The organism is Pseudomonas sp. 31 R 17, from assembly GCF_900004915.1.
Taxonomy (GTDB): Bacteria; Pseudomonadota; Gammaproteobacteria; order Pseudomonadales; family Pseudomonadaceae; genus Aquipseudomonas; species Aquipseudomonas orientalis_A.
In genome coordinates, this window is sequence record NZ_CVTN01000056.1 from 278,547 (window position 1) to 326,736 (window position 48,190).

Below are 48,190 nucleotides of genomic sequence, written 5' to 3' on the forward strand. Positions count from 1 at the left end.
CGGCAGTTACGGCGGTGCAGCGCGGTGACCGCGTGGTGATCCCCTTCGTGATCGCCTGTGGCGACTGTTTTTTCTGTCAGTTGCAGCAGTACGCCGCCTGCGAAACCACCAACGACGGGCGCGGCGCAATCCTGAATAAAAAGGCGATTCCCCCGGGTGCCGCGTTGTTCGGCTACAGCCGCCTGTACGGCGGCATCCCCGGTGGCCAGGCCGAGCTGGTGCGGGTGCCCAAGGCCAATGCCGGGCCGTTCAAGGTGCCAGGGTTGCTGGCGGATGAAAAGGTGTTGTTCCTCTCCGACATTCTGCCCACGGCCTGGCAGGCGGTGACCAATGCCGGTATCGGCAAAGGCTCCAGCGTGGCGATCTATGGCGCCGGCCCGGTGGGTTTACTTAGCGCGGCGTGTGCGCAGATGCTCGGTGCCGAGCAGATTTTCATGGTCGATGATCATCCCTATCGGCTGGCCTACGCGCAAAAGATGTATGGCGTGATCCCGATCAACTTTGAAGAGGACGACGACCCGGCCGACACCATCATCCGCCAGACCGCCGGTATGCGAGGCGTCGACGGCGTGGTGGATGCAGTGGGTTTTGAAGCCAAGGGCAGCACCACGGAAACCATTCTCACCACCCTGAAGATCGAAGGCAGCAGCGGCAAGGCCCTGCGCCAGTGCATCGCGGCCGTGCGCCGTGGCGGGGTGGTCAGTGTGGCCGGGGTGTATGCCGGCTTTATCCATGGCTTCATGTTTGGCGACGCGTTCGACAAGGGCCTGACTTTCAAGATGGGCCAGACCCACGTGCAGCGCTACTTGCCGGAATTACTTGAGCACATTGAACTCGGGCATTTGAATCCCGAGGCAATCGTTACCCATCGACTGTCTCTGGAACAGGCCGCGCGAGGCTATGAACTGTTTGATAAAGCCGAGGAGGAATGCCGCAAGGTGATTCTGCTGCCGGGGATGAGCGAACGGCCGCTGACCGAGCCGCTGGAAGAACTGTCTCCCGAGCTCCGCATGCAAGGCGTTCCCGGTTTTTAATCGGCAAATACAAAACCAATGTGGGAGGGGGCTTGCCCCCTCCCACATTTGAAGTGTGTTCAAGCCAATGCTTGTGGCTGAATGTGCAACTGGCTATCGACATCCTTGACCAACCCACTGGCCAACAGCAGTGGCGCCACGCGCTTGTGCAACTGCGGCTCGACAAATTCCTTCACCGTCTCCAGCGCCAACACACCGCTGAGCGGCAGCTCGGCCTTGGTGTATGACAACCAGGCCTTCTTCAATACCATCAACACATCACTGCCCGCTGTCGAAGCAAAGCGACGGTGCATCGGTTTGCCGTCGAAATTGAACGTGTGCTGGAAGCCGTAGCCGGTTTCATCGCCACCGCTGGCGGTGCAGCGTATGCAGGTGCATGGGCCGTCGCCAAACGCGTCGCGCAGGTAGGCGTTGAAGTCCACCACGGGTTTGAGTGACAGGCGCTTATCGACCTCGAACAGGTCCCCGGTCATTTTTTCGTCAGTGTTCAACGTCCATTCCTCGCAAGTCGGTAGCGGTGTTCCAAAGCGCGGCACAATACCAGCCGAGCGCGCGTTTGGGGATTTTTTGCACTGAGCGGGCCAATCCTCAACGGAAAAATTCCCCCGGCGTGGCGTTGAATTGCTGGCGAAACGCGTTGATGAACGCCGACGTCGATTCATAACCACAGCCCAGCGCCACGTCCGTCACCCGCTCGCCTTGCTCCAGGGCGGGCAGGGCGCTCAGCAGGCGCAGGCGCTGGCGCCACGCGCGGAAGGTCAGCCCGGTGTCACTCAGAAACAAGCGGCTGAGGGTTTTTTCGCTGATCCCCAGCTTGCGGCTCCAATCCCCCAGGGTGGTCTGCTGCTCCGGATGCAGGTGCAGGCTGCGGTAGATCTGCCGCAAGCGGGCGTCATGGGGCAGGGGCAGCATCAAGTCCACCTGGGGCGCGGCGGCGAGTTGGTCGAGTATCACCTGGGCCAGGCGGCCATCGGGGCCATCTTCGGCATAGTCCGCCGGCCGTTCGCTGAAGCTGCGGATCAGCTCGCGCAACAGGCTGCTCACCTCCAGCACGTGACAGTGCCCGGCCGCCCACGCCGTGACGCTGCAATCCAGGTACAGGCTGCGCATCTCGGTGTGGGGCGCGCTGTAGACGCGGTGCGGCATGCCCGCCGGAATCCACACCGCGCGCTGGGGCGGTGCGACGAAGCGGCCGGCACTGGTCTGGATCTCCAGCACCCCGGAAATGGCGTAGGACAACTGCACCCACGGGTGGCTGTGCCGCCGCGTCAGCGCACGATCAGGCAACGATTCGGTGCGCCCATACACCGCTCGCGGCAGGCTGGACAGCCCGGGAATCGTGCGTCGGACGGTTTTGTTCTGTCCTTTAGGCGGCATTTACTGGCTCATTGGCGTTAGTCGGTAATAGATCGTTACGTTAGAGTCGCCCCATGCGCTTGGCAACCCCTGGAAGATTTGCTTATGACCCGTCCGCGTTTCCTGCCCGATAACTTCACCCTGGCCCTGATCGCCACGGTGATCCTCGCCTCCCTGCTGCCGGCCAGCGGCCAGACCGCCGTGGCGTTCGGCTGGGTCACCAACCTTGCCATCGCGCTGCTGTTTTTCCTGCACGGCGCCAAGCTGTCGCGCCAGGCCATCGTCGCCGGGGCGGGGCACTGGCGTTTGCATCTGTTGGTGTTCAGCCTGACCTTCGTGCTGTTCCCGCTGCTGGGACTGGCGCTCAAGCCGCTGCTGTCGCCGCTGATCGGCAACGACCTGTACATGGGCATGCTCTACCTCTGCGCGCTGCCGGCCACCGTGCAATCGGCGATTGCCTTCACCTCACTGGCGCGTGGCAATATCCCGGCGGCTATCTGCAGCGCAGCGGCCTCGAGCCTGTTCGGCATCTTCCTCACGCCGTTGCTGGTGACCTTGCTTCTCAATGTGCACGGCGATGGCGGCTCCACCGTCGACGCGATCCTGAAAATCAGCGTGCAGTTGCTGCTGCCGTTCGTCGCCGGCCAGATCGCCCGACGCTGGATCGGTGACTGGGTTGGCCGCAACAAGTCCTGGCTCAAGTTCGTCGACCAGGGCTCGATCCTGCTGGTGGTCTACGGCGCGTTCAGTGAGGCGGTCAACGAAGGCATCTGGCACCAGATTCCGTTGTGGGAACTGGGCGGCCTGGTGCTGGCGTGTTGCGTGTTGCTGGCGCTGGTGCTGGTGGCCTCCGCGCTGCTGGGCAAGGCGTTCGGCTTCAGCCAGGAAGACCGCATCACTATCCTGTTCTGCGGCTCGAAGAAAAGCCTGGCCACCGGTGTGCCAATGGCCCAGGTGTTGTTCGCCGGGGCGAGTATGGGTGTGCTGATCCTGCCGCTGATGCTGTTTCATCAGATCCAGTTGATGGTGTGTGCGGCCTTGGCCCAGCGCTATGCCAGGCGCCCGGAAAGCATTCCCGAGTTGATGACGCAGGTGGATCCGTGAGTCGGGGCTGATCAGACCGATTCAACCCGGCGTTCAGGCAGCCGCGCTGACACGTCATGCGATAACCGGGTAGGATCAGGGCCAACAGCGCCGCGAGAAACCTATAGAATGCTCAACGGCCCCGCGTGTCCTGCGCGGCCGTTTGATCACTGTCAGAGTACCTCGCCCCGCAATGAGCCTTTCAGCCGCAACCCCCCAAGCCAATTGGCAACCGGTCATCGCCCTGGCGTTGGCCGCCTTTGTATTCAATACCACCGAATTCGTGCCGGTCGGCCTGCTCAGTGCCATCGGCGCCAGCTTTGACATGCCCGTGGCCAGCGTCGGCCTGATGCTCACTATCTATGCGTGGATCGTGTCGCTGACGTCGCTGCCGGTGATGCTGCTCACGCGTAACGTCGAACGACGCAAATTGCTTATCGTGCTGTTCGGCCTGTTTATCGTCAGTCATATCCTGTCCAGCGTGGCCACCAGTTTCGGCCTGTTGATGGTCAGCCGGATCGGCATCGCCCTGGCCCATGCGTTGTTCTGGTCGATCACCGCCTCCCTGGCGGTGCGCCTGGCACCCCAGGGCAAGCAAGTGCAGGCCCTGGGCCTGCTCGCCACCGGTACGTCCCTGGCGATGGTGCTCGGTATTCCCCTGGGCCGCCTGCTGGGCGAGGCCATGGGCTGGCGCACCACCTTCCTGGTGATTGCCGCGTTCGCCGCCGCGCTGGTGTTCTGGCTGTGGCGCACCTTGCCGCCGTTGCCGAGCCAGAACTCCGGCTCCCTGCGCAGCCTGCCGCTGCTGTTCAAGCGCCCGGCACTGGTGGCGCTCTACGTGCTCACCGCGATGACCGTCACCGCCCAGTTCACCGCCTACAGCTACATCGAACCCTTCGTCGAAGGCGTTGCCGGTTTGGGCGGCAGTGCGGTCACCCTGATCCTGCTGGTGTTCGGCGGCGCCGGCATCATCGGCTCGCTGCTGTTCAGCCTGGTGCATCGTTTCAACCCGCACGTCTTCGTGGTCAGCAGCGTGTTCCTGCTTGCGGCCTGCCTGGCGCTGATGTTGCCGTTGAGCGGCGCCGAGTCTTACCTTGTGGGCCTGAGTGTGTTCTGGGGCATGGCGATCATGGGCTTCGGCCTGGCGATGCAGTCCAAAGTGCTGGTGCTGGCACCCGACGCCACCGACGTGGCCATGGCGATGTTCTCCGGCATCTACAACATCGGCATCGGCGGCGGTGCATTGATGGGCAGTTGGGTCGGCAGCCACTTCGGCTTCGCCTGGATCGGCGCGGCGGGCGGGTTGCTGGCGGGGCTGGCACTGGTGGGGTATTGCCTGGCGATTCGCAGGTTTGGGCAGGGTGTGGCGGGAACCTGATCCAAGCTCCCGCGCCCGCCAACGTCGGGTTAAGGCGCCAACGCATTCAACACATGTACAGGGTCGTTGTGAATGGCCCTCAACAGCGCCTTTGCTGGGCCCGTCGGTTCGCGTCGCCCCTGTTCCCAATTGCGCAGTGTGCCAATCTGAACGTCGATCATTGCGGCGAATTTGGCTTGAGTCAGGCCTGTTGTCTTACGAATTTTTTTGACTTGAAGCGCGTCAACAATAAATTGGCGAGAGGGCTGGCGCTCGCCTCGGACGATTTCGTCCATCTGTTGCACGCTTTCCATCAGCTCATCGAAGAATTTGCTCATGGTTATCTCCAGTGTTCGATGACGGCTTTCAGTGTTTTGCGTTCATCGTTTGTCAGGTCTTGCTGTTCGTTTTTTTGATAGATCATCAATAACGCGATTTTTGAAGCCGTTACAAAGTGATAGTAAATCACCCTGGCACCGCCTCGTTTGCCGTGACCTTTTGAGGCGATGCGCAGCTTTCGGATGCCGCCGGTTCCTTCGATCACATCTCCAGCGCGGGGATTCAACATCAACGCTACCTGCAAACCCAGATAGGCATCGTGATTCATCAACTCCGTTACGCGCCGGGTGAAAACTGCGGTTTCAATAAAAATCATAGCAAATGTACGCCATTGACTTAGTGGTCGGCAATGCTAATGCAGTCGCAGGCGCGTCTCATCTGATTAGTTGTAAGCGGATCTTGTGCAAATAAACCAGGCGCGCCTGAGGCGCAACGTGTCCAGCGGTGGAACTCCAGACAAGTCTTACACAGCATTTTGATACCTATTGCTACCGTCGCCGGCGACCGCCCACCTCCTGTGGTGACGGCACTTGAGCAGCAATGGAGTCGATTGTGCAAAAGCGTTTGATCGCCGAGTTTATCGGTACTTTCTGGCTGACGTTCGGCGGCTGTGGCAGCGCCATTCTGGCGGCGGCCTTTCCTGGTTTGGGCATTGGTTTCGTGGGTGTTGCGCTGGCGTTTGGTCTCACTGTACTGACCATGGCCTACGCGGTCGGGGGTATCTCCGGCGGGCACTTCAACCCGGCGGTGACCATTGGCCTATGGGCAGTGCGGCGGATCGCTGCCGGTGATCTGCTGCCGTACATCGCGGCGCAGGTTGCTGGGGCGATTGCTGCCGCGGCGGCGCTGTACCTGATTGCCAACGGGCAGCCTGGTTTCACTGTGGGTGGTTTTGCCGCCAACGGTTACGGCCCCCTGAGCCCAGGCCTCTTTGACCTGAAGGCCGCACTGTTGGCTGAACTGATCGCCACGTTCTTCTTCGTATTCATCATTATGCGTGTGACTGCACCGGGGGCTGCTCCGGGCTTTGCGCCAATTGCCGTTGGCCTGGCGCTGACCTTGATTCACTTGGTGCTGATCCCGGTGACCAATACGTCGGTCAACCCGGCACGCAGCACCGGGCCAGCATTATTTGCCGCAGGTGAGTACCTTTCGCAGCTCTGGGTGTTCTGGCTGGCGCCGATTGTTGGCGGGGTTTTGGGGGCGTTGGCAGCTCGCACATTTGGCGAGCAAAAGCCGGCTTGATGCCTTATACGGTGGCGAGTGGGTTGCTCTCCACTGTAGGAGCGAGCTTGCTCGCGAAGAACTCACAGACACCGCGTTCATCCAGGATGCACGTATTATCGTTGACGTTTTTCGCGAGCAAGCTCGCTCCTACAGTGCAAGGCAAGCTCCCTCGCCACAGGCCCGTGCAACGCCGAAGTTGTATCGGTAACGGTGGCGATAGGGGGCATCACAGCGCAGCCAGTACCTTTTCGAGTTTTTCCTGGTCACGCGCAAACTGGCGGATGCCTTCGGCGAGTTTTTCGGTGGCCATCGCATCTTCGTTGGAGGCCCAGCGAAACTGCGCCTCGTTGATGGACTGGCGCGCTTCGCCGGCGGCACCGGGCACCAGTTTACGATCGAGGGTGCCCTGGTCTTCATCGAGTTTTTGCAGCAACTCGGGGCTGATGGTCAAGCGATCACAGCCCGCCAGCTGTTCGATCTGGCTGAGGGTGCGGAAGCTGGCGCCCATGACCACCGTCTTAATGCCGTTGGCCTTGTAGTAGTTGTAGATCCGTGTCACCGACTGCACGCCCGGGTCGTCCGCGCTGGTGTAGTCCAGGCCGGTGTGCTTGCGATACCAGTCGTAGATGCGGCCCACGAACGGTGAAATCAGAAACACACCGGCATCGGCGCAGGCCTGGGCCTGGGCGAACGAGAACAGCAGGGTCAGGTTGGTCTGGATGCCGGCTTTTTCCAGGCGTTCGGCGGTGCGGATCCCTTCCCAGGTGGATGCCAGCTTGATCAGCACGCGGTCGCGACCGACGCCGGCCTGGTCATAGAGGGCGATCAGCTGATTGGCTTTGGCCCACAGCGCGTCTTCATCGAAGGACAGTCGTGCATCGACCTCAGTGGAGATGCGTCCCGGAATCACCTTGAGAATGCCGCAGCCCACCGCCACGGAAAACTGATCGCAGGCCAGGCCCAGGTCGCCTTTGGACAGGTCAAGGGCGTTGCGCAGGATGTCGCCGTAATGCTCGATGGCCGAGGCCTTGAGCAGCAGAGAAGGGTTGGTGGTGGCGTCCACCGGGCGCAGGCGGCTGATGGCTTCCAGGTCGCCGGTGTCGCAGACCACGGTGGTGAATTGCTTGAGTTGTTCGAGTTTGGACGTCATGCGTGAAGGCCTCCGATAAGGATTGGCGCAAACCCCTGTTGTACCACTTTCCGAGCAGTCATCGATGTATTCAGACAGGCGACACAGGCCAAATGTGGGAGGGGGCTTGCCCCCGATGACGATGGGTCAGATACGGATTGATTGGCTGACCCACCGCATCGGGGGCAAGCCCCCTCCCACATGGGTTGTGGGATGCTGGCAGTTCCGGGTTGCAGGCAATCCAGCGCGCGGTCGGCGAGGGTGCTGGCCATGTCGCTCAGGATCAGGCGACACAGGCCAAATGTGGGAGGGGGCTTGCTCCCGATGACGGTGAGTCAGATACGGATTAATCGACTGACCCACCGCATCGGGGGCAAGCCCCCTCCCACATGGGTTATGGGTTGCTGGCAGTTCCGGGTTGCAGGCAATCCAGCGCGCGGTCGGCGAGGATGCGGGCCATGTCGCTCAGGATCAGGCGACACAGGCCAAATGTGGGAGGGGGCTTGCCCCCGATGACGGTGGGTCAGATACGGATTGATTGGCTGACCCACCGTATCGGGGGCAAGCCCCCTCCCACATGGGTTGTGGGATGCTGGCAGTTCCGGGTTGCAGGCAATCCAGCGCGCGGTCGGCGAGGATGCGGGCCATGTCGCTCAGGATCAGGCGACACAGGCCAAATGTGGGAGGGGGCTTGCCCCCGATGACGGTGGGTCAGATACAGATTAATTGGCTGACCCACCGCATCGGGGGCAAGCCCCCTCCCACATGGGTTGTGGGGTGCTGGCGGGGCCGGGTTGCAGGCAATCCAGCGCGCGGTCGGCGAGGGTGCGGGCCATGTCGCTCAGGATCAGGCGACACAGGCCAAATGTGGGAGGGGGCTTGCTCCCGATGACGGTGGGTCAGATACAGATTAATTGGCTGACCCACCGCATCGGGGGCAAGCCCCCTCCCACATGGGTTATGGGGTGTTGGCGGGGCCGGGTTGCAGGCAATCCAGGGCGCGGTCGGCGAGGGTGCGGGCCATGTCGCTCAAGATCAGGCGACACAGGCCAAATGTGGGAGGGGGGGTGCTGGCGGGGCCGGGTTGCAGGCAATCCAGCGCGCGGTCGGCGAGGGTGCGGGCCATGTCGCTCAGGATCAGGCGGCACAGGCCAAATGTGGGAGGGGTGCCCCCTCCCACATGGGTTATGGGTTGCTGGCGGGTCCGGGTTGCAGGCAATCCAGTGCGCGGTCGGCGAGGGTGCGAGCCATGTCGATCAAGTGGGCAGTGGAACAGGCCATGTCGCGTCGGGTGCCTTTGAGGCCTTCGGCGGTTTCGGTGGCCGTGGTGGCGGCGCAGCGTAGCAGCGAGGAAATGTTGGCGATGGCGTCTTCGAAGCTCAGGTCTTCGTGGGCAACAAAAACAGGATAGGGTGGATCGGGGACGATTTTGCTCATGGATATAGCTCCTACTCGGTTGGGGCGCCATCCGGTGCCGTTTCCACACGGCAGATTGGGTGGCAGCCATACGCGGGGTGGAAACCGGGGAGTAGGACCCAGTCAGACCGAAGTCTGCCCGCGTACAGCCGCCATTGAGCGTTTGCATACGATCATGACGCCTACTCATTCCCGGGTTTCCACACCCGATCGCTGATATGCAGCGACGAAGCGAAGGCTAGCCAGTGGATTGAGCAGGCGCAAGGCCGAAGGATTGTCTAGGAAACGTCCTGCAAATTAAAGGGATATGGCTTGCTGGCCTTTAACAATGCATGTCGAGCAGGCGGTGCAGGTATGGGAAACGACTCTCAACATGACTATCACACCACGGGAGCAGTATTTGCCCTGAGCCAACCCCCCCGCCCCGCAAATCCCTTTTTGATCGTTCACTCCGCATGGGAACGATCAATCAAGATCAGGCGACACAGGCCAACTGTGGGAGGGGGCTTGCCCCCGATGACGGTGGGTCAGATACAGATTAATTGACTGACCCACCGCATCGGGAGCAAGCCCCCTCCCACCGGGGTTATGGGGTGCTGGCAGGTCCGGGTTGCAGGCAATCCAGTGCGCGGTCGGCGAGGGTGCGGGCCATGTCGATCAAGTGGGCGGTGGAACAGGCCATATCGCGTCGGGTGCCTTTGAGGCCTTCAGCGGTTTCGGTGGCCGTGGTGGCGGCGCAGCGTAGCAGCGAGGAAATGTTGGCGATGGCGTCTTCGAAGCTCAGGTCCTCGTGGGCAACGAACACCGGATAGGTTGGATCGGGAACAATTTTGCTCATGCGTGAAGCTCCTGCTTGGATTGGGAGCCATTCTTTTGCCGATCTCACACGTCAAAAGGTGGCAGCTACGTGCGGGGTGAGATACCGGAAAACAGGACCCGGCCAGACCGAAGTCTGCCCGCACATAGCCGCCATAGACGGTTGTAGCGCATGGCGCCTGCTCATACACGGGATCTCACACCCGATCGCTGATATGCAGCGACGAAGCGAAGGCTAGCCAGTGGATTGAGCAGGCGCAAGGCCGAAGGATTGTCTAGGAAACGTCCTGCAAATTAAAGGGATATGGCTTGCTGGCCTTTAACAATGCATGTCGAGCAGGCGATGCAGGTGGGGGAAACGACGCTCAAAAATGGCGCTCACACCACCGGATCAGTATTGGCCCTCAACCAACCCGGAACCATTCCCCATTTCCCTTGTCCCCGCTTCCCATGTCACCCCCCGCCCCGCAAATCCCTTAATTTTCCAAGCCTGCCGGAAGCCTCTCCAGGCCCCCGGCTGCGCCCGTTGTTTTTTCAGGGCGCAAGGCAGCCGATTCAAGCGGCACAACGGAATACGGACATTCTTTTCAACCGTGACTTATCAGGCGGGTTTCCCCATGCAGTTCAGCGAATTACTGGCAGCGATTTCCACCCATGCGATCCGTCTGCAGACGGAAGAGGGCGACCTGATCGTCCTGGGCGATGACGACGCGCTGGATGACGCGCTGTGGGACCAACTGATCGCGCACAAACCCCAACTGCTTGAGTGGGTCGCGGCGCATGGCGGCGACTGGTCGAGCCCGGCTTATGGCATCACCCCGGACATGCTGCCCCTGGTCACGCTCGACCAGCCGGCCATCGACCGCATCGTCGCGGCGATCCCCGGCGGGGCGGCGAATGTGCAGGATATCTACCCCCTGGCGCCGCTTCAGGAAGGCATGCTCTACCACCATCTTCGCGCACAGCAGGGCGACCCCTACGTGCTGCACGCGCAGTTCGTGTTCGACAGCCGCGCGCGTCTGCACAGCTTCGCCCAGGCGTTGCAATGGGTGATTGATCGCCACGATATCCTGCGCACGTCGATGGCCTGGGAGCGCCTCGACGAGCCGTTGCAGGTGGTGTGGCGCAAGGCAACCCTGGCCTGTGAAGAGGCGCATCTGGACGGCGCCGACCGCCTGGCCCAACTGCTCGCACGCTACGATGCGCGCACCTATCGCATGGACCTGGGCCAGGCGCCGTTGCTGCGCCTGGTGTTTGCCGACGACCCGGCCAACGAACGCGTGGTGGCGATGCTGCTGTTTCATCACACCATCCTCGATCACACCGCCCTCGATGGGGTGCGCGAGGAAATCCAGTTGTACCTCGCCGGCAAGCAGGCGCAGGCCGCGCCGCCGGTAGCGTTTCGCAGCTATATCGCCCAGGTGCGCCAGGGTGTGAGCGAGCAGGCCCACGAAGCGTTCTTCCGCGACATGCTCGCCGACATCGACGAGCCGACGTTGCCCTTCGGCCTGCAGGACGTGCAGGGCGATGGCCTGGGCATCGACGAAGCGCGCCTGCCGGTTGAGCATGCGCTCAGCCTGCGCTTGCGCAGCCTGGCGCGTCCATTGGGTGTCGGTGTGGCAAGCCTGATGCACCTGGCGTTGGCCCGGGTGCTGGGGGTGGTGTCGGGCCGGGAGTTGGTGGTGTTCGGCACCGTGATGCTCGGCCGCATGGGCGCGGGCGAGGGCGGTGAACGCGCGTTGGGCATGTTCATCAATACCTTGCCGCTGCGCGTGGATGTCGGCGAGCAAGGCGTGCGCGCCGCAATCAAGGCTACCCACGAACGCCTCACCACCTTGCTTGAGCACGAGCACGCCTCCCTGGCGCTGGCCCAGCGTTGCAGCGGGGTGGCGGCGCCGGCGCCGCTGTTCAGTGCGATGCTCAATTACCGTCACAGCGCCGCCAGCGACATGCACGCGGTGATCGACGTAGCCGAAGGCATCCAGGTGCTCGGCGCCGAAGAGCGCACCAACTACCCGCTGACGGTCAACGTCGATGACCTGGGTGAAGACTTTGTGCTGACGGTGATGGTCGATGCGTCCATCAGCGCGCAACGCGTCGCCGGCTACCTGCACACAGCCCTGGAAAGCCTGGCCGATGCCCTTGAACAGCGACCGGATATGCCGCTCAGCGGCCTGAACATCCTGCCTGACTCCGAACGCCATACCCTGCTGCACCGCCTGAACCAAAGCTCCGTAAATAAAAGCCCCGCGCATTATCCCGACACCGCCCTGATCCACCAGCAAGTCGAAGCCCACGCCGCCACCCGCCCCGACGCGATTGCCGTGCGTTTCGAACAACGCTGCCTGACCTACCGTGAACTCAACGAGCGCGCCAACCAGGTCGCCCATGCGCTGCTGGCCCAGGGCGTACGCCCCGACGCGCGCGTGGCGATCTGCGTAGAGCGCGGCCCGCAGATGATCATCGGCCTGCTTGGTATCCTCAAGGCCGGCGCCGGTTATGTGCCGATCGACCCGGCGTACCCGCAGGAACGCATCGCCTACACCCTGGGCGACAGCGCGCCGGTGGCGGTGCTGGTGCAAGCCGACACCCGGCACTTGGTGGGCAACCTGGCGCAGATCGACCTCGACGCCCTGCACCAACAGGCCACGGTCAATCCGTGCCTGCACCTGAGCCCGGCCAACCTGGCCTATGTCATCTACACCTCCGGTTCCACCGGCCAGCCCAAGGGCGTGATGATCGAACACCGCCAGGTGGCGCGCCTGTTCAGCGCCACCCAGCACTGGTTCGGCTTCAACCAGCACGACGTGTGGGCGCTGTTCCATTCCTTCGCGTTCGACTTTTCCGTGTGGGAAATCTGGGGTGCGCTGATGCACGGCGGTCAGTTGCTGATCGTGCCGCAACTGGTCAGCCGTTCACCGGATGAGTGCTACGCGCTGCTGTGTGAAGCCTCGGTGAGCATCCTCAACCAGACGCCGAGTGCGTTCCGCCAGTTGATCGCGGCCCAGGGCAACAGCGACCAGGCGCATTCGTTGCGCCAGGTGATTTTCGGCGGCGAGGCGCTGGAACCGGGCATGCTCAAGCCCTGGTATGCGCGGGCGGTGAATGCCGGTACGCAACTGGTGAACATGTACGGCATCACCGAAACCACCGTGCACGTGACTTACCGCGCGCTGGAAGCGGCCGATGCGCAGTTGGTCGGCGTAAGCCCGATTGGCGTGCGCATTCCGGACTTGCAGTTGTACATCCTTGACGCACAGCGCGAGCCGCTGCCGTTCGGCGTGGTCGGTGAGTTGTATGTGGGCGGCGCCGGGGTGGCGCGCGGTTATCTGAACCGTGACGCGCTCAACGCCGAACGCTTCCTGCACGACCCGGCCACCGGCCTGCGCATGTACAAGACCGGCGACCTTGGCCGCTTGTCGGCCGACGGCAGCGTCGAGTACCTGGGGCGCAACGACGACCAGGTGAAAATCCGCGGTTTCCGTATCGAACTCGGTGAAATCCAGGCCCACCTGGCCACCGCCGACGGCGTGCGCGACGCCGTGGTGATTGCCCGGGAGGACACCCCCGGCGACAAACGCCTGGTGGCCTACGTGATTGCCGACGGCGCGCCCACTGCGGCGGCCTTGCGCGACCATTTGCTGCAGAGCCTGGCCGATTACATGGTGCCCGCTGCCTTTGTGCTGCTGGAGCGGTTCCCGCTGACCACCAACGGCAAACTCGACCGCAAGGCCTTGCCCGCACCTGATACCGACGCGTTGGCCCGGCGCGGTTATGCGCCGCCCCAGGGCGCGGTGGAAACCACCATCGCCACGCTCTGGCAGGACCTGCTCAAGGTCGACCGCGTGGGGCGCGAGGATAATTTCTTCGAGCTCGGCGGCCACTCCCTGTTGGCGGTCAAGCTGATCGAGCGCATGCGCCAGGTGGAACTGAGCGCCGATGTGCGCGTGCTGTTCGGCCAGCCGACCTTGGCGGCACTGGCGGCGGCGGTCGGCGGGCACCATGAGGTGCAGGTGCCGGCCAATCTCATTGAAGCACACAGCGCGGCCATCACCCCGGACATGCTGCCCCTGGTCGACCTCGACCAGGCCGCCATCGACCACATCATCCAGGCGATACCCGGCGGCATCGCCAATGTGCAGGACATCTACGGCCTGGCGCCGTTGCAGGCCGGGATTCTCTACCATCACCTGGCAACCGCAGAGGGCGACCCCTACGTGTTGCAGGTGCAGTTCAGCTTTGCTGACCAGACGGCGGTGGACGGGTTTGTCCAGGCGCTGCACAGCGTGATCGAGCGCAACGACATCCTGCGCACCGCGATCCTCTGGGAAGGCCTGGATGAACCGGTGCAGGTGGTGCTGCGCCAGGCACCGCTGGCAGTCGAGCGGGTCGAGGTCACGGGCGACGATGCCCTGGCGTCTCTGCAACAGCGCTTCGACCCTCGTCACTATCGCCTGGACCTGTCACGCGCGTCGCTGATGCGCCTGGCATACAGCGAGGAAGCGGGGCGTCTGGTCGGCATCCTGCTGCTGCACCATATCCTGCTCGACCACACCGCCTTGCACGTGCTGGTGCAGGAGATGAGTGCCAGCCTGTGCGGCCGCAGCGCGCAGTTGCCCGACGCGGTGCAGTATCGCAACTACGTGGCCCAGGCGCGCCTGGGTGTGAGTCAGGCGCAGCACGAAGCGTTCTTCAGCGAGATGCTCGGCGATATCGACGAGCCAACCCTGGCCTTCGGCTTGCAGGATGTGAATGGCGACGGCAGCGGCATCGTCGAAGCCCATCTGCCGCTGGAGGCGGGGCTGAGCCTGGCCCTGCGCGAACAGGCGCGGCAGTTGGGCGTGAGTGCCGCGAGCCTGGTGCACCTGGCCTGGGCGCAGGTGCTGAGCCAGGTGTCCGGCCAGCGCGACGTGGTGTTCGGCACCGTGTTGCTGGGGCGTATGCAGGGCGGCGAGGGCGCCGATCGGGCGCTGGGGATGTTCATCAACACCTTGCCGCTGCGGGTCAGCCTCGGCGCTACGGGCGTGCAGGCCGGTGTGCGCGCCACCCACGCACGCCTGGCGCAATTGCTCGGTCATGAACATGCTTCGTTGTCCCTGGCCCAGCGCTGCAGTGGTGTGCCGGCGTCGTTGCCGCTGTTCAGTACCTTGCTCAACTATCGCCACAGCGCACCGGATGAAGCGCCGGGTGACAGCCCGTTCGCCGCGTCCGGCATCCAGGTACTCAGCTCCGAAGAGCGCAGCAACTACCCGCTGGTGCTCAACTTCGATGACCTGGGCGCAGGCTTCGCCCTCACCGTGCAAGGCATCGCCACGCTGGACGTGCAGCGTGTGGCGGACTACATGCTCACCGCGCTGCGCCACCTGGTGACGGCCCTGCAACAGGCGCCGACCACCGCGCTGCAAACGCTGTCGATCATACCGCCGGCTGAGCGCCAGCAACTGCTGGTGGAGTTCAACGCCAGTCGCCGCGACTACCCGGCGCATTTGAGCGTCGCCCAGCTGTTCGAAGCCCAGGCGCTGGCACGGCCTGAGGCGGTGGCGGTGGTGCAGGGCAAACTGTCCCTGAGTTACCGCGACCTCAATCGCCGCGCCAACCGCCTGGCCCACTACCTGATCGGCCAGGGCGTGCAACCCGGCGAGCCGGTGGCCCTGGCACTGCCGCGCGGCATCGACCTGGTGGTCAGCCAAGTGGCCGTGCTCAAGTGCGCGGCGGTGTACGTGCCGCTGGACGTCAATGCGCCGGCCGAACGCCAGGCCTTCATGGTGCAGGACAGCGGCGCCCGCCTGGTGCTGGACGACCTGGCCGGGCTGAACCTCGACGGGCTGCCGGCGGAAAACCCCGAGCGCGAACAGTCCGCCGACAGCGTCGCCTACATCATGTACACCTCCGGCTCCACCGGCACGCCCAAAGGCGTACGGGTGCCCCAGCGCGGCATTACCCGGCTGGTGATCAACAACGGCTACGCCGACTTCAATGCCCAGGACCGCGTGGCCTTTGCGTCGAACCCGGCGTTCGACGCGAGCACCCTCGACGTGTGGGCACCCTTGCTCAACGGCGGCTGTGTGGTGGTGGTCGAACAGGCTGTGCTGTTGTCCCACACCTCATTCGCCGCGTTGTTGCAAGAGCAGTTGGTGACGGTGTTGTGGATGACCGCCGGTCTTTTCCACCAGTACGCCGATGGGTTGCTGCCGGTGTTTCGCCAACTGCGATACCTGATCGTCGGTGGGGATGTACTCGACCCGCAGGTGATTGGCCGCGTACTCGAGCAGGGTAAGCCCCGGCACCTGTTGAACGGTTACGGGCCAACGGAAGCGACCACGTTCTCCACCACCTTTGAAATCACGGCGGTGGGTGAGGGGTCGATCCCGATCGGCCGGCCGATCGCCAATGCCCAGGCGTACGTGCTGGATGAACGTCAGCAGCCTGTACCTTTGGGGGTGACCGGGGAGTTGTATATCGGTGGCGCCGGCGTGGCCAAGGGGTACTTGAACCAGCCGCAATTGACCGCCGAAACATTCATCTCGAACCCCTTCGGCGATGGCCTGGTGTACCGCACGGGCGACCTCGCTTGTTGGCAGGCCGACGGTACGCTGTTGTACCAGGGCCGTAATGACCTGCAAGTGAAGATTCGCGGTTTCCGCATTGAGCCCGGCGAGATCGAAACTCGCCTGGCCACCTTTGCGGGCCTGAAAGACTGCGTGGTGCTGGCGCGGGAAGACGCGCCAGGCGACAAACGCCTGGTCGCCTACTACACGGCCGCTGCGCCGCTGGCTATCGAAGCCTTGCGCGACCATGTGCAAGGCCAGTTGCCGGACTATATGGTGCCCTCTGCTTATGTCTGGCTGAAACGGCTGCCCCTGACGGCCAATGGCAAACTTGACCGCAAGCATCTGCCGATGCCGGACCAGAGTGCGTTGCTCAGCCGTGCCTACGAGGCCCCCCAGGGCGAAGTGGAAACCCTGCTGGCGCAGATCTGGCAGGACGTGCTCAAGCTCGAGCGCGTCGGTCGGCATGATCATTTCTTTGAGCTGGGCGGGCATTCGTTGCTGGCGGTCAGCCTGATCGAGCGCATGCGCCGCGTCGGCCTGAGCGCCGATGTGCGCGTGCTGTTCAGCCAGCCCAGCCTCGCGGCATTGGCGGCGGCGGTGGGCAGCGGGCGCGAAATCGTGGTGCCGGCCAATGGCATCCCGGCAGGCTGCACGCACATCAATCCGTCGATGCTCAGCCTGGTGCAACTCGACGCAGCCGCCATCGAACGCATCGTGGCCAACGTGCCGGGCGGTGCGGCGAACGTTCAGGATATCTACCCACTGGCGCCGTTGCAGGAAGGCATCCTCTATCACCACATCAGCGCCGAACAGGGCGACCCGTACCTGCTGCAATCGCGCATGGCGTTCGACAGCCTTGAGCGCTTGCACGCTTTCATGGGCGCGCTGCAACAGGTGGTGGCGCGCCACGACATCCTGCGCACCGGGGTGGTCTGGGAAGGCCTGGACAGCCCGGTGCAAGTGGTGTGGCGCCAGGCGCAGCTGGTGGTGCAGGCCGTCAGCCTGGACCCGGCCGACGGCGGCATCATCGAACAACTGCATGCACGCTTCGATGCGCGCCACTACCGGCTGGACATCACCCAGGCGCCGCTGCTGCGCATGGTCTACGCCCAGGACCCGGCCAATCAGCGTGTCGCCGCGATCCTGCTGTTCCACCACCTGGCCCTGGACCATACCGCCATGGAAGTGGTGGGCCAGGAGATGCGTGCCTTCATGCTGGATCAGGCCGATGACTTGCCCGAGGCCGCGCCGTTTCGCAACTACGTGGCCCAGGCGCGCCTGGGGGTCAGTGTGGCCGAGCATGAGCAGTTCTTCCGCGGCATGCTCGCCGATGTCGACGAGCCGACGTTGCCGTTCGGTTTGCATGATGTGCAGGGCGACGGCCGCAGCATCGAAGAAGCCGCACGGCAGCTGCCGGCCGAGCTGGCGCAGCGGGTGCGCGAGCAGGCACGCCACCTGGGCGTCAGCGCCGCGAGCCTGATGCACCTGGCCTGGGCACAGGTGCTGGGGCTGGTGTCCGGGCGCGACGACGTGGTGTTCGGCACCGTCCTGATGGGGCGCATGCAGGCCGGCGACGGTGCGGACCGCGCCCTGGGCATGTTCATCAACACCTTGCCGCTGCGGGTCGATGTGGCGGCCGCTGCCGCCGACGCGGTCAAGGCCACCCATGCACGCTTGAGCGCCTTGCTCGGGCATGAACATGCCTCCCTGGCCCTGGCCCAGCGTTGCAGTGAAGTGGCGACGGCCACGCCGCTGTTCAGCGCCTTGCTCAATTACCGCCACAGCAGCCCTGGTGAAATGGCCCGCGACGGTCAGGGGATCTGGGAGGGCGTACAACTGCTCGGCGGCGAAGAGCGCAGCAACTATCCGCTGACCCTGAGTGTGGACGACCTGGGCGAAGGCTTTGCGTTGGCCGTGCTGGCGTTGCCGCAGATCGGCGCCCAGCGCCTGTGCGACTACATGCACAACGCCGTGGCGCAGTTGGTCGACGCCCTGGAAAACGCGCCGGACACCCGCTTGCACCACCTGCCGATTCTGCCGACGGCGGAACGCGACACGCTGCTGCGCGAATTCAACGCCACCGTCCATGACTTCCCGCGCGGGCACACCCTGCACGGCGCCTTTGAAGTCCAGGCCGAGCGTCAGCCCGCGGCTGTTGCGGTGATGCAGGACGGTGTGGCGCTGACCTATCAACAGCTCAATCAACGCGCCAACCAGCTGGCGCATCACCTGCTCGGACTTGGCGTGCAGCCGGATGACCGCGTGGCGATCTGCTGCCGTCGCGGCCCGCAGATGCTGGTGGGCCTGCTCGGCATTCTCAAGGCCGGCGCGGGCTATGTGCCGATCGACCCGGCGTACCCGGCGGAGCGGATCGCCTATCTGTTGCAGGACAGCGCACCGGTGGCGGTACTCTCGCAAGCCTGCACCCGCGACCTGCTCGGCGGCGCCGCCAGTGTCGACCTGCACGACCCCGGCTTGCAGCAATACCCTGTGAGCAATCCGCAACTGGGCGCACTGACCCCGGCGCACCTGGCCTACGTGATCTACACCTCCGGTTCCACCGGCCAGCCCAAGGGCGTGATGGTGGAACATCACCACGTGGAAAACCTCGTGCACTGGCATTGCGAGGCCTTTGGCCTGCGGGCTGCCAGCCATACCAGCAGCGTCGCCGGTTTCGGTTTCGATGCGCTGGCCTGGGAAGTCTGGCCGGCGCTGTGCGTGGGCGCGACCCTGCACCTGCCGCCCGCCAGCGTGGGCAATGAAAATATCGACGAACTGTTGGCCTGGTGGCTGGCGCAGCCGCTGGACGTGAGCTTCCTGCCCACCCCGGTGGCCGAGTACGCCTTCAGCCTGAACCTGCAACACCCGACCCTGCGCATGCTGCTGATCGGGGGCGACCGCCTGCGCCAGTTCAGCCAGGAACGACGGTTTGCCCTGATCAATAACTACGGCCCCACCGAAGCCACGGTGGTCGCCACCTCCGGGCGTGTGCGTGCCGGACAGCCTTTGCATATCGGCCGGCCTGTCGCCAATGCCACCAGCTACGTGCTGGATGCGCACCTGCGTCCGGTGCCGGTGGGCGTGGCCGGTGAGCTGTATGTGGGTGGCCGCGGCGTGGCGCGCGGTTACCTGAATCGCCCGGACCTGACCGCCGAGCGCTTCCTGCAAGACCCGTTCAACCCCGGGCGCATGTACCGCACCGGCGACCTGGTGCGCTGGCTGCCCGATGGCAACCTGGAATACCTGGGGCGCAACGATGATCAGGTCAAACTGCGCGGCGTGCGGGTTGAGCTGGGCGAAATCGAAAGCCGCCTGGCCGCGCTCGACGGCGTGGCGGAAGCGGTGGTGCTGGTGCGCGAAGGCCGCTTGATCGCCTGGTTCACCGAACGCCAGGCGCTGTCGATCGAAACGCTGCGCGCACAACTGCAGGCGCAACTGCCCGAGGCCCTGGTGCCGGTGGCCTACGTGAAACTTGCGGCCTTGCCCCTGACCGCCAACGGCAAGCTGGACCGCAAGGCCTTGCCGGCCCCCGATCAAGCCGCGCTGCTGACCCGTGACTACGAAGCGCCCCAGGGCGAAGTGGAAACCCGCCTGGCGCGGATCTGGGCCGACGTGCTGCAGGTGGAGCAGGTGGGGCGCCATGACCACTTCTTCGAACTGGGCGGGCACTCATTGCTGGCCGTCAGCCTGATCGAGCGCATGCGCCAGGTCGGCCTGAGCGCCGATGTGCGCGTGCTGTTCAGCCAGCCGACCCTGGCCGCGCTGGCCGCTGCCGTGGGCAGTGGCCGTGAAGTGCAGGTGCCGGCGAATCGTATTCCCGACGGCTGCCAACGCATCACGGCGGACATGCTGTCGCTGGTGACGCTGGAGCAATCGACGCTCGACCTGGTGATCGACCAAGTGCCCGGCGGCGCCGCCAATGTGCAGGATATCTATCCGCTGGCGCCGTTGCAGGAAGGCATTTTCTACCACTACCTCACCGCAGAGCGGGGCGATCCGTACCTGCTGCAATCGCACTTGGCGTTTGACAGCATCGAGCGCGTGCAGGCCTTTGCCCGAGCGTTGCAGCAGGTCATCGACCGCCATGACATCCTGCGCACCGGGGTGGTGTGGGAAGGTTTGGTACAACCGCTGCAAGTGGTGTGGCGCACCGCTCAATTGAGCGTGCAGGAGTTGCAACTGCACGGCGATGTGCTCGCCGGTCTGCATGAACGTTTTGACGCGCGCCGCTATCGCCTGGATATCAGTCAGGCGCCGCTGGTCCGCCTGGTCTATGCGCGCGATCCGGCCAACCAGCGCGTGGCGGCGGTGTTGCTTTACCACCATATCGCTCTGGACCACACCGCGTTCGATGTGGTGCTGCGCGAAATGCAGGGCTACCTGCTGGGCCACGCCGCGCCTGCCGCCGCACCGATGCCGTACCGCAACTACGTGGCCCAGGCGCGGCTGGGCGTGAGTGAGCAGGAACATGAAGCGTTCTTTCGCGACATGCTCGGCGATGTCGATGAACCCACCTTGCCGTTCGGCTTGCAGGATGTGCGCGGCGACGGTAACGCCATCGAGGAGCACACCCTGCACCTGGACAGCGAGCTGAGCCGACGCCTGCGCGCCCAGGCACGCTTGCTCGGCGTCAGCAGCGCGAGCCTGTTCCACCTGGCCTGGGGCCAAGTGCTGGCTGCCACCTCGGGACGCCACAGTGTGGTGTTCGGCACCGTGCTGGTGGGGCGCCTGCAGGGCGGCGAGGGCGCCGACCGGGCCCTGGGGGTGTTTATCAATACCTTGCCGCTGCGCCTGGACATCGACGCCCAGGGCGCCCGCGAGGCGGTGCGCGCCACCCATGCGCGGCTGACCGCCTTGCTCGGCCATGAGCACGCGTCCCTGGCGCTGGCCCAGCGTTGCAGCGGGGTGTCGGCGCCGGCGCCGTTGTTCAGTTCGATGCTCAACTACCGCCATCGCGGCTCCGCAACCCGTTCGGCGGACGCGCAGCACGCCTGGGAAGGCATGCAGACCCTGGTCAATGACGGGCGCACCAACTACCCGCTGACCCTGAACGTGGATGACCTTGGCAACGGTTATGACGTCACCGCCCTGGCGCACATGGATGCGCAACGGGTCTGCGGGTATATGCAGACTGCGCTGGCCGGCCTGGTACACGCGCTGGAGCAGGCGCCGCAGCAGGCGTTGAATCGCCTGCCGGTGATGGGCCAGGCGGAGCGGCATAAGCTGCTTGTCGAGTTCAACGCCACCGAAGTGAACTACAACCTCGAGCAGACCCTGCACGGCCTGCTCGAAGCCCAGGTCGAGCGCTCGCCGCAAGCAATTGCGGTGAAGGCCGGCGACCGGCAACTCACCTACCAGCAACTCAACGAACGCGCCAACCGGCTCGCCCATCACTTGCGTGAGTGCGGCGTGCAGCCGGATACGCGCGTGGGCATTTGCCTGGAGCGTAGCCTGGAGATGGTCATCGGCCTGTTCGCCATCCTCAAGGCCGGCGGCGGTTACGTCCCGCTGGACCCAGGCTACCCGCAGGAGCGCCTCGCCTACATGCTGTACGACAGCACGCCGGTGGTGGTGCTCACCCAGGGCGCACACCGTGAATGGCTCGGCACTGTGCCGGTCATTGATCTGGACCACGATACCTGGCAGCACCAGCCTGCCGGCAATCCCCAGGTGCCTGGCCTCACGGCCCGGCACACCGCATACGTGATCTACACCTCCGGCTCAACCGGCCAGCCCAAAGGCGTGATCAACGAACACGCCGGGGTGGTCAACCGCCTGCTGTGGATGCAGGACGCGTACAGCCTCAAGGCGCAGGATGCGGTGCTGCAGAAAACCCCGTTCAGCTTCGACGTGTCGGTATGGGAGTTCTTCTGGCCGCTGATGACCGGCGCACGCCTGGTGATGGCGCGTCCGGGCGGGCACAAGGAACCGGCGTACCTGTGCGACGTGATCGAGGCCGAGCGGATTACCACGCTGCATTTCGTACCGTCGATGCTCGATGTATTCCTGGCCCACGGCGATGTCGGCCAGGCGGCCGGGCTGGTGCGTGTGATGTGCAGCGGCGAAGCCTTGCCGGGCAGCCTGGTGCGGCGCTTCAAGCAACAACTGCCGGGCATCGGTTTGTACAACCTGTACGGCCCGACCGAAGCCGCCGTGGATGTGACTGCATGGAACTGCGCAAGCAGCGACGTGCCGGACAACACGCCGATCGGCAAGCCGATTGCCAACACGCGCATGTACGTGCTGGATGAACAGTTGCAGCCGGTGCCGTTGGGCGTCGTGGGTGAACTGTTCATCGGCGGCGTACAGGTAGCGCGGGGTTATCTCAACCGTGCGCAACTGACCGCCGAACGCTTCCTCAAGGACCCGTTCAGCGAAGGCCGGATGTACCGCACGGGCGACCTGGGCCGCTATCTGCCGGACGGTAATCTGGAGTACCTGGGCCGCAACGATGATCAGGTGAAAATCCGCGGCCTGCGCATCGAGCTGGGAGAAATCCAGGCGCGCCTGCTCGAGCATCCCGCCGTGAAGGATGCCGTGGTCGTGGCCCGCGAAGATCGCCTGGTCGCCTATTACACCGGCGCGGCCACCGCCATCGAGGCGCTGCGCAGCCAGCTCTTGCAGCACCTGCCGGATTTCATGGTGCCCGCGTTGTTCGTGCACCTTGAGGCCATGCCCCTGAGCCCCAACGGCAAGCTTGATCGCAAGGCGCTGCCGGCTCCGGGCATGGCGGCGTTGAGCGTGCGTGAGTACGAGGCGCCCGAAGGCGACTGCGAAATACTGCTGGCCCGGCTCTGGGCCGAGCTGCTGAAGGTGGAGCGGGTCGGGCGGCATGACAACTTCTTTGAACTGGGCGGGCACTCGCTGCTCGCCGTGAGCTTGATCGGGCGCTTGCGCCAGGAAGGCATGGAAGCCGATGTGCGGGGGTTGTTCGAGCAACCGACCCTGGCCGGCTACGCCGCAATGACCGAACGAATGGAGATCGTCCTGTGAACATCCTCGAGCTGCTGGCAACCCTGAACACCAAGGACGTGCAACTGGCGCTGAAGGGCGAGCAGTTGTCGGTGCAAGGCAACAAGCACGCCTTGAGCGACCCTTTGATCCTCGCCGCGCTGCGCGAGCACAAGCCGGCGCTGATCGAGCTGATCAAGGCCGGTGAGTATTCGGCAACCAAAGCCGGTGAGGTGCAGGTGCCGGCCAACGCTATCCCGGCGGGCGCCGAGCGCATTACCCCGGACATGTTGACCTTGTCCACCCTGACCCAGGAGGAGATCGAGCGTATCGTCGCCACCGTCGACGGCGGTGTGGCCAATATCCAGGACATCTACCCGCTGGCGCCATTGCAGGAAGGCATCCTGTTCCATCACGTCAGTGCCGAGCAGGGCGACCCGTATGTGATGCAGTCGCAGTTCGCCTTTGACAGCCTGGAACGTTTCGACGCATTCGCCCAGGCGTTGCAACGGGTAATGGACCGCCATGACATCCTGCGCACCGGGGTAGTCTGGGATGGCCTTGAACAACCTTCGCAAGTGGTGTGGCGCCAGGCGCGCCTGCCGGTGCAGGCGTTGATGCTGGACCCCGCCGACGGCGATATTGCCGCGCAGTTGCACGACCTGTTCGATGCGCGCCACTACCGGCTCGACGTGACCCGGGCGCCGCTGTTGCGCCTGGTACGCGCCGAAGACCCGGCCAATGGGCGCATTGTCGCCACCTTGCTGTTCCACCATATGGCGCTGGACCACAGTGCGCTGGAAGTGGTGTGCCATGAAATGCAGGCGTGCCTGTTGGGGCAGGGCGACGCCCTGGGCCAGGCGGTGCCGTTTCGCAACTACGTGGCGCAGGCGCGGCTGGGCATCAGCGAGCAGGCGCACGAAAGCTTTTTCCGGCAGATGCTCGGCGATATCAGCGAGCCAACCTTGCCGTTCGGCCTGCAGGATGTGCAGGGCGATGCGCGGGGCATTGCCGAGGTCAGCCTGGCGTTGGCGCCGGAACTGGCGCGACGCCTGCGCGCCCAGGCACGCCAGTTGGGGGTGAGTACCGCCAGCCTGTTTCACATGGGCTGGGCCCAGGTGCTCGGGGTGTTGGCCGGCAAGGCCCAGGTGGTATTCGGCACGGTGTTGATGGGGCGCATGCAGGGCAGCCATGCCACGGATCGCGCGCTGGGCATCTTCATCAATACCTTGCCGTTTCGTGTGGATGTGGACGCCCAGGATGTGTGCGCCGGGGTCAAGGCCACCCACGCACGTCTCACCACCTTATTGCGCCATGAGCACGCGCCGTTGGCCCTGGCTCAGCGTTGCAGCGCGGTGGTTGCGCCGACGCCGCTGTTCAGTGCGCTGCTCAACTATCGTCACAGCGCAGCGGCGGCCAGTGCCGAGGCCGTATCGGCATGGCACGGCATCACCGCGCTGCGGGCCGAAGAGCGCACCAACTACCCGCTGACCCTCAGCGTGGATGACCTCGGCGAGGGCTTCGGCCTGAGTCTGCTCGCCAGTACCGCCGTCGACCCGCACCGCGTCTGCGCCTACCTGCAAACCGCACTGGAAAACCTGGTAAGCGCCCTGGTGCAGGCGCCGCACACCGCGCTTAACCAACTGCCGGTGGTGCCGCTGGCCGAGCAGCGCCTGTTGCTCGAGCAGTTCAACGCAACCCAGGCGGTGTTCCCCCAGGGCAGCACCTTGCACGCGCGCATCGAAGCCCAGGCCGCGCTGACCCCGGATGCCATCGCGGCGGTGTGCCTGGACCGCACGCTGAGCTTCGCCGAACTCAATCAGCAAGCCAACCTGCTGGCCCATCATCTGCTGGCGCTGGGGGTCAAGCCCGATGACCGCGTGGCCATCGTCGCACGCCGTGGCCTGGACACCCTGGCCGGGTTGCTGGCGATTCTCAAGGCCGGCGCCTGTTATGTGCCGGTGGACCCATCCCACCCGGCCGAGCGCCTGAACTACCTGCTCAGCGACAGCGCCCCGGTGGCCGTGCTGACCCAGCACGCGTTGCTCGAGCGCCTGCCGGAGCTGGAGGTGCCGGTGATCAACCTGGACCGCTACACCTGGCACCACCACGCGGCGAGCAATCCCGAGGTGGCCATGACGGCGTCGAACCTGGCCTATGTGATCTACACCTCCGGCTCCACCGGCCTGCCCAAAGGGGTGATGGTGGAGCATCACACCGTGGCCAACCTGGTGGATTGGCATTGCAGCGCCTTCGACCTGCGCGCCGGGCGGCATACCGCCAGCGTAGCCGGTTTCGGCTTTGATGCGATGGCCTGGGAAGTGTGGCCGGCGCTGTGCGCGGGCGCCACCCTGCACCTGCCGCCGGCCCACGACGGCGCTGAAGACATCGACGCGCTGCTCGCCTGGTGGTGCGCGCAACCGCTGGACGTGTGCTTCCTGCCGACACCGGTGGCCGAGTACGCCTTCAGCCAGAACATCGAACACCCGACCCTGCGCACACTGCTGATCGGCGGCGATCGCCTGCGCCGGTTCGGGCGCGCGCAGCGCTTCGAGCTGATCAACAACTATGGCCCCACCGAAGCCACGGTGGTCGCCACCGCCGGCAAGATCGAGGCGGGCCAGCCGTTGCATATCGGCAAGCCCATCGCCAATGCCAGGGTCTACCTGCTGGACGAACAGCTGCGCCCGGTGCCGTTGGGCGTGGCGGGTGAACTGTACGTGGGCGGCAAGGGCGTGGCGCGCGGCTATCTCAATCGCCCGGAGCTGACCGCCGAGCGTTTCCTGCGCGACCCGTTCAGCAGCGGGCGCATGTACCGCACCGGCGACCTGGCGCGCTGGCTGCCCGACGGTAACCTGGAGTATTTGGGGCGCAATGATGACCAGGTAAAGATCCGTGGCATGCGCATCGAACTGGGCGAAATCGAGACCCGGCTCAACCAACTGCCGGGCATCCTGGAGGCGGTGGTGCTGGTGCGTGAAGAGCGGCTGGTGGCGTATTTCACCGAAAGCCCGCAACTGGATGCGCTGGCCGTCGCTGATATCCGCGCGCACCTGGTGGCCCATCTACCGGACTACATGGTGCCGGTGGCGTTCATGAAGCTCGACACGCTGCCCCTGACCGCCAACGGCAAGCTCGACCGCCAGGCACTGCCGGCGCCGGATATGGCTGCGGTATTCAGTCGTGAATACGAGGCGCCGCTGGGCGAGATCGAAAGCGTGTTGGCGCAGATCTGGGCCGACGTGTTGCAAGTGGAGCGGGTTGGGCGGCGCGATCACTTCTTCGAGCTGGGCGGGCATTCGCTGCTGGCCATGCGCATGGTGTCCCAGGTGCGCCAGCGCCTGGGGGTGGAGCTGGTGCTGGGCGACTTGTTCGCCAACGCCGAACTGGCGGCCGTTGCCGAGCTGTTGGCGCGCGCCGGTCGCAGCACCTTGCCGGACATCCTGCCGGCCAATCGCGACGCTGAGCTGCCGTTGTCATTTGCCCAGCAACGCTTGTGGTTCCTGGCCTTGATGGAGGGCGCCAACACCGCCTACAACATTCCCATCGGCCTGCGTCTGCGGGGGCACTTGCATGTGCAGGCGCTGCAACGTGCTCTGGCGCGGATTGTCGCGCGGCATGAAACCCTGCGCAGTCGCTTCGCCCAGCACGGCGACGAGGCTCAGGTGCTGATCGTGCCGGCCGAAGACATGTTGCCGCTGCAGGTGCAGGACCTGCGCCGCCATCCGCAGCCGCAGCAGGCGCTGGACGCGCTGATCCACGGCGAAGCCTCGGCGCCGTTCGACCTTGAGCGCGGCCCACTGCTGCGCGGGCGTCTGGTGGTGATGGCCGACGATCACCACGTGTTGCTGCTGACCCTGCACCACATCGTCTCCGACGGCTGGTCGATGGGCGTGCTCACCCGCGAACTGATGGCGCTGTACCAGGCGTTCAGCCACGGTCACGCCGACCCGTTGCCGCCGTTGCCGATCCAGTACGCCGACTTTGCCGTGTGGCAGCGCCTGTGGTTGAGCGGCGAAGTGCTGCAGCGCCAGAGCAGCTATTGGCAACAGGCCCTGGCCGGCGCGCCGGCCTTGCTCACCTTGCCCACTGACCGCCCGCGTCCGGCGCAGCAGGACTACGCCGGCAGCAGCGTCGAGGTGCGCCTGGATGAACGCCTGACCGCCGGGCTCAAGGCCTTGAGCCAGCGCCATGGCACCACGCTGTACATGACCTTGCTGAGCGCCTGGGCGTCTTTGCTGGCGCGCTTGTCCGGGCAGCATGACCTGGTGGTCGGTACGCCGGTGGCCAACCGCACGCGCACCGAGGTGGAAGGCTTGATCGGGCTGTTCGTCAACACCCTGGCGGTGCGTATCGATACCTCCGGCGAGCTGAGCACCGAGGCCTTGCTGGCGCGGGTCAAGGCCCTGACGCTGGCGGCCCAGGCCCATCAGGACCTGCCGTTCGAGCAGGTGGTGGAAATCACTCGACCCCCGCGCAGCCTGTCCCACAGCCCTCTGTTCCAGACCTTGTTCAGTTGGCAGGACAGCAGCGCGCCAACCCTGGCCCTGGGCGACCTGGCCCTGGAAGGCATTGTGGAGAACAGCCACTTTGCCAAGTTCGACCTGTCGCTGAACCTGGGCGAAGTGCAGGGCAGTGTCCTGGGCGCGCTGGAATATGCGGTGGCGCTGTTCGACGAGTCGACGATGCTGCGTTATGTCGGCTATTTCACCCGCGTGTTGCAGGCCATGGTCGATAACGACCAGGCGGTGCTGGAACACGCGCCGCTGCTGGATGAGCGCGAACGTCAGCACCTGCTGTTCGATTTCAACGCCACCGCCGTGGACTACGACCTCAAGCAGACCTTGCATGGCCTGTTCGAAGCGCAAGTGTTGCGCACGCCGCACGCGATTGCCGTGCAGGCCGGTGAGCAGCACCTGACCTATGCCCAACTGAACGCGCACGCCAATCAGTTGGCCCATCATCTGCTGGCCCTCGGCGTGCAACCGGATACGCGCGTGGCGATCTGCGTCGAGCGCGGCGTGGACATGGTCATCGGCCTGTACGCGATCCTCAAGGCCGGCGCCGCCTATGTGCCGCTGGACCCGGCCTATCCGCTGGAGCGCCTGGCCTACATGCTGCAAGACAGCGCACCGGCGGTGGTGCTGGCCCAGGGCAGCACCCGGGGCTTGCTGGGCGCGGCAACGGTGGTCGACCTGGACCAGCCGACCTGGCAACACCAGCCTATCGACAACCCGGCTGTGGCGGGCGTGACCGCCTACGTGATCTACACCTCCGGCTCCACCGGCCAGCCCAAGGGCGTGATCAACGAACACGCCGGGGTGGTCAACCGCTTGCTGTGGATGCAGGACGAATACGCGCTCGACGCCAGCGATACGGTGTTGCAGAAAACTCCGTTCAGCTTCGACGTGTCGGTGTGGGAGTTTTTCTGGCCGCTGTTCACCGGCGCTCGCCTGGTGATGGCGCGGCCGGGCGGACACAAGGAGCCTGAGTACCTGTGTGAAGTGATCCAAGCTGAGCACATCACCACGCTGCACTTCGTGCCTTCGATGCTTGATGTGTTCCTGGCCCACGGCGATGTGCGCCCGGCGGCCGGGCTGGTGCGCGTGATATGCAGCGGGGAGGCGTTGCCGGGCAGTCTGGTACGCCGCTTCAAGCAGCAGTTGCCGGGTAGCCAATTGCATAACCTCTACGGCCCGACCGAAGCGGCGGTGGATGTGACCGCCTGGAACTGCGGCGGCCCGCACACCCCGGACAACACGCCCATCGGCACGCCGATTGCCAACACCCGCCTGTACCTGCTGGACGCACAGTTGCAGCCGGTGCCACAGGGCGTGGTGGGCGAACTGTTCATTGCCGGCGTGCAGGTGGCGCGGGGCTATCTGAACCGCCCCGAGCTGACTGCCGAGCGTTTTCTCGACGACCCGTTCATGGCCGGCAGGATGTACCGCACCGGCGACCTCGGACGTTATTGGCCGGACGGCACGATCGAGTACCTGGGACGCAACGACGACCAGGTGAAAATTCGCGGCCTGCGCATCGAACTGGGGGAAATCCAGGCACGCCTGACTGAGCACCCGGCGGTCAACGAAGCCGCGGTGATTGCCCGCGAGCAGCGTCTGGTGGCGTATTACACCGGCGTCTGCTGCGAGACTGACGCCCTGCGCGCGCATCTGTTGCAGCATCTGCCGGAATTCATGGTGCCGGCGATCTTCGTGCATCTGCAGTCGCTGCCGCTGAGCCCCAACGGCAAGCTGGAGCGCAAGGCACTGCCGGAACCGGGCGTGGAGGCGCAGGCGTTGCGCGAGTATGAAGCGCCCCAGGGCGATACCGAGATCGCCCTGGCCAGCCTGTGGGCCGAGCTGCTGAACGTGGAGCGGGTAGGGCGCCACGATAACTTTTTCGAACTGGGCGGGCATTCGCTGCTGGCCGTCAGCCTGATGGGGCGCATGCGCCGCCTGGGCCTGACGGCGGATGTGAAAGTGCTGTTCGGCCAGCCGACGTTGGCGGCACTGGCTGCAGCCCTGGGCAGCGGGCGCGAGGTGGCGGTGCCGGTCAATGGCATCGCGACCGACTGTGCGCACATCACCCCGGCGATGCTGCCGCTGATCAAGCTCGACGCGAGCGCCATCGAACGCATCGTCGCCGTCATCCCGGGCGGTGCGGCGAATGTGCAGGACATCTACCCGCTGGCCCCCTTGCAGGCGGGCATGCTCTATCAGCATCGGGCGGTGCAGGGCGACGACGCCTACGTGCTGCAGGCGCAGTTCGGCTTCGACAGTCGTACGCGCCTGGACGCGTTTGCCCGTGCGCTACAGGCGGTGATCGAACGGCACGACATCCTGCGCTCATCCTTCCACTGGGAGGGCCTGGAGCAACCGGTGCAGGTGGTGTGGCGCAAGGCTCAATTGCGCGTCGAAAGTGCGCCGCTGCCGCAGCGCCTGGCGCTGGACCAGGCGCCGCTGATGCGTCTGGTGTACAGCGAGCAGGCGCAACGCGTGGTCGCGACCCTGCTGTTCCATCATCTGGTTATGGACCATGTGGCATTGGAGATTCTGCAACACGAAATGCAGGCGTTTTTGCTGGGGCGCGAGGACGAGCTGGGTGCGGCGGTGCCGTATCGCAACTATGTGGCGCAGACCTGCCTGATCGAGCGCGACCACGAAACGTTTTTCCGCAAGATGCTCGGTGACATCGGTGAGCCGACCCAGGTGCAGATTGCCGGCGCTGTGCAAAGCGTCCGCCTGACCCTCGATCCGGGCTTGAGCCGGCGCCTGCGCGTACAGGCCCGCCAGTCGGGCGTCAGCGCGGCGAGCCTGCTGCACCTGGGCTGGGGCCATGTACTGGGCAAGGCGTCCGGGCGGCAAAGCGTGGTGTTCGGCACGGTGATGCTCGGTCGCCTGCAGGGCGGTGAAGGCGCCGAGCGCGCCATGGGCGTATTTATCAATACCCTGCCGCTGCGGGTCGACCTGGGCGATCACGCGGTGCGCGATGCGCTGCGCGCTACCCACGCGCGCCTGAGTCAACTGCTCAGCCACGAGCATGCACCGTTGGCCCTGGCCCAGCGTTGCAGCGACGTGCCCGCGACCACGCCGCTGTTCGACGTGCTGTTCAACTACCGTCACAGCGCGCCGCAAACAGGCGGCGAGGCGCAGGCGTGGCAAGGCATTGAGTTGCTCAAGGCCCAGGAGCAGACCAACTACGGCCTGTCATTGAGCGTGGATGACCTCGGTGAAGGCTTCACCTTGAAGGCCGCGGGGCCGGGTGCCGAGCGTTTGTGCGCGTACCTGCAGGTGGCCCTGGAGCACATGGTGCAGGCGCTGGAAAGCCACAGCGATATCGCCATCGGTTGCGTGCCGATTCTGCCGGCGACGGAGCGCCAGCAACTGCTGGACTTCAACGCGACTGCCCGCACTTTCCCGCGTGAGCACACGGTACAGCGCCTGTTCGAAGCCCAGGCCCAGGCGCGTCCCGACGCGCTGGCGGCGGTGCATGGCGAGCAGCGGCTGAGCTATGGCGAACTGAATACGCGGGCCAACCAGTTGGCTCATCACCTGGCGGGCCTGGGTGTGCGGCCCGGCGATACCGTCACGCTGCTGCTGCCGCGCGGCCTGGATTTGCTGGTCAGCCAACTGGCGATCCTCAAATGCGCCGCCGCCTATGTGCCGTTGGACATCAACGCACCCGCCGAGCGTCAGGGCTTCATGCAGCAGGACAGCGGCGCGACCTGGCTGTTGACGCGCAGCGATGCCGAGGTGGCCTTCGCAGCGCAGCGCCTGGACGTGGACCGCCTGGCCCTGGCCCCGCAACCGAGCCACAATCCCGACCTGTCGCAGTCCTCGGACAGCGTGGCGTACATCATGTACACCTCCGGCTCCACCGGCACGCCCAAAGGCGTACTGGTGCCCCATCGCGGCATCACGCGGCTGGTGCTCAACAACGGCTACGCCGACTTCAATGCCCATGATCGGGTGGCGTTCGCCTCCAACCCGGCGTTCGACGCCAGCACCATGGACGTGTGGGGCCCGTTGCTCAACGGGGGCCAGGTACAAGTGATCGACCACGCCACCTTGCTCGACCCGCTGGCATTCGGCGCCGAGCTTGCAGGGGTGACGGTGCTGTTCGTCACCACCGCGCTGTTCAACCAGTACGTGCAGATGATTCCCCAGGCCCTGGCCGGCCTGCGCATTCTGTTGTGCGGTGGCGAGCGCGCCGACCCGGCGGCGTTCCGCAGCCTGTTGGCGCAGGCACCGGCCTTGCGCCTGGTGCACTGCTATGGCCCGACCGAAACCACCACCTACGCCACCACCCATGAAGTGCGCGCCGTGGCCGACGACGCCGACAGCGTGCCGATCGGTCGGCCGATTGCCAATACCCAGGTGCATGTGCTGGATGCGCAATTGCAGCTGCTGCCGTTGGGCGTCACTGGAGAAATCTGCATTGGCGGCGACGGCGTGGCCAAGGGGTACTTGAATCGTGCTGAACTGAGCGCTGAAAAATTCGTGCACGACCCGTTCAACCCCGGCGCCTTGCTGTACCGCACCGGCGACCTCGGGCGCTGGACGGCGGATGGCGTGCTGGAGTGCATCGGGCGCAACGATGATCAGGTGAAGATTCGCGGTTTCCGCATCGAACTGGGTGAGATCGAGGCGCGGCTGGCGACCTTTGCGGGCATCCAGGATGTGGTGGTCATGGCGCGCGAAGACGTGCCGGGTGACAAGCGTCTGGTGGCCTACTTCACGTGGGCCGCAGACGCCGTTGGCGTGGATCAGGTGCGCGCCCACTTGCAGGAGCAAGTGCCGGAGTACATGCGGCCATCGGCCTATGTGGCACTGGACCGGCTGCCGTTGACGGCCAACGGCAAGGTCGACCGCAAGGCTTTGCCGGTGCCCGCGTATGACGCGCTGGTCAGTGGTGGGTTTGAAGCGCCCGCCGACGCGCTGGAACAGACGTTGGCGCAACTATGGGCGCAGGTGCTCAAGCTTGAGCAGGTGGGGCGGCATGACAGTTTCTTCGAACTGGGCGGGCATTCGTTGTTGGCGATTCGCCTGGTCACCCTGCTTGAGGAAGCCGGTTTGCCGGTGTCGCTGGCCGAGCTGTTCCAGCATGCCAGCGTGGCGGGCATCGCCGCGATGCTGCGTCAGCGCAGCGAAGCCCCTGTGCGTGACCCGTCGGTGATTACCGTGCGTGCAAGCGGCACGCAGGCGCCGTTATTCCTGGTCCACGAATTCAGTGGCATGGACGTTTATTTTCCCGCGCTGGGCCAGCACCTGCCCGGCGATTACCCCATCTACGGCCTGCCGGGGGTGCCGCTCGGCGATTCGCACCTGAACACCCTGGAAGGCCTGGCGGCGCGCATGGTCGGGTTGATCCGTGGTCTTCAACCCCATGGCCCTTACCGCGTCGCGGGGTGGTCCTTTGGCGGGGTGCTGGCTTATGAAGTCGCCATGCAACTGCTGGGGCTCGATGAGCCGGTGGCGTTTCTCGGCCTGATCGACAGCTATGTGCCGCGCATGACCGATCAGGGCAAGGCGCGCTGGAGCGGGCCGGATGCGCTCAAGCGGCATTTGCTGTTGCAGTGCACGGCGTATTGGAAAGCACAGGGAGGGGTGGATGAACTGGCGAGCCTGGAACAACTGGAAGCGCAGATTGGACAGCTGGACTTTGCGAGCCTGCTGCAACGCTGTCGCGATCAAGGTCTGCTATACGCGCAAATGGCGGAAGCTGCGGACGCGGACCTGGTGAGCTTTCTTGAACGCGAAGTCGGGCATGGGCATGCGCTGGCCCATTACAGCCTGTTCCCGCTGCCGATCCCGGTGCATCTGTTCAGTGCCGAGCAGCGGCCTACCGAGCTGTCGCGGCGCAGCAGGGCGCTGGGCTGGGACGCGGTGCTGGCGCCGGGGCAATTGCGCCAGGTGCAGGTGCCGGGTGATCACCAGAGCATGATGCAGGCTCCGCATATTCAGGGCCTGGGGCGGGCGATGTCGGTGGCGTTGCTGGCCGCTGCGCCGCAGGGTTGCGCGGTGCATCAGCCGGTGTTGCGCATCCAGAGCGGCCGAGCCGGGCATGCACCGCTGTTCTGTGTACCCGGTGCGGGCGACAGCGTGACCGGCTTCGTCGGCTTGAGCGAGGCGCTGGGGCGGGACTGGCCGTTGTATGGCCTGCAGCCGCGCGGGCTGGACGGTGAAGCGGTGCCGCACAGTCAGGTGGAAGCGGCGGCGCAGTGTTATCTGGCCGCGCTAATTCATGAGTGCCCGGCGGGGCCGGTGCATCTGGTCGGGCATTCGTTTGGCGGCTGGGTCGCGCTGGAAATGGCGCTGCGCTTGCAGGCGATGGGCCGCGAGGTGGCGTCGTTGACGGTGATCGACAGTGAGTCGCCGGGGGGTAATGGTGTGGTGGGGCGGCCGTATACGTCGACGGCGGCGTTGTTGCGTTTGATCGAGGCGATGCAGTTGGCGGCCGGGAGATCCCTGGGGATCGATCCGCTGGATTTTGCCGCGAGTGATGAGGTGGCGCAGCGCCAGGCGTTGCATGCGGGGATGGTTGGGGTTGGGTTGTTGCCGGCGCGGTCTGCCGGGGATGCGATGGTTGGCCCGGCGCGGACTTATGCGGCGGCGTTGCGTACGGTGTATCGGCCGCAGGCGCGGTATGACGGGGTGGTGCGTTTGGTGCTGGCGCGGGACCCGGCGCTGGATGCGGCGGGTAATCAGCGTGAGCAGGGGTTGATGATTGAGGGGTGGCGCGGGCAGGGGCGTGGGTTGCAGGTTTGGTATGGCGGGGGGAATCATTTCACTTTGCTCAAGGCGCCGAATGTGTCGGCGTTGGCCAGGTGGTGGGTTGAGGGGGTTGTGGTTGGGGAGGTGGTGTCTTGATGGCCACCCAATGTGGGAAGGGGGTTGTTCCTGATACACCTCGGTTCAAATGTGGGAGGGGGCTTGTTCCTCATGGCGGCCTGTCAGCCAACGGTTACCCATCTGGCACACCTCGGTCCAAATGTGGGAGGGGGCTTGCCCCCGATGGCGGCCTCAGGGCCGACCAGGGTGTTGGATCAGACCGAGTACATATCCGTTTCTGCGGTAACGGCTGCTATGGGTTCCGCTCTTACAGCGGCTCACTTTTGAAAAGCGCAAAAGTAAGCAAAACGCTCTTGCCCCACCACTCGGCACCTCGCTCATGCTCGGTGTGCCCTCTCTCCGGCTTGAATCCGTGGGCCGCCGCAATGGGCCATCCATGGCCCAGTGCGGCTAACCCGGCGTCCTGCCGGGTTACCCACGGATTCAAGCCTGCGTTCGGCCAGCGTGGTTTGACGGGGCGCCTGAGATCAAGATCAGAAGCCAGATCAAGAGCGACTCGCTGCGCATCGTGGTTAGGGTTGGTTGCTGCAGCGTTATGTGGATTTCCATGCTCAATTAAAAAGCTCAATTCTATGGTCATTTATGCAAACGTCTAAGTTACGCAAAATCGGTATATTCGCAGTGCTGGCGGTTGCCATCGGCTTGATCATTTACACCGTCAAGGCGCCTGCCGATGCGCCCCAGTACCTCACGGCCACGGTTGAACGCGGCGATATTGAAAACGCCGTTCTCGCCACCGGCCTGTTGGAGGGCGTCAAGCAGGTCGATGTGGGGGCGCAGGTTTCCGGTCAGTTGAAGTCGCTCAAGGTCAAGGTCGGTGACAAGGTCAAGAAAGGCCAGTGGCTGGCTGAAATCGATCCGCTGATTCTGCAGAACACGCTGCGCAAGGCCCAGGTCGATGAGGAGAATCTGCAGGCTCAACGCCGCGCCACGGCGGCGCAGGTCAAGCAGGCCAGGTCGGTGTATGAGCGCTACAAGGGCTTGCAGGCCGATGAGTCGGTGTCGCGCCAGGATTTCGAGGACGCCGAGTCGACCTTTCAGGTGCAGCAGGCCAATCTGCTGTCGCTGGATGCGCAGATCAAGAGCGCGCACATTCAGATCGACACGGCCAAGGTCAACCTGGCTTATACCCGTATCAATGCGCCGATTGACGGCGATGTGGTGGGTATCGTTACCCAGGAAGGCCAGACGGTCATCGCCAACCAGTTGGCGCCGGTGCTGCTCAAGCTGGCCGATTTGGACACGATGACGGTCAAGGCCCAGGTGTCGGAAGCGGATGTGATTCATATCAGCCCCGGCCAGCAGGTGTATTTCACTATTCTCGGTGAGGCCGACAAGCGCTACTACGCCAAGCTGCGTGGCACTGAACCGGCACCGCAGAATTTCCTCGAAACCCAGACCGCCGGTGCGCCCAAGCAGAATACGGCGGTGTTTTATAACGCGCTGTTCGATGTGCCCAACCCCGACCACCGCTTGCGCATCGCCATGACCGCCCAGGTGCGTATCGTGCTCGACACCGCCGAGGCTGCGCTGATGATGCCGGTGGCGGCGCTGGGCGCGCGCAATGCCGAGGGCGGCTATGCAGTGCGGGTACTCGACGCCAAGGGCAGGGCGCAGGTGCGTGAGGTGAAGACCGGTATCAACAACAACGTCAAGGTGCAGATCCTCGACGGCCTGGTCGAGGGCGACAAGGTGGTGATTGGCGACGCCTCGCCTGCCGTGGCGGGGAATTGAGCCATGACTCAACCTCTGCTGGAGCTCAAGGGCATCACCCGCAGTTTCATGGCCGGCGAGCGCGAATTCATCGCGCTCAAGGGCATCGACCTGACCATTCACGCCGGGGAAATGCTGGCGATCATCGGCGCCTCGGGGTCGGGTAAATCGACATTGATGAACATCCTCGGCGGCCTGGATTACGCCACCGCCGGCAGCTACAAAATCAACGGCATCGAAACCCGTTCCCTGGGCGATGAGCAACTGGCGGAACTGCGCCGCGATTACTTCGGGTTTATCTTCCAGCGCTACCACCTGCTGGCGCACCTGAGTGCCTTGCACAACGTGGAAATGCCGGCGATCTATGCCGGCATCCCGGAAGGCCAGCGCCACAGCCGCGCGCGGGAGTTGCTCGCGCGCCTGGGCCTGTCGGGGCATGTCACCCATCGGCCGAGCCAGTTGTCCGGTGGGCAGCAGCAGCGCGTGAGTATCGCCCGGGCCTTGATGAATGGCGGCGAGGTGATCCTGGCCGACGAACCCACCGGCGCCCTCGATACCCACAGCGGCAAGGAGGTGATGCGTATCCTCGCCGAGCTGCACGCGGCCGGGCACACGGTGATCATCGTCACCCACGACCCCAAGGTGGCGGCCAATGCCCAGCGTATCGTCGAGGTGTGCGACGGCGAGATTGTCAGCGACAAGGTCAACGACAGTGCCGGCCTGGAGCTGCCCGGCGAAGCGCCGCTCGAGCCCCGGCGCAGCGGCGCGCGGCGCCTGGTGGCCAGCCTGGGGTTGTTCAAGGAAGCGTTCAACATGGCCTGGGTCGCGCTGATTTCCCATCGCATGCGCACCTTGCTGACCATGCTCGGTATCGTCATCGGCATCACCTCGGTGGTGTCGATCTCGGCCATCGGCGAGGGCGCCAAGCGTTATGTGCTCAAGGACATCCAGGCCATCGGCAGCAACACCATCGATATCTTTTCCGGCACCAGTTTCGGTGACAGCCGCGCCTCGGCCATCGAGACCCTGATGCCGTCAGATGTGGATGCGTTGAACCAGCTGTATTACGTCGACAGCGCTACCCCGGTGGTGGGGCGCAACCTGTTGCTGCGCTTTGGCAATATCGACGTGGATGCACAGGTCAACGGCGTCAGCGACCGCTACTTCAAGGTCAAGGGCGTGAAGCTCGAAGCCGGTATCGCCTTCAGCGAAAGTGATGCACGGCGTCAGGCACAGGTGGTGGTGATCGACCACAACACCCGGCATCGCCTGTTCGGGGCGAACGTCGACCCCCTGGGCCAGGTGATCCTGGTGGGCAACCTGCCGTGCACGGTGATCGGGGTGACGGCGGACAACAAGAACCTGTTCGCCGCCAGCAAGGTGCTGAACGTGTGGGTACCGTATGAGACGGCGGCGGGGCGCCTGTTGGGGCAGCGCCATCTGGACAGCATCACCGTGCGCATCAAGGACGGCCAGCCGAGCAAGGTGGTGGAGGACAACGTCAATAAGCTGATGCTGCAACGCCACGGCACCAAGGACTTCTTCACCAACAACCTCGACAGCATCATGCAGACGGTGCAGAAAACCAGCCGCTCGCTGGCGCTGCTGTTGTCATTGATCGCGGTGATTTCGTTGTTGGTGGGTGGCATCGGCGTGATGAATATCATGCTGGTGTCGGTCACCGAACGCACCCGCGAGATTGGCATCCGCATGGCCGTAGGGGCGCGGCAATCGGATATTCGCCAGCAGTTTCTGGTGGAGGCGGTGATGGTGTGTCTGATCGGCGGGATTATCGGTATCTCGCTGTCCTATGCCATCGGCTATTTGTTTTCGCTGTTCGTGAAGGAGTGGGAAATGGTGTTTTCCCTGGGCTCGATCATCACCGCGTTTGCCTGCTCCACGCTGATCGGCATCGTGTTCGGCTTCGTGCCGGCGCGCAATGCGGCGCGGTTGGACCCCATCGAGGCACTGGCTCGGGATTGATCTCTATCTGCCAATGAGTAACCAATGTGGGAGGGGGCTTGCCCCCGATGGCAGTGTGTCAGTCAATGCATAGTCAAGCTGACCCACCGCTATCGGGGGCAAGCCCCCTCCCACCTTTTGACTGATGTCGGCTTAGAGGCTTGTGGTACGAATGCCTGCCCGCAATGCGACGCGGCTGGACCCATCGAGGCGCTGGCTCGGGACTGATCTCTATCTGCCATTGAGTAACCAATGTGGGAGGGGGCTTGCCCCCGATGGCAGTGTGTCAGTCAATGCATAGGCAAGCTGACCCACCGCTATCGGGGGCAAGCCCCCTCCCACATTTGGACCGATGTCGGCTTAGAGACTGGTGGTACGAAGGCCTGCGCGCAATGCGACGCGGCTGGACCCCATCGAGGCACTGGCCCGGGATTGATCTCTATCTGCCAATGAGTAACCAATGTGGGAGGGGGCTTGCCCCCGATGGCAGCGTGTCAGTCCATGCATAAGCAAGCTGATACACCGCTATCGGGGGCAAGCCCCCTCCCACCCTTGGACCGATGTCGGCTTAGAGGCTGGTGGTACGAAGGCCTGCGCGCAATGCGGCGCGGCTGGACCCGACCGAGGCACTGGCCCGGGACTGATCTCTATCTGCCAATGAGTAACCAATGTGGGAGGGGGCTTGCCCCCGATGGCAGTGTGTCAGTCAATGCATAGGCAAGCTGATACACCGCTATCGGGGGCAAGCCCCTCCCACATTTGGACCGATGTCGGCTTAGAGACTGGTGCTGTCTTCGGTGGCATACATCCACCTCAACAACGAATGCCGTCCGCTGATGCCCAGTTTGATCGCCGCGCGCTTGAGGTAGCTCTCGATGGTGTTGACCTTCAGTGCCAACTGTTCGGCCAACTCCGGCGCGGTGCGCCCGGCCAGCAGGCCTACGCACACTTCCAGTTCACGGTTGGACAGGGTCAACCCCGATTGCACGAGGCGCTCCTGAATGCGCCGCCGCAAGGTCTCGATGCCCTGGTTCTGCGGTTCCTGCGGCGTATTGCCTGGGGGGCATGGCTGGATCGCGCTGATGTGGTTTTCCACCATGGGCAGCAGCAGCGTGGAGAAATCCTCCAGCATGCTGCGCTCTTGCGCCGAGAAGGTCTCGGACTGGTGCGAGCGGTACACCGACAGCACATACCGCACATCGTCCTTACGGCGGGTGAGGTGCAGCTGGGCGGCCGGTTGCTCTTCGCCCAGCGCCACTGCCGAGTCGGTATAGACCGGACTGATCCTGCGGCGAGTGTGGCCAGCGGCACTCACTCGCAGTTGCGTGATATGGGTGGCGTCCACTGCCAGTTGGGTGAGGATCAGGTCATGCAGCATACGTGGGAAGTGGCGACTGCCGGTGCTGGCGATGACCTTGCCTATATGTGGGAACAGGTGTGAGTTCATCAATTCGTCCATGAGTTTCGGATGCAGGTATTCGGTCTTATAGCGACGGGGATTAAGAGACTAGCCAATGCGAATAACCTGCAGTGATAGTGCTGCCCGCCGAGACGTATGCTAGTACAGCCTGACCAAAGGGTGGGGATTGAATCGTTAAAAAAACAGATTAGCGAGGTTTGATCTAAACGTTTCGTCCTCCGCGTTGCGCAAGCTCCTGGCGCAGCAGCGCTTCAAATACCCGCTGCGCCCGTGGCTCATCACTGTGAGCCACATTGAAGCGCATCAAGTCCCGATGAGCCGGGTCATAGCCAAACAGCAAGCCGGGCGCCAGCACCATGCTGCGCTTCAGGGCTTGCTGGGCCAGCAGTTCGCCGTTGACCCCCGGCGGCAGGCGCGCCCAGATGAACATGCCGCCTTCGAAAGCCATCGGCAGTTCGCAGCTGCAGCGCTTGAGCCATTGCTCGACGCGCCCGCCGGCTTCCATCAGGCGCTGGACCATGCGCTTGCGGTGCTTGGCATAACTGCCTTCGCTGAGCATGCGGTACACGATCTGCTCGAACAGCTCCGAGGTCACGCCGCCGCTCATCAACTTCATGTTGGTCAGGTTGGCGGCCAGTTGTGGCGCGGCCACCACGAAGCTGACGCGGGTATTGGCGCTGAGGATCTTCGAGAATCCCGACAGGTAGGTGACCTGGTCCAGCCCGGCGACGGCGGCCAGGCGTGGCGGTGGGTTGGGGTGCAGGTCGCCGTAGAGGTCATCCTCGACGATATGGCAGTGATACTGCTGGGTCAGTTGCAGCAGGCGAAACGCCTGGCTGGGGCTGAAGGAATGGCCTGTCGGGTTATGCAGCACGCTGGTGGTCAGGTACAGGCTGGGCCGGTGTTCGGCCAGCAGGTGTTCGAGGGCGGTGAAGTCGAAGCCGTCGGGGCGGCGTTCGAGCGTCACCACCTTGACGCCATGCAGGGCCAGGTTGGCGTGGAAGTTGAAGTAGCACGGCGCGTCCAGCAGCACCGTGTCGCCGGGCCGCACCAGCAGGCGCATGAGCATGTCCAGGCCCTGCACGGTGTTGGGGGTGGTGATGATCTGCTCCACCGGCACCGACAGGCCTTCGCCGTGGAGTTTCTGTTGCAGCGCCTGGCGCAACGGCAACAGCCCGGCCGGCGTGCCGAGCCCGGCGATGCGCAGCGACGGCGCGCGCACCACGCTGCGCATGGCCTGGCGGATCGCTTCGCCGTTCAGCCAGTCCTCCGGCAAGTGCCCGCCACCGGGGCGCAGCTCCCCACTGGCAGTGGCCAGTGGCCGGCGCAATACGCTGAGCAGGTCCTGGGGCAGCAGGTCGACCCAGGCCACCGACGCCGGGCGCGCGCTGTCCATCGCGACGAAATAGCCCCGGCCCTGGCTGGACGTGAGCAGGTGCCGCCCGCGTAGACGGTCCAGGGCCTCATTGAGGGTGAACTTGCTGACACCGAGGATTTCGGTCAGCTCGCGCACCGACGGCAACTTGCTGCCGGGTGCCCATTCACCGGCCTCGATGGCCTGGCTGAACGCATCCACGATCTGCTGGACCTTGGGTGTGCCTTCCACAAAGGCGATGGCCGATACCAACATGAAATGTCCTTATGTTTGCCGGTGCTTTTACCGGTGAAGTCAGGCGGGATTAGGCATCACTTTACCTGCCTGGCGCAATGCCATTGCCCTAGACTGCGCGCCATCTCGCCAGGAGTTGGCGAAATTTCCTATACGCGAGCAATGGATTCTGCACTCTCATGAAGACTTATATGTGTGCACCCTGCGGTTTTATGTACGTAGAAGCATTGGGCATTCCGGAGGACGGAATTCCCGCCGGCACCCCTTGGGAAGAGGTGCCTGAAGACTGGACATGCCCGGATTGCGGCGTGACCAAGGCCGATTTCATGGCCATCGAACTCGCTGACGCTGTCACCGCCTGACCCTCCATCAACGAAAGGAATCGCTCCATGGAAAGCAAACTGATCAACCCCGCCGTACCGTTCTGCACCGGTGTGGCCCACCAGAAATACCTGTCCGCGGAACAGGGCCTGCAAGCCGCCATTGAAGGGCAGTGCACCCATTGGTATGTCGACGGCAGCCTGTTCGGCGAAATGGTCGACGACTGGACCGATGCGCGCATCGAAAGCCTGTTGGCGCAGATCGCCGCCAGTGGGGTCAAGCCGGTGTTCCATGGCAACTTCAAGGCGCCGCTGGGCAGTGACGTCGAGGCGTTTCGCGTGGCGGCGGTGGCCTATGTCAAGCAAGAGATCGATATCGCCAGTCGCCTCGGCGCGCCGCTGATCATTCACGGTGGCTGCATCGTCGAGCCGAAAATGGTGCTCAAGGCCAAGAAAGTGGCGCTGGAGCATTACCTCAAGTCCGTCCAGGAACTGGCCACTTATGCGGCGACCAAGGGCACGGACATCTACCTGGAAAACCTGTCCAACTACGTCAACTATCGTCCTTTCCACTACATCTTTACCCATGAGGCTGAATACGCATTTGTGTTCGAGCGCCTGCAGGCCCACGACAACGTGTATTTCTTCCTCGATGCCGGCCACGCCAACATCGAGGACGGTCTGCCGGCGGCCGTGGTGCGCAAGTATCACCACTTGATCAAGGGCATTTCCTTCAGCAACAACAACGGCGTGCAAGACCAGCACTTCGGCATTCACGACGGCAACTGCGACTACGCCGACGTCATGCAGGCCATTGTCGAAACCAACTGGAAAGGCCTGGTGGCGTTTGAAACCCGCAACCAGACCGCCAAGGCGGCCCTGGCCGACCTGGCCTTGATGTACCGCGAATCCCTGACGACCGAAATCGCCGTCGCCTGATGTCATGCAGGGGTGTGCGCCTGTGGCGTGCGCCCCGTTGTTGCCGTTCTCTCCATTCAAGGTCCCGGACCATGACAAGTGCGTTAACGCTGTCTTCGTTTCTCTACTTCCTGTTGTTCTGCGCCACCATGACCTTCAGTCCCGGTCCCATGACCCTGTTGCTGTTGAGCCTGGGCTTGAAGGACGGCCTGCGCAGTTCGATTCCGGCGCAGATCGGCGCCAGTGTGTCGTACCTGATTTCGATCCTGATCTTTGCCGTGGGCTTTTCGGAGCTGATCAAGGGCAACCTCGCGATTACCCAGGCCATCCAGTTTGTCGGCGTGGCCTACATCCTTTACCTGGCCTACAAGCAGTGGACCAGCAGCGGCGTGTCGATCGACAAGGCCGGCGCCGTGGAGGGCTCGCGCAGCCTGTTCGGCAAGGGTTTGCTGACCGGCTTTTCCAATCCCAAGACCATCATCATGTTCAGCGCCGTGTTCCCGCAGTTCGCCGGGGCGGGTGAGCACAGCTCGGCGGCGGATATCGCGATCCTCGGCCTGACCTTCCTGCTGCTGCAATTTGCCAGCGGCTGCCTGTACTGCTATTTCGGCCAGCGCATCAAGCACGTGCTGGAAAATCCCGGGCGGCGAGTGCTGCTGCAGCGGATCACGGCGGTGATGTTGCTCGGCGTGGCGGTCATGCTGGCACGCGGCTTTTCGCATTGAAGCATTAGCCTGCAAGCAGTAGTGGCGTTTTGACTTTGCCCTGATAGACTTCAGGGATTAACCCAGGATGCCCCTATCATGCCAGCCGTCGGAGGAAATGGACTTCCGCTCGCTTCGCGCTTGTACAAATCCCGTCTCCTGGGTATGACGCTCGGCTTTGTGTGCGTGGCGTTTGCGATGTATCCGCTGAACCCGTCCCCATGGGTGTGGGCCTGGATGCTGATCAACGCGTTTGTCTGGCCGCACCTGGCATTTCAAGCGTCGTTGCGTGCCGTCCATGCGTTGCGCAGTGAGCGCCGCAACCTGTTGTTCGACTCCTTCTGCGGCGGGTTCTGGGTCGGCGCGATGCACTTCAATCCGCTGCCCGGCGTCACCACGTTGTCGATGATGAGCATGAACAATGTCGCCATCGGCGGGCCGCGCTTCATGCTGGCGGGGTGGGTGGCCCAGGCCCTGGGTATCGCCACGGCGCTTTTGATATTCACTCCGGCCTTTATTGCCGTGACCACCCAGGTGCAGTTGTACGCCTGCCTGCCGATCCTGATGCTGTACCCCCTGGTTCTGGGCTGGATCTGCTATCGCCAGGCGCTGACACTGGCGCGGCACAAGCGTGAACTGCTGGCCCTGAGCCGCACCGACAGCCTGTCGGGCCTGCTCAACCACGGCGCCTGGAAAGACCATCTGGAAGTCGAGTTCCAGCGTTGCCGCCGTGGCCCGGCGGGAGCGGCCATTGCGCTGATCGATATCGACCACTTCAAACTCATCAACGACACCTATGGCCATGTCACCGGTGATATCGTTTTGCGCCAGTTGAGCAAGGTCTTGCGCCAGAACCTGCGCGGCACCGACCTTGCCGGGCGCTACGGCGGCGATGAGTTCTGCGTGATCCTGCCGGACATGCCGCTCAACCGCGCCACTGAGGTGATGGACGCCCTGCGTGATCGTTTCAACGCCTTGGCGTACGCCCAGGACCCGACCCTGCGTGCCAGCTTGAGCATCGGCCTGGCGCTGTATCACCCCGGCCATGCCGACTCCATCAGTTGGCTCAACGATGCCGACCGTGCCTTGTACGAAGCCAAAAGCAGCGGGCGCAACGGGGTCAACTCACTGCAGGGGGCTTGGTTGCGGTCCGTTTAGTGGGGTAGGGTGTGGCGATCTCCCTTCAACAAAAACAAGGACCGGTTCATGCCCTTCACCTTCCCCCGTACCCTTCTGGCCGCCACCCTGGCCTTGTCCTTCGCCCTGCCGGCCTACAGCGCCGAACCGCACAAGCAAATCCAGGCGGATGCCGAACAGTACAAGGACCAGGCCCTGAAACTGCTGGAACGCCTGGTGAATATCGACTCCGGCTCCGGCTACGAGCCCGGCCTGACCCAAGTGCGCGATATTGCCGTGGATGAATTGAAACAGCTGGGTTTCAGTATCCAGCTGGTGCCGGACAAGGCCGCCAACAGCAGCCATGTAGTCGCCACCCTCAAGGGCACCGGCAAGGCCAAGATCCTGCTGATGGCGCACATGGACACCGTGTTCAAGGAAGGCTCGGCCGCCGAGCGTCCGTTCCATATCAAGGATGGTCGTGCTTATGGCCCTGGGGTGATGGACGACAAAGGTGGCATCGTCGCCGGCATTTACGCGCTGAAAGTCCTGAAAAACCAGGGTTTCAAGGACTATGCGCAAATCACCTTCCTGCTCGATGCCAGCGAAGAAACCGGCTCCGACGCCGCGTCCGAACTGATCCGCACCACCGCCAAGGGCCATGACGTGACCCTCAACCTGGAACCCGGCCGCCCGGCCGATGGCCTGGTGGTCTGGCGCAAGGGCAGCGCCACCGCCGTGGTCGAAGTCAAAGGCAAAGCCGCCCACGCCGGCGTCGCGCCCGAATTGGGGCGCAACGCTGCCATGGAGGTTGCGCACCAGATCCTGCAACTGGGCAAGCTGGGGGACGAGGAAAAGAAAACCACCATCAACTTCACCGTGCTCAAGGCCGGCGACCGCACCAACGTCATCCCCGACCAGGCCACCGCCAAGGCCGACGTGCGCGCGGCGTTGCCGGAAGAGTTCGACCGCATCGAGAAAGACCTGGCGCGGGTTTCAGCGGACAAACTGATCCCCGAAACCGAAGTCAAGACCACCCTGCAACGCGGGCTGCCGCCAATGCCGCAAACGGCGGAATCGGACAAACTCGTCGCAATTGCCCAGGGCATCTACGGCGAGCTGGGCAAGACCCTGACCATCGAAGGCAGCGGCGGCGCCGCGGATGCAAGCTTGTCGGCCGGGGTAGGGACGCCGACGCTGGATGGGTTTGGGATCGTGGGCGGCAATATTCACACGTCGGAGGAATATGCCGAGGTGGAGAGTGTGATGCCTCGGGTTTATTTGTTGAGTCGGATGATTATGGAGCTTTCCAAGCGTTGAGTTCATGCACCTGTGGCTAGGGAGCTTGCTCGCTCGCCACAGGTGCAGTTTCAGGGAAAAATGGCAGTGTTTTTACCAGGTTGATTGGTCTTCGCGGCTGGCTTTTTGGAGGTCGTCTTTCCAAGCATCTTGAGCGAGATAATAAATATCCCTCAGAAAGTCTTTCGGATTATCCAGGTCATACCATTCTGCTCTTGGCCACGATCCAGCATCGTTTTCTTTTATCTCGAATAATTTATGGAAATTGTAACTTTCATCATCCAGCTTTCTTTTTAAATTTTCAATTAGAACGTATTTGTGCCTGTACGAAAGGTAGCTCAAGCTTAACGCGTAACGTTTTATCAATTCCTCTCTGTCCGCCTTGTCATTGGGATCATATTTTTCGAGCTCTATGCCGAGATCTTGCTCGCGGTCGTAAACATCAAATGCCCCGATAAACCACGTTAGGCTCGGATCAAACGGCTCATTTAAGAATGGATCTTTCAACATTATTTCTTCTCGGCAGGGAAGGCGGTAAATGGTCGAGTGTTATCTTTTTTGTCAAACTTAACTTCAAACCAATTCATATTTTCGTTGAGGTGTGGGTTTTCAGCATCTTTCTTGTTGGGTTTGTAGCCTCGTCCTGCCCCCGGTAGTTCCAGCCTAAGTATGGGGTTTTTATTGTGATCTTGGCCATTGAATGGATCGAGCCCCAGAGATTTACGTGTCAATGCCTTGTTCAAGGCGCTCAGCTGCATTTTCCAGCTGTGGAATTGAGAGCTTAAATTGCCTTTTCCGTCCGCTTTGGGCATTCCGGTAACTGGGTCCGTTCCGTCAATAGCTCTTTGTTTCAACGCTGAGTCAGTGATTTCAGGTCCGTGTTTGGTAACGGTGTGCATATCATATTTTTCCTCAAGTTCTAGTACGCGCCGCTTCGCGTTTGCCTCGGTCAGGGCCTCGATGCGTGCTCTTCGCTCATTTGCCCTGGGTAGCTCTGGTTGCCCCCTGTCGACCTTGGCCTTTTTTATAGGATCTTCTAAGCCGTTGGTGGGTTTGCATCCATCACTGGCGGGACACGAATTTAACCCTAGCGGGTCTACCCACCCGGTCGGATTAGTCACGTACTGGTACGCATTGATCCCACCCGCCAGCTTCACCGGATCCGGCGTCAGGTAACGGCCAATATCCGGATGGTAGTAGCGATGCCGGTTGTAGTGCAGGCCGCTTTCCTGGTCGAAGTATTGACCTTGGAAACGTAGAGGGTTGTCGATTTTGCCTACGTCGAGGCGGCTGATTTCACCGTAGGCGCGGTAGTGGGCGGACCAGACGATTTCGCCGTAGGGCGTTGTAAGTTCCTGCGGTGTGCCGAGGTGGTCGAGTTGGTAGTGGTAGGGCTTTACGTCTTCTGGACCGAAGCCTTCCAGCAGTGCCAGCGGGCGGAAGCTGTCCGGTTCGTAGAGGTAGCTGCGATGGTGATCGGCATGGTGTTCGGCGATGAGCTTGTCGCCTTGCCAGAAGAACTCTGTGGTTTTCTCTTCGATGGTTTTGCTGATGCGTCGACCAAATGGGTCATAGCGATAACTGGCGGTCTGGCCGTTGGGTTGGGTGACTTCGATCAGCCGGTGCTGGCAGTCGTAGCGGTATTCGGTGACGAGTTGCTGGCCCTTGCCACGCTGTTCGCGGATCAGGTTGCCGAAGGCGTCGTAGTCGTAATGGTGGTCGCCCTGGATCATCAGGCGATTACCCGCCACGATGTCCGGGCCCGGCCTGTCCTGCATGAGTAAATTGCCGGCGGGGTCGTGGCCGAAACGCTCCTGCACATCCTGCGAGTGATCGGCGCGAGTCAGGCGCTGGAGCGGGTCGTAGCGGTAACGGTGTTCGCCCTTGCGGGTGTCGAGCAGGCGGGTGAGGTTGCCGGCTTTGTCGTAGTCGTATTGGCGTTGGTAGAGGTGGTTTTGCTGTTGGGTGACAGCGTGGGCGTGCAGGCGGTTTTGGTCGTCGTAGTGGTAGTGACTGAGCAGTTGGCCTTGTTGGCGTTGGTGTTCGCGGCCGGCGTTGAATAGATGCGAGGTGAGCACGTCACCGTTGAGTTCGACGGTGGAGAGGTGGCCGCCTTTGTCGTGGTTGAAGGTGACGCGGTTGTTGTCCGGCAGGCATAAATGCTGAAGTTGCCCGCAGGCATCGTAGCCGTAGCGCAAAGTGCCCCAGCCTTGATGTTCTGCAGTGAGACGGTTTTGTTTGTCGTACTCGTAGGCCAGCGCCCAGTGGCCATCTTCGACGCTGAGCAGGTTGCCTTGGCGGTCGTAGATGTAGTCGACCGTGTTGCCATCGGGCAAGGTTTTTCTTACAAGATGACCGGCATGATCGCGCTCGTAACGGGTAACAAGCTGACTGCCATCGTCGCCGTGTTCGGTCTTTTCCTGCAGGTTGCCGTTGAGGTCGTAGGCGTAGGCGGTGCGTTGGCCGTCGAAGCCGGTTTCCTGTCGGATCAGGCCGTTGGGGTGGTAGTCCAGTTG

The 48,190-nt window shown here is 63.6% G+C and carries 26 protein-coding genes (1 of these 26 running past the window's edge); 13 read left to right on the forward strand and 13 right to left on the reverse strand.

The window, feature by feature from the left end:
* Positions 1–1,034: the 3' portion of a zinc-dependent alcohol dehydrogenase gene (locus tag BFP89_RS08335; protein WP_065885018.1), read on the forward strand. 211 nt of this gene lie to the left of the window's left edge; the window shows 1,034 of its 1,245 coding nt (coding positions 212–1,245); the start codon falls outside the window, past its left edge; the stop codon is at positions 1,032–1,034.
* A gap of 59 nt (positions 1,035–1,093) precedes the next feature.
* Here BFP89_RS08335 and BFP89_RS08340 read toward each other — a convergent pair whose 3' ends face one another.
* Both BFP89_RS08340 and BFP89_RS08345 read right to left on the reverse strand, forming a co-directional pair.
* The gene (locus BFP89_RS08340) at positions 1,094–1,525 is read right to left on the reverse strand and encodes a hypothetical protein (protein WP_065885019.1); all 432 of its coding nucleotides are present in this window, start codon (positions 1,523–1,525) and stop codon (positions 1,094–1,096) included.
* 97 nt (positions 1,526–1,622) lie between these two features.
* Positions 1,623–2,411, reverse strand: coding sequence for an AraC family transcriptional regulator (locus tag BFP89_RS08345; protein WP_065885020.1), 789 nt, complete (start codon positions 2,409–2,411; stop codon positions 1,623–1,625).
* Between the two features lie 84 nt (positions 2,412–2,495).
* On the opposite strand from BFP89_RS08345, the gene BFP89_RS08350 reads away from it, so the two are divergent.
* Together BFP89_RS08350 and BFP89_RS08355 are read left to right on the forward strand one after the other, a co-directional pair.
* A complete protein-coding gene (locus tag BFP89_RS08350) occupies positions 2,496–3,494 on the forward strand; it encodes a bile acid:sodium symporter family protein (RefSeq protein ID WP_065885021.1) in 999 nt (332 codons plus the stop codon).
* A gap of 172 nt (positions 3,495–3,666) precedes the next feature.
* Positions 3,667–4,851 (forward strand): sugar transporter, encoded by a 1,185-nt coding sequence (locus tag BFP89_RS08355; RefSeq protein WP_065885022.1) that lies wholly within the window; start codon positions 3,667–3,669, stop codon positions 4,849–4,851.
* 29 nt (positions 4,852–4,880) lie between these two features.
* On the opposite strand, the gene nadS is transcribed toward BFP89_RS08355, so the two are convergent.
* Together nadS and BFP89_RS08365 are read right to left on the reverse strand one after the other, a co-directional pair.
* On the reverse strand, positions 4,881–5,168 hold the full coding sequence (gene nadS, locus BFP89_RS08360) for a NadS family protein (RefSeq protein WP_065885023.1): 288 nt from the start codon (positions 5,166–5,168) through the stop codon (positions 4,881–4,883).
* 2 nt (positions 5,169–5,170) lie between these two features.
* Positions 5,171–5,485, reverse strand: a complete 315-nt coding sequence (locus tag BFP89_RS08365) for a type II toxin-antitoxin system RelE/ParE family toxin (protein ID WP_065885024.1) — start codon at positions 5,483–5,485, stop codon at positions 5,171–5,173.
* A 224-nt stretch (positions 5,486–5,709) separates the two neighbouring features.
* On the opposite strand from BFP89_RS08365, the gene aqpZ reads away from it, so the two are divergent.
* On the forward strand, positions 5,710–6,414 hold the full coding sequence (gene aqpZ, locus BFP89_RS08370; RefSeq protein WP_065885025.1) for an aquaporin Z: 705 nt from the start codon (positions 5,710–5,712) through the stop codon (positions 6,412–6,414).
* Between the two features lie 208 nt (positions 6,415–6,622).
* Here aqpZ and tal read toward each other — a convergent pair whose 3' ends face one another.
* From tal to BFP89_RS08385, 4 genes are all read right to left on the reverse strand, one after another.
* Positions 6,623–7,546 (reverse strand): transaldolase, encoded by a 924-nt coding sequence (gene tal, locus BFP89_RS08375; protein ID WP_065885026.1) that lies wholly within the window; start codon positions 7,544–7,546, stop codon positions 6,623–6,625.
* Positions 7,547–8,483: 937 nt separating this feature from the next.
* Positions 8,484–8,651 (reverse strand): hypothetical protein, encoded by a 168-nt coding sequence (locus tag BFP89_RS29305; protein ID WP_256097331.1) that lies wholly within the window; start codon positions 8,649–8,651, stop codon positions 8,484–8,486.
* Positions 8,652–8,710: 59 nt separating this feature from the next.
* The gene (locus tag BFP89_RS08380; RefSeq protein ID WP_065885027.1) at positions 8,711–8,962 is read right to left on the reverse strand and encodes a DUF6124 family protein; all 252 of its coding nucleotides are present in this window, start codon (positions 8,960–8,962) and stop codon (positions 8,711–8,713) included.
* Positions 8,963–9,527: 565 nt separating this feature from the next.
* Entirely contained in the window at positions 9,528–9,779 is a 252-nt protein-coding gene (locus BFP89_RS08385; RefSeq protein WP_065885028.1) for a DUF6124 family protein, read from the reverse strand.
* A gap of 595 nt (positions 9,780–10,374) precedes the next feature.
* Here BFP89_RS08385 and BFP89_RS08390 point away from each other — a divergent pair.
* Positions 10,375–23,301 carry a non-ribosomal peptide synthetase gene (locus BFP89_RS08390; protein WP_065885029.1) on the forward strand — a complete coding sequence of 4,309 codons (12,927 nt, stop codon included), beginning with the start codon at positions 10,375–10,377 and terminating at the stop codon, positions 23,299–23,301.
* Positions 23,298–34,631 (forward strand): non-ribosomal peptide synthetase, encoded by an 11,334-nt coding sequence (locus BFP89_RS08395; RefSeq protein ID WP_065885030.1) that lies wholly within the window; start codon positions 23,298–23,300, stop codon positions 34,629–34,631. Before BFP89_RS08390 ends, BFP89_RS08395 begins: the two co-directional genes overlap by 4 nt.
* Before the next feature lie 229 nt (positions 34,632–34,860).
* Here the strand turns inward: BFP89_RS08395 and BFP89_RS28900 are convergent, their stop codons facing one another.
* Positions 34,861–35,193 (reverse strand): hypothetical protein, encoded by a 333-nt coding sequence (locus tag BFP89_RS28900; RefSeq protein ID WP_176718398.1) that lies wholly within the window; start codon positions 35,191–35,193, stop codon positions 34,861–34,863.
* A 2-nt stretch (positions 35,194–35,195) separates the two neighbouring features.
* On the opposite strand from BFP89_RS28900, the gene macA reads away from it, so the two are divergent.
* Together macA and BFP89_RS08405 are read left to right on the forward strand one after the other, a co-directional pair.
* The gene (macA, locus tag BFP89_RS08400; protein ID WP_065885031.1) at positions 35,196–36,347 is read left to right on the forward strand and encodes a macrolide transporter subunit MacA; all 1,152 of its coding nucleotides are present in this window, start codon (positions 35,196–35,198) and stop codon (positions 36,345–36,347) included.
* 3 nt (positions 36,348–36,350) lie between these two features.
* Entirely contained in the window at positions 36,351–38,309 is a 1,959-nt protein-coding gene (locus tag BFP89_RS08405) for a MacB family efflux pump subunit (RefSeq protein ID WP_065885032.1), read from the forward strand.
* A 754-nt stretch (positions 38,310–39,063) separates the two neighbouring features.
* Here BFP89_RS08405 and BFP89_RS08410 read toward each other — a convergent pair.
* Both BFP89_RS08410 and BFP89_RS08415 read right to left on the reverse strand, forming a co-directional pair.
* Entirely contained in the window at positions 39,064–39,735 is a 672-nt protein-coding gene (locus BFP89_RS08410; protein WP_104503316.1) for a LuxR C-terminal-related transcriptional regulator, read from the reverse strand.
* A gap of 175 nt (positions 39,736–39,910) precedes the next feature.
* The gene (locus BFP89_RS08415; protein WP_065885034.1) at positions 39,911–41,338 is read right to left on the reverse strand and encodes an aminotransferase-like domain-containing protein; all 1,428 of its coding nucleotides are present in this window, start codon (positions 41,336–41,338) and stop codon (positions 39,911–39,913) included.
* A gap of 158 nt (positions 41,339–41,496) precedes the next feature.
* Between BFP89_RS08415 and BFP89_RS08420 the strand changes: the two genes are divergently transcribed.
* The 5 genes from BFP89_RS08420 (at position 41,497) to BFP89_RS08440 (ending at position 45,695) form a co-directional block, all read left to right on the forward strand.
* Positions 41,497–41,679 (forward strand): rubredoxin, encoded by a 183-nt coding sequence (locus BFP89_RS08420; RefSeq protein WP_065885035.1) that lies wholly within the window; start codon positions 41,497–41,499, stop codon positions 41,677–41,679.
* Positions 41,680–41,706: 27 nt separating this feature from the next.
* Complete coding sequence (locus BFP89_RS08425) at positions 41,707–42,576, forward strand: sugar phosphate isomerase/epimerase family protein (RefSeq protein ID WP_065885036.1); 870 nt, start codon at positions 41,707–41,709, stop codon at positions 42,574–42,576.
* Between the two features lie 71 nt (positions 42,577–42,647).
* On the forward strand, positions 42,648–43,280 hold the full coding sequence (locus BFP89_RS08430) for a LysE family translocator (protein ID WP_065885037.1): 633 nt from the start codon (positions 42,648–42,650) through the stop codon (positions 43,278–43,280).
* Between the two features lie 78 nt (positions 43,281–43,358).
* Entirely contained in the window at positions 43,359–44,417 is a 1,059-nt protein-coding gene (locus tag BFP89_RS08435; RefSeq protein WP_065885038.1) for a diguanylate cyclase, read from the forward strand.
* A 48-nt stretch (positions 44,418–44,465) separates the two neighbouring features.
* Positions 44,466–45,695 carry a M20/M25/M40 family metallo-hydrolase gene (locus BFP89_RS08440; protein WP_065885039.1) on the forward strand — a complete coding sequence of 410 codons (1,230 nt, stop codon included), beginning with the start codon at positions 44,466–44,468 and terminating at the stop codon, positions 45,693–45,695.
* 72 nt (positions 45,696–45,767) lie between these two features.
* Here BFP89_RS08440 and BFP89_RS08445 read toward each other — a convergent pair whose 3' ends face one another.
* Together BFP89_RS08445 and BFP89_RS08450 are read right to left on the reverse strand one after the other, a co-directional pair.
* Positions 45,768–46,184 carry a hypothetical protein gene (locus BFP89_RS08445; protein WP_065885040.1) on the reverse strand — a complete coding sequence of 139 codons (417 nt, stop codon included), beginning with the start codon at positions 46,182–46,184 and terminating at the stop codon, positions 45,768–45,770.
* A partial coding sequence (locus tag BFP89_RS08450) for an RHS repeat domain-containing protein (RefSeq protein WP_141689061.1) occupies positions 46,184–48,190 on the reverse strand: 2,007 nt, incomplete at its 5' end. The genes BFP89_RS08450 and BFP89_RS08445, both read right to left, overlap by 1 nt.

Coding starts and splice junctions, on each gene's coding strand:
- BFP89_RS08385 (WP_065885028.1), bottom strand. CDS start 9,779: ATGAGCAAAATTGTTCCCGATCCAACCTATCCGGTGTTCGTTGCCCAC.
- BFP89_RS08410 (WP_104503316.1), bottom strand. CDS start 39,735: ATGAACTCACACCTGTTCCCACATATAGGCAAGGTCATCGCCAGCACC.
- BFP89_RS08365 (WP_065885024.1), bottom strand. CDS start 5,485: ATGATTTTTATTGAAACCGCAGTTTTCACCCGGCGCGTAACGGAGTTG.
- BFP89_RS08430 (WP_065885037.1), top strand. CDS start 42,648: ATGACAAGTGCGTTAACGCTGTCTTCGTTTCTCTACTTCCTGTTGTTC.
- BFP89_RS08380 (WP_065885027.1), bottom strand. CDS start 8,962: ATGAGCAAAATCGTCCCCGATCCACCCTATCCTGTTTTTGTTGCCCAC.
- BFP89_RS29305 (WP_256097331.1), bottom strand. CDS start 8,651: ATGGCCCGCACCCTCGCCGACCGCGCGCTGGATTGCCTGCAACCCGGC.
- BFP89_RS08405 (WP_065885032.1), top strand. CDS start 36,351: ATGACTCAACCTCTGCTGGAGCTCAAGGGCATCACCCGCAGTTTCATG.
- BFP89_RS08445 (WP_065885040.1), bottom strand. CDS start 46,184: ATGTTGAAAGATCCATTCTTAAATGAGCCGTTTGATCCGAGCCTAACG.
- BFP89_RS08390 (WP_065885029.1), top strand. CDS start 10,375: ATGCAGTTCAGCGAATTACTGGCAGCGATTTCCACCCATGCGATCCGT.
- macA (WP_065885031.1), top strand. CDS start 35,196: ATGCAAACGTCTAAGTTACGCAAAATCGGTATATTCGCAGTGCTGGCG.
- BFP89_RS08415 (WP_065885034.1), bottom strand. CDS start 41,338: ATGTTGGTATCGGCCATCGCCTTTGTGGAAGGCACACCCAAGGTCCAG.
- BFP89_RS08350 (WP_065885021.1), top strand. CDS start 2,496: ATGACCCGTCCGCGTTTCCTGCCCGATAACTTCACCCTGGCCCTGATC.
- BFP89_RS08355 (WP_065885022.1), top strand. CDS start 3,667: ATGAGCCTTTCAGCCGCAACCCCCCAAGCCAATTGGCAACCGGTCATC.
- aqpZ (WP_065885025.1), top strand. CDS start 5,710: ATGGAGTCGATTGTGCAAAAGCGTTTGATCGCCGAGTTTATCGGTACT.
- BFP89_RS08435 (WP_065885038.1), top strand. CDS start 43,359: ATGCCAGCCGTCGGAGGAAATGGACTTCCGCTCGCTTCGCGCTTGTAC.
- BFP89_RS28900 (WP_176718398.1), bottom strand. CDS start 35,193: ATGACCATAGAATTGAGCTTTTTAATTGAGCATGGAAATCCACATAAC.
- BFP89_RS08420 (WP_065885035.1), top strand. CDS start 41,497: ATGAAGACTTATATGTGTGCACCCTGCGGTTTTATGTACGTAGAAGCA.
- nadS (WP_065885023.1), bottom strand. CDS start 5,168: ATGAGCAAATTCTTCGATGAGCTGATGGAAAGCGTGCAACAGATGGAC.
- BFP89_RS08440 (WP_065885039.1), top strand. CDS start 44,466: ATGCCCTTCACCTTCCCCCGTACCCTTCTGGCCGCCACCCTGGCCTTG.
- BFP89_RS08425 (WP_065885036.1), top strand. CDS start 41,707: ATGGAAAGCAAACTGATCAACCCCGCCGTACCGTTCTGCACCGGTGTG.
- BFP89_RS08345 (WP_065885020.1), bottom strand. CDS start 2,411: ATGCCGCCTAAAGGACAGAACAAAACCGTCCGACGCACGATTCCCGGG.
- tal (WP_065885026.1), bottom strand. CDS start 7,546: ATGACGTCCAAACTCGAACAACTCAAGCAATTCACCACCGTGGTCTGC.